Origin of the sequence: Aurantimonas sp. DM33-3, from assembly GCF_014334315.1 — a bacterium.
In the GTDB taxonomy this organism is placed as follows: domain Bacteria; phylum Pseudomonadota; class Alphaproteobacteria; order Rhizobiales; family Rhizobiaceae; genus Aurantimonas; species Aurantimonas coralicida.
In genome coordinates this window covers 1-56,135 of record NZ_JACSGS010000016.1, presented here as the reverse complement: position 1 = coordinate 56,135, position 56,135 = coordinate 1, and the positions used below count along the sequence as shown (strand labels likewise).

General features: G+C 69.0%; 54 protein-coding genes and 2 pseudogenes (1 of these 56 running past the window's edge). 15 read left to right on the top strand and 41 right to left on the bottom strand.

Going from position 1 to position 56,135, the window contains the following annotated elements; genetic code table 11:
- Nucleotides 1-1,588 carry the 5' portion of a xanthine dehydrogenase family protein molybdopterin-binding subunit gene (locus tag H9Q09_RS18255; RefSeq protein ID WP_187392210.1) on the bottom strand. The gene continues 710 nt to the left of window position 1, outside the view, so the window shows 1,588 of its 2,298 coding nt (coding positions 1-1,588); the start codon lies at nt 1,586-1,588; its stop codon lies off the left edge, out of view.
- 217 nt (nt 1,589-1,805) lie between these two features.
- Here H9Q09_RS18255 and pepN point away from each other — a divergent pair.
- A pseudogene (gene pepN / locus H9Q09_RS18250) lies at nt 1,806-4,450 on the top strand (aminopeptidase N).
- 228 nt (nt 4,451-4,678) lie between these two features.
- A complete protein-coding gene (locus H9Q09_RS18245; RefSeq protein WP_246716228.1) occupies nt 4,679-6,931 on the top strand; it encodes an ATP-binding protein in 2,253 nt (750 codons plus the stop codon).
- A gap of 120 nt (nt 6,932-7,051) precedes the next feature.
- Here the strand turns inward: H9Q09_RS18245 and H9Q09_RS18240 are convergent, their stop codons facing one another.
- From H9Q09_RS18240 to H9Q09_RS18075, 34 genes are all read right to left on the bottom strand, one after another.
- Nucleotides 7,052-10,075, bottom strand: a complete 3,024-nt coding sequence (locus H9Q09_RS18240; protein WP_187392208.1) for a bifunctional [glutamine synthetase] adenylyltransferase/[glutamine synthetase]-adenylyl-L-tyrosine phosphorylase — start codon at nt 10,073-10,075, stop codon at nt 7,052-7,054.
- Nucleotides 10,044-11,477: an ATP-binding protein gene (locus tag H9Q09_RS18235; RefSeq protein ID WP_187392207.1), complete on the bottom strand. Its 1,434-nt coding sequence runs from the start codon at nt 11,475-11,477 to the stop codon at nt 10,044-10,046. The genes H9Q09_RS18240 and H9Q09_RS18235 overlap by 32 nt, the downstream gene beginning before the upstream one ends.
- 6 nt (nt 11,478-11,483) lie before the next feature.
- Nucleotides 11,484-12,161, bottom strand: coding sequence for a response regulator transcription factor (locus tag H9Q09_RS18230; protein WP_024348712.1), 678 nt, complete (start codon nt 12,159-12,161; stop codon nt 11,484-11,486).
- Nucleotides 12,162-12,339: 178 nt separating this feature from the next.
- Nucleotides 12,340-13,851 (bottom strand): Do family serine endopeptidase, encoded by a 1,512-nt coding sequence (locus H9Q09_RS18225; protein ID WP_187392206.1) that lies wholly within the window; start codon nt 13,849-13,851, stop codon nt 12,340-12,342.
- A gap of 150 nt (nt 13,852-14,001) precedes the next feature.
- The gene (locus H9Q09_RS18220) at nt 14,002-14,448 is read right to left on the bottom strand and encodes a cytochrome c-type biogenesis protein (RefSeq protein ID WP_348646330.1); all 447 of its coding nucleotides are present in this window, start codon (nt 14,446-14,448) and stop codon (nt 14,002-14,004) included.
- 44 nt (nt 14,449-14,492) lie between these two features.
- A complete protein-coding gene (locus H9Q09_RS18215; RefSeq protein WP_187392205.1) occupies nt 14,493-16,481 on the bottom strand; it encodes a heme lyase CcmF/NrfE family subunit in 1,989 nt (662 codons plus the stop codon).
- Nucleotides 16,478-16,975, bottom strand: a complete 498-nt coding sequence (gene ccmE / locus H9Q09_RS18210) for a cytochrome c maturation protein CcmE (RefSeq protein ID WP_187392204.1) — start codon at nt 16,973-16,975, stop codon at nt 16,478-16,480. Before ccmE ends, H9Q09_RS18215 begins: the two co-directional genes overlap by 4 nt.
- Nucleotides 16,972-18,159, bottom strand: coding sequence for a c-type cytochrome biogenesis protein CcmI (ccmI, locus tag H9Q09_RS18205; RefSeq protein WP_187392203.1), 1,188 nt, complete (start codon nt 18,157-18,159; stop codon nt 16,972-16,974). Before ccmI ends, ccmE begins: the two co-directional genes overlap by 4 nt.
- 97 nt (nt 18,160-18,256) lie before the next feature.
- Complete coding sequence (locus tag H9Q09_RS18200; protein WP_187392202.1) at nt 18,257-18,661, bottom strand: hypothetical protein; 405 nt, start codon at nt 18,659-18,661, stop codon at nt 18,257-18,259.
- Nucleotides 18,662-18,743: 82 nt separating this feature from the next.
- Complete coding sequence (locus tag H9Q09_RS18195; protein WP_187392201.1) at nt 18,744-20,132, bottom strand: HAMP domain-containing sensor histidine kinase; 1,389 nt, start codon at nt 20,130-20,132, stop codon at nt 18,744-18,746.
- The gene (locus H9Q09_RS18190; RefSeq protein WP_009208915.1) at nt 20,110-20,784 is read right to left on the bottom strand and encodes a response regulator transcription factor; all 675 of its coding nucleotides are present in this window, start codon (nt 20,782-20,784) and stop codon (nt 20,110-20,112) included. Before H9Q09_RS18190 ends, H9Q09_RS18195 begins: the two co-directional genes overlap by 23 nt.
- An 85-nt stretch (nt 20,785-20,869) precedes the next feature.
- A complete protein-coding gene (locus H9Q09_RS22535) occupies nt 20,870-21,187 on the bottom strand; it encodes a hypothetical protein (protein ID WP_246716227.1) in 318 nt (105 codons plus the stop codon).
- A 193-nt stretch (nt 21,188-21,380) separates the two neighbouring features.
- Nucleotides 21,381-21,587, bottom strand: a complete 207-nt coding sequence (locus H9Q09_RS18180; RefSeq protein WP_040325398.1) for a hypothetical protein — start codon at nt 21,585-21,587, stop codon at nt 21,381-21,383.
- A gap of 34 nt (nt 21,588-21,621) precedes the next feature.
- Nucleotides 21,622-25,512: a glycoside hydrolase/phage tail family protein gene (locus H9Q09_RS18175; RefSeq protein WP_187392200.1), complete on the bottom strand. Its 3,891-nt coding sequence runs from the start codon at nt 25,510-25,512 to the stop codon at nt 21,622-21,624.
- A gap of 3 nt (nt 25,513-25,515) precedes the next feature.
- Nucleotides 25,516-26,001 (bottom strand): NlpC/P60 family protein, encoded by a 486-nt coding sequence (locus H9Q09_RS18170; protein WP_187392199.1) that lies wholly within the window; start codon nt 25,999-26,001, stop codon nt 25,516-25,518.
- Nucleotides 25,998-26,888, bottom strand: coding sequence for a DUF2163 domain-containing protein (locus H9Q09_RS18165; RefSeq protein ID WP_187392198.1), 891 nt, complete (start codon nt 26,886-26,888; stop codon nt 25,998-26,000). The genes H9Q09_RS18170 and H9Q09_RS18165 overlap by 4 nt, the downstream gene beginning before the upstream one ends.
- Complete coding sequence (locus H9Q09_RS18160; RefSeq protein WP_187392197.1) at nt 26,885-27,520, bottom strand: DUF2460 domain-containing protein; 636 nt, start codon at nt 27,518-27,520, stop codon at nt 26,885-26,887. The genes H9Q09_RS18165 and H9Q09_RS18160 overlap by 4 nt, the downstream gene beginning before the upstream one ends.
- A gap of 2 nt (nt 27,521-27,522) precedes the next feature.
- Nucleotides 27,523-28,077, bottom strand: a complete 555-nt coding sequence (locus H9Q09_RS18155; RefSeq protein WP_187392196.1) for a phage tail tape measure protein — start codon at nt 28,075-28,077, stop codon at nt 27,523-27,525.
- Between the two features lie 30 nt (nt 28,078-28,107).
- Nucleotides 28,108-28,329, bottom strand: coding sequence for a rcc01693 family protein (locus H9Q09_RS18150; RefSeq protein ID WP_228238879.1), 222 nt, complete (start codon nt 28,327-28,329; stop codon nt 28,108-28,110).
- A gap of 5 nt (nt 28,330-28,334) precedes the next feature.
- Nucleotides 28,335-28,682, bottom strand: coding sequence for a gene transfer agent family protein (locus H9Q09_RS18145; protein ID WP_187392195.1), 348 nt, complete (start codon nt 28,680-28,682; stop codon nt 28,335-28,337).
- 2 nt (nt 28,683-28,684) lie between these two features.
- On the bottom strand, nt 28,685-29,098 hold the full coding sequence (locus H9Q09_RS18140) for a phage major tail protein, TP901-1 family (protein ID WP_187392194.1): 414 nt from the start codon (nt 29,096-29,098) through the stop codon (nt 28,685-28,687).
- Nucleotides 29,099-29,222: 124 nt separating this feature from the next.
- Nucleotides 29,223-29,633, bottom strand: coding sequence for a DUF3168 domain-containing protein (locus H9Q09_RS18135; RefSeq protein ID WP_024348730.1), 411 nt, complete (start codon nt 29,631-29,633; stop codon nt 29,223-29,225).
- 119 nt (nt 29,634-29,752) lie between these two features.
- On the bottom strand, nt 29,753-29,971 hold the full coding sequence (locus H9Q09_RS18130; protein ID WP_187392193.1) for a hypothetical protein: 219 nt from the start codon (nt 29,969-29,971) through the stop codon (nt 29,753-29,755).
- A complete protein-coding gene (locus tag H9Q09_RS18125; protein WP_187392192.1) occupies nt 29,971-30,303 on the bottom strand; it encodes a phage head closure protein in 333 nt (110 codons plus the stop codon). Before H9Q09_RS18125 ends, H9Q09_RS18130 begins: the two co-directional genes overlap by 1 nt.
- Nucleotides 30,303-30,866, bottom strand: a complete 564-nt coding sequence (locus H9Q09_RS18120; RefSeq protein ID WP_187392191.1) for a phage head-tail connector protein — start codon at nt 30,864-30,866, stop codon at nt 30,303-30,305. The genes H9Q09_RS18125 and H9Q09_RS18120 overlap by 1 nt, the downstream gene beginning before the upstream one ends.
- Nucleotides 30,867-30,937: 71 nt before the next feature.
- Nucleotides 30,938-32,185, bottom strand: coding sequence for a phage major capsid protein (locus H9Q09_RS18115; protein ID WP_187392190.1), 1,248 nt, complete (start codon nt 32,183-32,185; stop codon nt 30,938-30,940).
- Nucleotides 32,186-32,221: 36 nt separating this feature from the next.
- On the bottom strand, nt 32,222-32,737 hold the full coding sequence (locus H9Q09_RS18110; protein ID WP_348646328.1) for an HK97 family phage prohead protease: 516 nt from the start codon (nt 32,735-32,737) through the stop codon (nt 32,222-32,224).
- Nucleotides 32,734-33,075: a DUF6107 family protein gene (locus H9Q09_RS18105; RefSeq protein WP_246716226.1), complete on the bottom strand. Its 342-nt coding sequence runs from the start codon at nt 33,073-33,075 to the stop codon at nt 32,734-32,736. The genes H9Q09_RS18110 and H9Q09_RS18105 overlap by 4 nt, the downstream gene beginning before the upstream one ends.
- Before the next feature lie 445 nt (nt 33,076-33,520).
- Nucleotides 33,521-34,726, bottom strand: a complete 1,206-nt coding sequence (locus H9Q09_RS18100; RefSeq protein WP_187392188.1) for a phage portal protein — start codon at nt 34,724-34,726, stop codon at nt 33,521-33,523.
- A gap of 108 nt (nt 34,727-34,834) precedes the next feature.
- Nucleotides 34,835-35,353: a GNAT family N-acetyltransferase gene (locus tag H9Q09_RS18095; RefSeq protein WP_187392187.1), complete on the bottom strand. Its 519-nt coding sequence runs from the start codon at nt 35,351-35,353 to the stop codon at nt 34,835-34,837.
- Complete coding sequence (locus H9Q09_RS18090) at nt 35,332-35,673, bottom strand: DUF1778 domain-containing protein (RefSeq protein WP_187392186.1); 342 nt, start codon at nt 35,671-35,673, stop codon at nt 35,332-35,334. Before H9Q09_RS18090 ends, H9Q09_RS18095 begins: the two co-directional genes overlap by 22 nt.
- Before the next feature lie 96 nt (nt 35,674-35,769).
- Nucleotides 35,770-37,005 carry a terminase family protein gene (locus H9Q09_RS18085; protein WP_187392249.1) on the bottom strand — a complete coding sequence of 412 codons (1,236 nt, stop codon included), beginning with the start codon at nt 37,003-37,005 and terminating at the stop codon, nt 35,770-35,772.
- 281 nt (nt 37,006-37,286) lie between these two features.
- Entirely contained in the window at nt 37,287-37,772 is a 486-nt protein-coding gene (locus H9Q09_RS18080) for a hypothetical protein (RefSeq protein WP_187392185.1), read from the bottom strand.
- 156 nt (nt 37,773-37,928) lie between these two features.
- Nucleotides 37,929-38,405: a YcgN family cysteine cluster protein gene (locus H9Q09_RS18075; RefSeq protein ID WP_024348740.1), complete on the bottom strand. Its 477-nt coding sequence runs from the start codon at nt 38,403-38,405 to the stop codon at nt 37,929-37,931.
- A 140-nt stretch (nt 38,406-38,545) separates the two neighbouring features.
- Between H9Q09_RS18075 and H9Q09_RS18070 the strand changes: the two genes are divergently transcribed.
- The 3 genes from H9Q09_RS18070 to H9Q09_RS18060 are packed head-to-tail and all read left to right on the top strand — an operon-like array spanning nt 38,546 to nt 41,932.
- Complete coding sequence (locus H9Q09_RS18070; RefSeq protein ID WP_187392184.1) at nt 38,546-40,699, top strand: PBP1A family penicillin-binding protein; 2,154 nt, start codon at nt 38,546-38,548, stop codon at nt 40,697-40,699.
- Between the two features lie 32 nt (nt 40,700-40,731).
- The gene (locus tag H9Q09_RS18065) at nt 40,732-41,316 is read left to right on the top strand and encodes a DUF1214 domain-containing protein (RefSeq protein ID WP_187392183.1); all 585 of its coding nucleotides are present in this window, start codon (nt 40,732-40,734) and stop codon (nt 41,314-41,316) included.
- Nucleotides 41,306-41,932 (top strand): DUF1254 domain-containing protein, encoded by a 627-nt coding sequence (locus H9Q09_RS18060; protein ID WP_187392182.1) that lies wholly within the window; start codon nt 41,306-41,308, stop codon nt 41,930-41,932. The genes H9Q09_RS18065 and H9Q09_RS18060 overlap by 11 nt, the downstream gene beginning before the upstream one ends.
- Nucleotides 41,933-42,035: 103 nt before the next feature.
- On the opposite strand, the gene H9Q09_RS18055 is transcribed toward H9Q09_RS18060, so the two are convergent.
- On the bottom strand, nt 42,036-42,206 hold the full coding sequence (locus H9Q09_RS18055; RefSeq protein WP_187392181.1) for a hypothetical protein: 171 nt from the start codon (nt 42,204-42,206) through the stop codon (nt 42,036-42,038).
- 228 nt (nt 42,207-42,434) lie between these two features.
- Between H9Q09_RS18055 and H9Q09_RS18050 the strand changes: the two genes are divergently transcribed.
- Complete coding sequence (locus H9Q09_RS18050; protein ID WP_187392180.1) at nt 42,435-43,466, top strand: hypothetical protein; 1,032 nt, start codon at nt 42,435-42,437, stop codon at nt 43,464-43,466.
- Between the two features lie 19 nt (nt 43,467-43,485).
- Here the strand turns inward: H9Q09_RS18050 and H9Q09_RS18045 are convergent, their stop codons facing one another.
- Genes H9Q09_RS18045 through H9Q09_RS18035 form a run of 3 tightly spaced genes read right to left on the bottom strand, consistent with a single transcriptional unit; the run spans nt 43,486 to nt 46,394 of the window.
- Nucleotides 43,486-43,818 carry a DUF1491 family protein gene (locus H9Q09_RS18045; protein ID WP_024348745.1) on the bottom strand — a complete coding sequence of 111 codons (333 nt, stop codon included), beginning with the start codon at nt 43,816-43,818 and terminating at the stop codon, nt 43,486-43,488.
- Between the two features lie 16 nt (nt 43,819-43,834).
- Complete coding sequence (locus H9Q09_RS18040; protein WP_024348746.1) at nt 43,835-44,584, bottom strand: peptidoglycan-binding domain-containing protein; 750 nt, start codon at nt 44,582-44,584, stop codon at nt 43,835-43,837.
- A gap of 1 nt (nt 44,585) precedes the next feature.
- Nucleotides 44,586-46,394, bottom strand: coding sequence for a PAS domain-containing sensor histidine kinase (locus tag H9Q09_RS18035; protein ID WP_187392179.1), 1,809 nt, complete (start codon nt 46,392-46,394; stop codon nt 44,586-44,588).
- A gap of 377 nt (nt 46,395-46,771) precedes the next feature.
- Here H9Q09_RS18035 and H9Q09_RS18030 point away from each other — a divergent pair, with 377 nt between their 5' ends.
- On the top strand, nt 46,772-47,344 hold the full coding sequence (locus H9Q09_RS18030) for a DUF5330 domain-containing protein (protein WP_187392178.1): 573 nt from the start codon (nt 46,772-46,774) through the stop codon (nt 47,342-47,344).
- Between the two features lie 109 nt (nt 47,345-47,453).
- The gene (locus H9Q09_RS18025) at nt 47,454-47,876 is read left to right on the top strand and encodes a SufE family protein (protein WP_009208881.1); all 423 of its coding nucleotides are present in this window, start codon (nt 47,454-47,456) and stop codon (nt 47,874-47,876) included.
- A gap of 180 nt (nt 47,877-48,056) precedes the next feature.
- Here the strand turns inward: H9Q09_RS18025 and H9Q09_RS18020 are convergent.
- Nucleotides 48,057-48,437 (bottom strand): annotated as a pseudogene (locus tag H9Q09_RS18020) (DUF6456 domain-containing protein); the annotation flags it as partial.
- Between the two features lie 20 nt (nt 48,438-48,457).
- A complete protein-coding gene (locus H9Q09_RS18015) occupies nt 48,458-48,916 on the bottom strand; it encodes a helix-turn-helix domain-containing protein (RefSeq protein ID WP_187392176.1) in 459 nt (152 codons plus the stop codon).
- Nucleotides 48,917-49,127: 211 nt separating this feature from the next.
- On the opposite strand from H9Q09_RS18015, the gene H9Q09_RS18010 reads away from it, so the two are divergent.
- From H9Q09_RS18010 to H9Q09_RS17980, 7 genes are all read left to right on the top strand, one after another.
- Nucleotides 49,128-49,556 (top strand): hypothetical protein, encoded by a 429-nt coding sequence (locus tag H9Q09_RS18010; protein ID WP_187392175.1) that lies wholly within the window; start codon nt 49,128-49,130, stop codon nt 49,554-49,556.
- A 190-nt stretch (nt 49,557-49,746) separates the two neighbouring features.
- On the top strand, nt 49,747-50,973 hold the full coding sequence (locus H9Q09_RS18005; protein WP_187392174.1) for an ABC transporter substrate-binding protein: 1,227 nt from the start codon (nt 49,747-49,749) through the stop codon (nt 50,971-50,973).
- Nucleotides 50,974-51,167: 194 nt separating this feature from the next.
- On the top strand, nt 51,168-52,391 hold the full coding sequence (locus tag H9Q09_RS18000) for an ABC transporter substrate-binding protein (RefSeq protein ID WP_187392248.1): 1,224 nt from the start codon (nt 51,168-51,170) through the stop codon (nt 52,389-52,391).
- 84 nt (nt 52,392-52,475) lie between these two features.
- Entirely contained in the window at nt 52,476-53,240 is a 765-nt protein-coding gene (locus H9Q09_RS17995) for an ABC transporter ATP-binding protein (RefSeq protein WP_187392173.1), read from the top strand.
- Nucleotides 53,233-53,961, top strand: a complete 729-nt coding sequence (locus tag H9Q09_RS17990; RefSeq protein WP_024348756.1) for an ABC transporter ATP-binding protein — start codon at nt 53,233-53,235, stop codon at nt 53,959-53,961. Before H9Q09_RS17995 ends, H9Q09_RS17990 begins: the two co-directional genes overlap by 8 nt.
- A 6-nt stretch (nt 53,962-53,967) precedes the next feature.
- Nucleotides 53,968-54,855, top strand: a complete 888-nt coding sequence (locus tag H9Q09_RS17985) for a branched-chain amino acid ABC transporter permease (protein ID WP_009208875.1) — start codon at nt 53,968-53,970, stop codon at nt 54,853-54,855.
- A 1-nt stretch (nt 54,856) separates the two neighbouring features.
- Nucleotides 54,857-55,864 carry a branched-chain amino acid ABC transporter permease gene (locus H9Q09_RS17980; RefSeq protein WP_187392172.1) on the top strand — a complete coding sequence of 336 codons (1,008 nt, stop codon included), beginning with the start codon at nt 54,857-54,859 and terminating at the stop codon, nt 55,862-55,864.
- Nucleotides 55,865-56,135 lie beyond the last annotated feature (271 nt).

The window sequence follows — 56,135 nt, the reverse complement described above, 5'->3', positions numbered from 1 at the left end:
CGGTCGGGGTTTCGTCCGTGTCGCCCTGGCGCACGTCGATACGGTCGTAATCCAGCTTCAGCGCCTCGGCGACGAACTGGGCATAGGCCGTGGCATGGCCCTGCCCGTTTGTCTGGGTGCCGATCTTCAGCTCGATCCGCCCCTCATGCGTCAGTTCCACATAGGCCGGCTCCGAGCCGGGGAAGGCACAGGCTTCCACATAGGTCGCAAAGCCGATGCCGCGCAGCTTGCCGTTCTTGCGGGCCGCTTCGCGCCGGGTCTCGAAGCTGGCCCAGTTCGCCCGCCGCAGCCCGGCGTCGAGATGGCCAGCGAAATCGCCGGTGTCGTACAGGCGGCCGATCGGGGTGCGATACGGGAGCTGGTCGGAGCGGATGAAGTTGCGCTTGCGGATCTCGTCGCGTCCGAGGCCAAGCTCGATGGCGCATTCGTCCACCAGCCGCTCGATCAGATAGGCCGCTTCCGGCCGCCCGGCGCCGCGATAGGCATCCACCGGAACCGTGTTGGAATAATAGAGGTGGCAATCCACGTCGATCGCCGGGATGTCGTAGAGGCCGGTCGCCATCGACATGCCGAACCACGGGATCATCGGCCCGAACTGCGAGGCATAGGCTCCGAGATTGGCGTGCAGATCGATCTTCAGCGCCAGGAACCGGCCGTCGGCGTCCATCGCCATCGAGCCCGTCACGATATTGTCGCGGCCATGGGCGTCGGTGACAAAATGCTCGGTGCGGTCGGCGGTCCATTTGACCGGCTGCCCCAGCCGCTGCGCCGCGACCAGCACCAGCGCGTGCTCGCGATACAGGAACGCCTTGGTGCCGAAGCCGCCGCCGACGTCGCGGGTGACGACGCGAATCTTGTCCTTGCCGACTTTCAGGACCCGCCCCGCCAGCGTGTCGCGCATGCCGTGGACGCCCTGGCTGCCGGTGGTCAGCGTGTAGCGCTCGCTCTCGGCGTCATATTCGCCGACCGAGGAGCGGACCTCCATGTAGTTGCACACAAGGCGGTTCTGCACGAGGTCGAGGGTGGTGACATGCGCCGCCTGCGCGAAGGCCGCGTCCGTCTTCTCCCGGTCGCCCTCATGCATGTGGCCGGCGATGTTGCCGTCGCGATCGTCCCAGGCGAGGACATGGCCGGCCTTGGCCGCCACCAGGTCGGGCACCGCGTCGAGCACGTCGTAGTCGATCTCGATCAGTTCGGCCGCGTCGCGCGCCTGGATCGCCGTCTCCGCCACGACGAAGGCGACCGCGTCGCCGACATGGCGCACCGTGTCGCGGCACAAAACCGGCGCGTCATGGGGCCGGAACGGGTCGCCGCCCACCTGCTTGGGGCTGGCGAGGCAGGGCACTTCGCCGAGCTCGGCGATGTCGGCATGGGTCAGCACCATGCGCACGCCCGGGGCGCTGCGCGCCGCTTCCAGGTCGCCGATGGTGAAGCGGGCATGGGCATGCGGCGAGCGCACCACGGCGGCGTGCAGCAGGCCGGCGCGGGTCTCGTCGTCGGTATAGTGGCCCTCGCCCCGGATGAAGGCGTCGTCTTCCTTGCGCAGCACCGACGCGCCGAGGCCAAACTTTGGGGTCATGACGTTCATGGGAAAGCTCCTTCGACGCGAACCGATCGCCGTGGACAGGACCCGTTCGCTACGGGAGGGTCGGCCACAATGGTCTTAAACACCACTTATTGCTTCCGGCGCAGCCCGTCGAGGGTGGACGTTGCCGGCCCGCCGCATGTGCCCCTCCGCCGCACGCGATTGGCAATCTGCGGTTTCCGGTCTAACTGCCGGGAAAATCAGGAAAGGGAAGCCCATGCTGCGCAGTGAAGACGGCCAGACGATCCGACTGGAAGATTATCGCCCGACCGATTTCATCCTGCATTGCGTCGACATGACGGTCCGCCTGTTCGAAGGCCGGGCCGAGATCGACACGCGGCTGGTGCTGGAGCGCCGCGAGGGCGTGGCCGAGGATGTGCCGCTGGTGCTCGACGGCGACGAACTGACCCTGACCGGCCTTGCCCTCGACGGCGCCGTGCTCGAGGCCGACGCCTATACGGCGACGCCCGACCGGCTGACGATCCGCGAGGCTCCGGCCCGCGACCGCTTTCTCCTCGACATCGCGACCCGCATCGTCCCGGAAGAGAACACCAAGCTGATGGGGCTCTACCGCTCCAACGGCATCTGGTGCACCCAGTGCGAGGCCGAGGGCTTTCGCCGCATCACGTATTTCCTCGACCGCCCCGACGTGCTCGCCCCCTACCGGGTCCGCATCGAGGCCGACCGCACCGCCGCCCCGGTCCTCCTGTCGAACGGCAACCCGACCGAGAGCGGCGATCTCGGCGACGGCCGCCACTACGCCGTCTGGGACGACCCGTTCAACAAGCCGGCCTATCTCTTCGCGCTGGTCGCCGGCGATCTCGATTCCATCCGCGAGCCCTTCACCACCGCCAGCGGCAAGCCGGTCGAACTCGCCGTCTATACCGAGAAGGGCCGCGCCGGGCAGGCCGGCTACGCCATGGATGCGCTGAAACGCTCGATGGTCTGGGACGAGCGCCGCTTCGGCCGCGAATACGATCTCGACGTGTTCAACATCGTCGCCATCGCCGACTTCAACATGGGCGCGATGGAGAACAAGGGCCTCAACGTCTTCAACCACAAATACGTGCTGCTCGATCCGCAGACGGCGACCGACACCGACTATGCCGGCGTCGAGACGGTGATCGCCCACGAATATTTCCACAACTGGACCGGCAACCGCATCACCTGCCGCGACTGGTTCCAGCTCTGCCTGAAGGAAGGCCTGACGGTCTATCGCGACCAGGAGTTCAGCGCCGACGAGCGCTCCGCCACGGTCCAGCGGATCGGCTCGGTCCGGCGCCTGAAGGCGCACCAGTTCCCCGAGGATCAGGGCCCGCTCCAGCATCCGGTCCGGCCGACGGAATACAAGGAGATCAACAACTTCTACACGGCGACCGTCTACGACAAGGGCGCCGAGATCGTCCGGATGCTCGCCACCATCCTCGGCGAGGACGGCTTCCGGAAGGGGATGGACCTCTATTTCGAGCGCCATGACGGCGACGCCGCGACGATCGAGGATTATCTCGCCTGCTTCGAGGCGGCCACGGGCGTCGAGCTTTCGCATCTGGCCGTCTGGTACAACCAGGCCGGCACCCCGACCCTGTCGGTGCGCGAGGACTACGATGCCGGCGCCGACCGGCTGACCGTCACCCTGCGCCAGTCGCTCGAGCCGGGCGCCGCCGGCACGAGGACCGATCCGGTCCATATCCCGATCCGCTTCGGCCTCGTCGGCTCCAACGGCCAGGACAAGGACGCCGTGCCGACCCATGGCCCGGACGTCGAGGGCGATGTCATTCACCTGACCGAGGCCGAGACGACGCTGGTCTTCGAGAATCTCGGCGAGCGCCCCTACCTCTCGATCCTGCGCGACTTCTCCGCCCCGGTGAATCTCGACTTCGCCCGTGCGAAGCCGACCGCTTGGCGCTGGCGCGGCTCGACCCCAACCTCTTCAACCGCTGGAGCGTCCTCAACGACCTCCTCGGCGAGGCGATGGTGCGTGCCTGCCGTGCGGGCGGCGCGGCGACCTCATCGCCGCTGCCGGCGGAGATCGTCGACGCAGTGTTGGCCACCGCCGCCGATCCCGCGCTGGAGCCCGCCTTCCGGGCGCAGGCCCTGGCCCTGCCGGCCGAACCGGACGTGGCACGCATGCTCGGCCGCGACGTCGACCCGCAGATCGTCCACGACGTGGTGGACGCCGCCCGCCGGGCGATCGGCACCGCCGGCGTGCAGGTCTTCGAGCGGCTGGCCGCCGAGATGGCCACGGTCCAGGCCTTCTCCCCCGACGCCGAAAGCGCCGGCCGGCGCTCGCTCGCCAATGCGGCACTCGCCTATCTGACCGCCGCCACGAACGACCCGGCGGCGGCCGAGGCACAATATGCCAGCGCCTCCAACATGACCGACCGCCTCGCCGCGCTCGGCATCCTCGTCCATCGCTTCCCGGATGCCCCGGCCTCGCAGGCCGCGCTCGACGATTTCTACCGGCGCTTCGAGACCGACGAGCTGGTCCTCGACAAATGGTTTGCCCTGCAGGCGACCGTGCCGCGGCCCGAGACGCTGGAGACGGTGATCGCCCTCACCGGCCACGCAAAGTTCTCCATGCGCAACCCGAACCGCGTGCGCGCCGTCATCGGCACCTTCGCCGCCGGCAACCAGCTTTCCTTCCACCGCCCCGACGGCGCCGGCTATCGTTGGGTCGCCGAGCGGCTGGTCGAGCTGGACCGCCTCAATCCGCAGATCGCGGCGCGCATCGCGACCACCTTCCGGTCGTGGCGCAGCTTCGAGCCGACCCGCCGCGAGCAGGCCGAAACGACTCTGCGGCAACTGCTTGAGACTGAACATCTTTCGACGGATCTTGGAGATATCTTGGGAAGGTCTTTGAAATGACTCGTCAATTCGTTGACTCCCAGATTTTGCCGCAATTCCACGCTGGACAAGGTGATTCGCATTTGCTCAATTGGTAATGATTCGGATCGGCGGCGTTCCTGATCGTTAAGATGCGGTTTACGAGGGGTGAGCATGCGAGCGGACGCGTCCAACGCGCCGGCAGGGGGACTATTGTCCCGATTCGAGGCCCTGCTGACTGCGCGAACGGAAATTGCTGGACACGCCAAGATGTTGGCGGCCCCGGCCTACCGACAGCTTCTGCGCTCCGAGAAGGCGCTTCGCCGCTCGATCCCCATCCTCATCGTCTCCTTCCTGGCGCTCGCGGCGGTCATCCGTCTGGCGACCCTCGTCGAGGAGCGGATGGCTCTGGAAGAGGGCGCCGTCCGCGACCTGACCATCGCCACCGCGCTGATGCGCGCCGAGAGCCACGCCATCGAGGCCGATGGCGACGGTGTCGCGCTGGCAGCGGATCTTCTGGCCAGCGCCCTGCCCACTGAACTCCTGCGCCACGGTCGCTTCGCCGTGGTCAGCGACAGTGACGGCATGATCGTCGCGGCCATGCCCGGCTTCGAGAACCTCGTCGGCGGCGACCTCAAGCGCCTGATCGGCGAGCATCAGGAACTTCTGATGTTCGGCGAGCGCGCCGGCGTGCAGGACACCCGCTTCGGCAGCGAACCGGCTCTCGTCGCCAGCGCCCGCCTCGCCGACAATCAGGGCATCCTCACCTTCGTCCAGCGCGAGACCGACCTCCTGTCCGAATGGCGCCATTCGGTCTCGGTCAACGTCACCCTCTTCGCGCTGACCTCCACGATCATGCTGGTCGTGCTCTATGCCTATTTCCGCCAGGCGACGCGGGCCCAGGACGCCGACGCGCTGTATCTGGAGACCCATCAGCGGGTCGATACCGCCCTGTCGCGCGGCCATTGCGGGCTCTGGGACTGGGACATCGCGCGCGGCCGCATGTACTGGTCGCGCTCCATGTACGAAATTCTCGACCTCTGCCCCAGGGACAGCGTCCTGGCCTTCGGCGACATCGCGCCGCTGATGCATCCCGACGACGGCAGCCTGTTCGAGGTCGCCCGGCAGGTCGCCGCCGGCAAGATCACCAGCCTCGACCGCGTCTTCCGCATGCGCCACCGCAACGGCAGCTATGTCTGGCTGCGGGCCCGCGCCGAGGTGTCGCGCACCGCCGAGAACGAGGTCCATCTGATCGGCGTGGCCGTCGACGTGTCCGAGCAGCAGGAGCTGGCGCGCCGCACCGACGAGGCCAACACCCAGCTCAACAACGCCATCGAGAACATCTCCGAGACCTTCGTCCTGTGCGACAGCCAGGATCGCCTGGTCCTGTGCAATTCCAAATATCGCGAGACCTTCGGCCTGACCGAGGCGGACGTCGCCCGCGGCACGCCGCTGGCCACGGTCATGGCCAAGGCCCGCAAGCCGATCGACAGCCATGCCGTGACCAGCCCGACCTTCGCCAGCGGCGAGCGCGCCTCCGAGGCGCTGCTGCCCGACGGCCGCTGGCTGCTCCTGTCCGAGCGCCGCACCGCCGACGACGGCTTCGTCTCCATCGGCACCGACATCACCCAGCTCAAGCTGCATCAGGCCCGTCTGTCGGATTCCGAGCGCCGGTTGATGGCGGTCATCGACGATCTGTCGATCGCCCGGCGCGATGCCGAGCGCAAGGCGGTCCAGCTGACCGAGATGAACCAGAACTACGCCGCCGAGAAGGAGCGCGCCGAGACGGCCTCGAGCGCCAAGACCACCTTCCTGGCCAACATGTCCCACGAGCTGCGCACGCCGCTCAACGCCATTCTCGGCTTCTCCGAGATCATGCGCCAGGGCACCTTCGGCCCGATCGGCTGCCCGAAATACGGCGAGTACGCCGAGGACATCCACCAGAGCGGGCACTACCTGCTGAAGCTGATCAACGACATTCTCGACATGGCCAAGATCGAGGCCGGTCGCCTGGTCCTGAACCACGAGACCGTCGACCTCAGCGAGATCGCCACCGAGACCGGCAAGATCATCGAGGTCCAGGCCGACCAGAAGGCGATCCGCCTCAATGCCGACGTGCCGGAGCGCATGGAGCTGACGGTGGACCGCCGCGCGACCAAGCAGATTGTGCTGAACCTCCTGTCCAACGCCGTGAAGTTCACCGACAATGGCGGCACGGTGAAGATGAAGCTGCGCACCGTCGGCGACGCGGCGCTGATCACCATCGCCGACAACGGCATGGGCATTCCGCGCGCCGCGCTGAAGAGCCTCGGCAAGCCCTTCGAGCAGATCGAGAACGAGCTGACCCGCACCAACAAGGGCACCGGTCTCGGCCTAGCCATCGCCCGGTCGCTGGTGGCGCTGCAGGGCGGCCGCATGCGGATCAGCTCGCAGGTCGGCGAAGGCACGATCGTCGCCATCCGCCTGCCGCTTACCCCTGCCCCGGCACAGACCGAAGCCCTCGACCAGGCCGCCGTCGCCTGACGCCTCGCGCGGCAACGCCGCGCGGGCACGACCACGTCCGCAGAGGGCTGCGGGAGATCAATCCCCGCTAGAGAGCCAGGCGGCCACGCATCGCGCGGCCGACCCTGCGCAGGAGGAGCATCAGCCCCCTTGCGCCGCCGTCGCGGCATCGGCCGGCGCCGTCTCGTCCTCGCCGGAGACCGGCAGCAACGTATTGAAGGCGTGCCGCACCCGCGCCGCCGTCCTGGCGAGCAGCGGCGCCACTTCGCTCGGCTCCTCCAGCCCCAGCGCCCGCGTCAGCCGGTCGGCCAGCCCTGGCGGCAGATCCTCGATGCGCTCGACCCCGGTCGGGCCGAGCCGCAGGATCTGGATGACCGACGTATAGGTCCGCATCGCGCCCGGCAGGTCCACCGGCGCTCCGTCGGCATCCACGGCGGCGAGATCGGCCGCCGAAAGAACGGACACGGTCGGGCTGCCGACGAGATCGGAATCGGCCCGTCCGGTCAGCAAGGCCCATTGCGCCAGGAACTCCAGGTCGATCAGGCCGCCCGGGATCAGCTTCAGATCGAGCGGGCCCTTGGGCGGCTTGTCGCGGTCGAGCCGCGCCCGCATGTCGGCCACGTCGCGGCTGGTCATGGCCTCGTCCCGAGCTTCGCCGAGAATGTCGCAGATGGTGTGGCCGACCTCGTCGCGGAACTCCGGATCGCCGGCGATCGGCCGCGACCGGGTCAGCGCCATGCGCTCCCAGGTCCAGGCGTCGGTCGCCTGGTAGCGGCGGAAGGAATCGATGCGCGTCGCCAAGGGCCCCATGTTGCCCGATGGGCGCAGGCGGAAATCGACCTCGTACAGGATGCCCTCGCGCATCTGCACGGTCAGCGCCGCGATCAGCCGCTGGGTCAGCCGGGCGAAATACAGCCCCGTGGCGAGCGGCTTGTCGCCGTCCGATTCCTCGACATCCGGGTCGTGGTCGTAGAGCAGGATCAGGTCGACGTCGGAGCCGGCGGTCAGCTCGCAATTGCCCAGCCGCCCCATGCCGAGCAGCGCCAGCCGCGCGCCGGGCACCCGGCCATGCTTCTCGGCGAAGGCATCGCCGACCGCCTTGAGCGTGGCGTCCAGCACCACATTGGCGATGTTGGAGAAGGCCGGCCCCGCTTCGCCGACGTCGACGACGCCGCTGAGCAGGCGCGCACCGACCAGGAAACGCTGTTCGGAGGCAAAGATCCGCAGCCGTGCCAGGATGTCCTCGTAGCCATTCGCCTCCGACAGGAAGCTGGCCAGCCGCTTCTCCATCATCGCACTCTCGGGCACCTCGTCGAAGAAGGCCGGGTCGAGCAGCGCGTCGAAGACATGCGGGCGCGCCGCGATGGTCTCGCGCAGCGCCGGGGCCGAGGTGATGATCAGCGCCAGAAGGTCGAGGATGCGCGGGTTGGAGGCGATCAGCGAGAAGAACTGGATGCCCGCCGGCAGCCCCGCCAGAAACGTGTCGAAGGCGGCGATCGCCCCGTCCGGGTCCTTGGCGTTGGAAAAGGCCGCCAGCAGCATCGGCAGGCCCGAGGCCAGACGCTCGCGCGCCGTTTCCGACCGTGTCGAGCGATAGCGGCCGAATCCCCAGCCGCGCACGATCCGCGCGACGTCCTCCGGCCGGGCAAAGCCCAGCTCCTTCAGCCGCGCCAGCGCGTCGGGATCGTCCTCGCTGGACAGGAGCCGCTTGGAGACCGCCTCCTCGCCCTCGCCGGCATCGCGCTCGCGGCCGTCGTTGAACAGGCTCGTATAGTGCCGGTCCACGCGGCGCAGATGCGACAGCAGCGCCTCGGCGAAGGCCTCGCGATCGGCAAAGCCGGCCAGCCGCGCAATGCGCTCCAGGCCTTCCTCGTCCTCCGGCAGCGTGTGGCTCTGCTCGTCGGCGACCATTTGGATGCAGTGCTCGATCCGCCGCAGGAACCAGTAATCCTCGAGGAGGTCGCGGGCCGTATCGGCGGTGATCCAGCTCCCCTCGGCCAGTTCGTGCAGCGCCTCGTCGGTGCGCCGGCTGCGCAATTGCGGTGCCCGTCCGCCGGCGATGAGCTGCTGCGCCTGGACGAAGAACTCGACCTCGCGAATGCCGCCCCGCCCGAGCTTCACATTGTGGCCGCCGACGGCAATGTCGTCGAAACCGCGATGGCGATCGATGCGGGTCTTCATCGCCTGGATGTCGGCAATCGCCGCGAAGTCGAGATATTTGCGCCACACGAAGGGCGTCAGTTCCTGAAGGAACGCCTCGCCCGCCGCCCGATCGCCGGCGATGGTGCAGGCCTTGATCATGGCGGCGCGCTCCCAGTTGCGCCCCGAGCCCTCGTAATAGCTCATCGCCGCATCGGTGGAGATCGCCAGCGGCATCGCGCCCGGGTCGGGCCGCAGCCGCAGATCGGTGCGGAAGACATAGCCGTCGGCGGTCCGCTCGCCGACGATCCGCACCAGCCGCCGCACGATGCGCGAGAAGGTGTCGACCGATTCGCTCGGATCGGCGGCGACCGACTGCTCGGGATCGAAGAACACGATCAGGTCGACATCGCTGGAATAGTTCAGTTCGCGCGCGCCCAGCTTGCCCATGCCAAGCACGAACAGGCCGCATCCGGCCTCCGGGTCGGCCGGGTCGGGCAGCACGATCTTGCCGCTCTTGTGGGCCGCGATCAGGCAGAAGCGCAGCGCCGTGGCGACCGCCGCTTCGGCCAGTTGCGACAAATCCTCGGTGGTCTCCTTCACGCTCGCTGCGCCGAACAGGTCGCGCAGCGCGATCAGCAGCGAGACCTCCCGCTTGATCAGGCGGATCGTCGCCATCAGCGCCGTCTCGCCCAGTTCCGCCACGTCCATGTCGCGCAGTTCGCCGATCCGCTGCGCGATTCTCTCCCGGGCCGGCGCGTCGAACAGCGCGTCCAGCCATTCGGGGTGCTGGAGCATCTGGGTGTTGAGATAGGTCGACAGGTCGAGCACCGCGCCGAGCCGCGCCACGTCCGGGCCGCCCCGTGCGAGAAATTCGCCGAGCCGCGCCAGATCCTGCGCAGCCGCAGCCTTGCTCAGGTCAGTGAGCCACGCCTCCGCCTTGCCGGGATCGAGCGGCGTCGGGGCGATGTCGCCGCCGATGCCCAGATCGCTGTCATGCTCTTGCGCCGTGTCCTGTTTCGCCATCGGCGACCGTCTTTCCATCCTGAGGAAACTCCAGGACCACTCTAAGGCCCGGCGCCGCATCCTCAAGCGCGAGACGTCCGCCATGCACCCGCGCGATCGCCTGGACCAGCGACAGGCCGAGGCCGGAGCCCGGCAGCGAACGGCTCTGGTCGAGGCGGTAGAAGCGCTCCAGCACGCGCTCGCGCTGGTCGGCGGGCACGCCGGGACCGTCGTCCGACACCGACAGGCGACAGACGCCATCGGTCAGTTCGAGCCGCACGGCGATCCTGGCGCCGCCGCCATCCGCAACGCCGTATTTCAGCGCGTTGTCGATCAGGTTCGACAGCGCCTGGGCGATCAGTTCGCGGCTGACGGAAGCCTGCACCGGCGGGCTCGGCACAAAGACCAGCGTCGCGCCTGCTTCCTCGGCGAGCGGCTCGTAGAGTTCGCAGACATCCGCCACGATCCCGGCGACATCGACCCGGGTCTTGATCACCGGGTGCGATCCCGCCTCGACCCGCGAGATCATCAGCAGCGCGTCGAAGGTGCGGATCATCTGGTCCGCCTCGGAGATCATCCCTTCGAGGACGGTCCGCGTGCCGGCGGCGTCGACATCGGCCGACAGCGCCGCCTCGGCGCGGTTGCGCAGGCGCGTCAGCGGCGTTTTCAGATCGTGGGCGATGTTGTCGGAGACCTGGCGCAGGCCTTCCTGCAGCAGCGCGACGCGGGCAAGCAGCGTGTTGAGATTGTCCGACAGCCGGTCGAACTCGTCGCCCGTGCCGGTCACCGGCAGGCGTTCGGTCAGATCACCGGCCAGGATCCGCGCGCTCGCCCCGGACATGCGGTCGAGGCGCTGCAGTGCCTGCCGTCCGACGAGGAACCACGCAAACAGCGCCGCCGCTCCCATCAGCGCAAAGGCCAGGATCAGCGCGCTGCGCACGATCTGGCGGAAGCGTTCCTGCTCGGTCTGGTCGCGCCCGACCAGCACCCGCATGCCGTTCGGCATGCTGACCACCTGCGCCACCGCCAGATGGTAGCGGTCGCCCGGATCGTCGGCGAAGCGCTCGTAGCCGAAGGGCTGTTCGGTGAAGCCGCCCTCGTCGAGGACGCCCGCCTGCAGGCTCTCCACATTGCCGGCGAGAATGCGTCCGGTGGCGTCGGTGACGAGATAGAGCGAGGCGCCCGGCTGGCGTGCGCGGCGGTCGATGGTGCGCACCAGCCCGGCAATGCCAGCGGCGTCGTATATCTGCGCGATCTCGCCGATTTCCTCGTTGATCGCCGCCCGGCTCTGGTTCTGCAGGATGCTCGACGCCGTCGCGGTGACATAGAAGACGAGGATCACGGCAGCGACCGAGAACAGCAGGAAATAGACCGCCGACAATCGGACGGCGGTCATCCGCATCAGGGCCTTCAACCGCGCCATCGGGGCTTACGCGTCGCTGCGCATGATGTAGCCCGAACCGCGCACCGTGTGCAGCAGCGGCGTGTCGAAGTCGCGCTCGATCTTGGAACGTAGCCGCGAGATATGCACGTCGATCACGTTGGTCTGGGGGTCGAAATGATAGTCCCAGACATTCTCCAGGAGCATCGTGCGGGTCACGACCTGGTTGGCGTGCTTCATCAGATATTCGAGCAGCCGGAACTCGCGCGGCTGCAGCACGATCGGCTTGCCGTTGCGGCGCACCTCGTGGGACAGCCGGTCGAGCTCCAGATCGCCGACCCGGTAGCTGGTCTCCACGTCCTTGCTGCCGCGGCGCCGTCCCAGCACCTCGATCCGCGCCAGGAGCTCGGAAATCGCGAAGGGCTTGGCGAGGTAATCGTCGCCGCCCGCCCGCAGGCCGGTGACACGGTCGTCCACCTGCCCCAGCGCCGACAGGATCAGCGCGGGGGTCTCGTTGCCCTTTTCGCGCAGGCCCGAGATGATCGACAGGCCATCTCGCCTGGGCAGCATGCGGTCGACGACGAGAACGTCGTAGCTGCGGCTGTCGGCCATGTGAAAGCCGTCGTCGCCGTCGCCGGCATGTTCGGCGACGTGGCCGGCCTCGCGCAGCGCCTTGACCAGATAGGCCGCGGCTTCGCTGTCGTCTTCGATGATCAGGATGCGCATGGGGTCGGGCAGCGTTGCGGGGCTCGGGGAGAAGGACATCTCGGTTTCTCCTATGTGAACCATTCGGCGCAAAAGAAAAGCGGCTGACCGGCGTGCCGGGCGCAGGCCTGGCGCGTCGGTCAGCCGCCGCGGGTGGAGAGAGCGAGGCCCGAAGGCCTCGCCATCATCGTCGGAAGGATCAGCTCTTGGCGATCGGCAGCGCCACGAAGCGGTTCTGCCCGTTGGTCTGGAGCTGGAACAGCGCCGCCTTGCGACCGGATTCCGCAGCGGCGTCGATCGCCGACTGCACGTCCTTCTGGGTCTCGACCGTCTCGCCATTCACCGCGATGATGATGTCGCCGGCCTTGATGCCCTTCTCGGAGGCGGAGGAATCCGGCTTCACGTCGGTGACCACGACACCCTCGCCGTCTTCCGACGGGGTCAGGGTCAGGCCGTAGCCCGACAGCGAGGACGGATCGACCGGAACGCCCGAACCGCGGGCCGAGGCGGCCTCGTCGAGGCTGGACAGATTGCCCAGTTCCACCGACACGTCCTGCGCCTTGCCGTCGCGCCAGATGGTCACGTCGACCTTGGTGTCCGGACGGTAATTGCCGATCATCCGGGCCAGCTCGCGCGGACCCTCGACCGTCTCGCCGTTGACTGCGGTGATCACGTCGCCGGTCTTGATGCCGGCCTTGGTCGCCGGGGTCTCGTTGTCCGGCAGGGTGACGATGGCGCCCTTCTCCTCGTCGAGGCCGACCGCCTCGGCGATGTCGTCGGTGACGGGCGCGATCTGCACGCCCAGCCAGCCGCGCTCGACACTGCCGTCCTCGCGCAGCGACTGGATGACGTCCTTGGCGACCGAGGCCGGGATCGCGAAGGCGATGCCGACATTGCCACCCGACGGCGAGAAGATCGCCGTGTTGACGCCGATGACCTTGCCGTCGAGACCGAAGGCCGGGCCGCCGGAATTGCCGCGGTTCACCGCCGCGTCGATCTGCAGGAAGTCGTCATAGGGGCCGGCGCCGATGTCGCGGCCACGGGCCGAGACGATGCCGGCCGTCACCGAGCCGCCGAGGCCGAACGGGTTGCCGACCGCCACGACCCACTCGCCGATGCGCACGGCGTCGTCATCGCCGAACTCGACATAGGTGAACTTGGTGTTGCTCTCGTCGACCTTGAGCAGCGCGAGGTCGGTGCGCGGATCGGTGCCGATCAGCTCGGCGTCGTACTCCGTGCCGTCATCCATGACGACCGTGTACTGGCTGCCGCCCTCGACCACGTGGTTGTTGGTCACGACGAAGCCGTCGTCGGAGATGAAGAAGCCCGAGCCCTGGCCCATGCGGGTGCGCGGCTCGCGATCCGGGCGCATGCCGTTCGGGGCGTTGTCGCGGCCCGGCACGTCGAAGAAGCGGCGCAGCGGGTGATCTTCCGGCAGGCTGTCGAAGGGGCTACCCATCTGCGGGCCGCGGCCCTGCGACATGGTCGGGGTCACTTCCTGGGTGACGCGGACGGAGACGACGGCGGGCGAGACCTTCTCCACCACGTCGGCAAAGCCGAAATTCTGGACCGGTGCCTCGACCTTCACCGGCTCGGCGAAGACCGGCACGGTGTTGCCGACGACGCCGGTCAGCGCGACGCTGGCGACGCCCGCGGCCAGAACGCCGGCAATCAGACCGCCACGCTTCGTCTTGTTCGCATCGTTGCGCATTGGAAACCCTCTTCGATTGGTCTTCGATCCCTGTGGCGTCGGCACGAGCCGTGCGCCATCGATGGATGCCAATCTAGGGATTGCCAGATTACGGGACCTTTTCGGGCGTGTGAAATCTTCGTAAGGTTGGCGCCCGGACGCCCGGAACCGTCAGCCGCGCGAGCGCGTCACCTCGGCGATCGCCGCTTCCTCTTCCGGCGAGAGCGCCGTCGGTGCCGCGGCCTGCCGGCGGCCGCGCACGGTGATAATGGCAAAGCCGATCCCGGCCAGAAGCACCACCACCGGCGTGCCCCACAGCGCCAGCGTCGCCCAGTCGAAGCGCGGCTTCAACAGCACGAACTCGCCATAGCGCGAGACCAGATAGTCGATGACCTCGTCATCCGTGTCGCCGGCCACCAGCCGCTCGCGCACGAGGAGCCGCAGATCCTTGGCGAGATCGGCATTGCTGTCGTCGATCGACTGGTTCTGGCAGACGAGGCAGCGCAGCCCCGTCGACAATTGCCGCGCCCGCGCTTCCAGCGCCGGATCGCTCAGCACCTCGTCGGGTGTCACCGCGAAAGCCGGTGCCGCGCCCTGCGGCCCCGCGATCACGAAGATGGAGAGCGCGAGGCTCGCAGCGATGGCGCGCCAGCCGGGCTGGGTCACGCTTCGGCTCCCGCCGCCAGCTGCCGCTTGCGGCTGCGCGCCGGCGCACCGACCCGCAGGCGCCGGTCGAACAGCGACACCGTGCCGCCCACCGCCATGAAGATCGCGCCGATCCAGATCAGCGTGATCAGCGGCTTCCACCAGACGCGCACCACGATCGACGCGCCGTCCGGCGAGGGATCGCCCAGCGAGATGTAGAGCTGCGAGAACCAGCGTGTGTGGATGCCGGCCTCGGTCGTCGGCATCTGCCGCGCCGGGTAGAAGCGCTTGGCGCTTTCGATCATGCCGGCGTCGAGACCGTCGCGGCGCAGCGTGAACGTGCCCACCTGCTCTTCGTAATTCGGCCCCTGCCGCTGCTGGGCGCCCTCGTAGCGCACCTCGTAGCCGCCCGCATTCACCGTCTGCATGGCCCGCATCGCGGTCACGGTCTCGGTCTGGAAGGCCGAGGCGGTGATCACGCCGAGCACCGTCACGCCGAGGCCGAAATGCGCCAGCACCGTGCCGAAGGCCGAGCGCGGCAGCCCGCGCATGCGGGCAAGACCCGTGCGCCAGCCGACCTTGGCGAAATTGGCCCGCACGAACAGATCGGTCAGGGCGCCGGCCATCAGCCACACCGCCAGCCCGAAGCCGAGCGCCGCGAGAATGCGCGTGCCGGAGGTCAGCGCCACCGCGATCAGGATGGTCAGCATTGCCGCGCCGATGGCGAAATACAGCCGCTGCGCCGCCGCCAGAAGGTCGCCGCGCTTCCAGGCCAAGAGCGGGCCGAACGGCACGGCAAACAGCAGCGGCACCATCAGCGGGCCGAAGGTGAGGTTGAAGAACGGCTCGCCGACCGAGATCTTGGCGCCGCCCAGGACTTCCAGCACCAGCGGATAGAGCGTGCCGACCAGCACTGTCGCGGTGGCCGTCGTCAGGAACAGATTGTTGACGACCAGCGCTCCCTCACGGCTGATCGGCGCGAACAGGCCGCCCGCCTCCAGCGTCGAGGCGCGCAGCGCGAACAGCGCCAGCGACCCGCCGATGAACAGGCACAAAATGGCGAGGATGAAGACGCCGCGGGTCGGGTCGGTGGCGAAGGCATGCACCGACGTCAGGACGCCCGAGCGCACTAGGAAGGTGCCGAGCAGCGACAGCGAGAATGTCAGGATCGCCAGGAGGATCGTCCAGATCTTCAGGGCCGAGCGCTTTTCCATCACCAGCGCCGAATGCAACAGCGCGGTGCCGGACAGCCACGGCATGAAGGAGGCGTTCTCCACCGGGTCCCAGAACCACCAGCCGCCCCAGCCGAGCTCGTAATAGGCCCAGTAGGAGCCCATCGCGATGCCGGCGGTCAGGAACACCCAGGCCGTCAGCGTCCAGGGCCGCACCCAGCGCGCCCAGGCCGCGTCGATGCGGCCGTCGATCAAGGCGGCAACGGCGAAGGAGAAGGCGATCGAGAAGCCGACATAGCCGAGGTAGAGCAGCGGCGGATGGATCGCGAGGCCGATGTCTTGCAGGATCGGATTGAGGTCCTGCCCCTCCATCGGCGCCGGAAAGACGCGGCTGAACGGGTTCGACGTGGTCAGGATGAAGAGCAGGAAGCAGGCGGTGATCCAGGCCTGCACCGCCAGCACATTGGCCTTCAGGCTGGCCGGCAGGTCGCGGCCGAACAGCGCCACCAGCGCACCGAACAGGCTGAGGATCAAGACCCACAGGAGCATCGAGCCCTCGTGGTTTCCCCACACGCCGGTGACCTTGTAGAGCATCGGCTTCAGCGAATGCGAATTCTGAAAGACGTTGAGGACCGAAAAGTCCGACGTCACATAGGCCGCCGTCAGGGCCGAGAAGGACAGCATCAGGAGAACGAAGGCACCGGTCGCGGTGATCGTGCCGGTTTCCATCAGCCGGGCGTCGCCGCTGCGCGCGCCGATCGCCGGCAGCACCGACTGCACCAGCGACAAGGACAGCGCCAGGATCAGGGCGTAATGGCCGATCTCGACGATCACGAGCCGGCCCCCGACGTCTGCGTCACCACGGCCTCGGGCGTCTCCTTGTTCACCATGCCCTTGCCGTCCTCCCAGAGCCCGCGCTCCTTCAGGTCGTCGACGACCTCCTTCGGCATGTAGGTCTCGTCATGCTTGGCCAGCACCGTGTCGGCGATGAAGATGCGGTCCGGCCCCAGCGTGCCTTCGGTGACGACGCCCTGCCCCTCGCGAAACAGGTCCGGCAGGAGCCCCGTATAGGCGACCTCGACGCTCTCCAGCGAGTCGGTCACCTTAAAGCTGACATGCTGCGAGCCGTCGCGCACGACCGAGCCTTCCTCCACCAGTCCGCCCAGCCGGATGCGCTGGCTCTGCGCCGGCGCCTTGGCGACGATGTCGCTCGGCGAATGGAAATAGGCGACGCTGTCGGACAATGCGGTCAGGACGAGTGCGGCCGCGCCGCCAATGACGACAAGGATCGTGGCGATCGAGGCAAGGCGCTTCTGCTTGCGGGTCATTGTGTCTGCGTCTCTCCCTCGGCGGTCAGCCCAAGCTCGTCGCCGAAAGCGGCGATTTCCCGACCGGCCGCGGAATCGGCGGCAAAGGTCTGGCGCGCCGTGCGATAGGCCGCGCCCGCCGCCTCGTCGTCACCGAGGACGGTATAGGACCGGATCAGGCGCTTCCATCCTTCCACATCGTTCGGGTTGGTTTCCAGCCGGGCGGCAAGCTGCGACACCATGCCCTCGATCATCGCCTGGCGATCCTCCGCCGCCATGTCGGCGGCGGCCGCGATGTCGGCTTCGCCCGGCCCGCGCGCCGGCGCCGCGGTTCCGGCGTCCGCCGTCGACGCTGCCGGGAGCGCTTCGCCGCGCGCATCGGCGATCGCGGCATTGGCGATCTCCAGCCACGGTGCGTCCGGCGGGCTCATCTCGACGAGTTGCGTCCAGGCGGTCACGGCCTCGTCACGGCGCCCTTCCTGCGACAGGTTCAGCGCCAGGAAGAATTTCGCCGGCAGATGCGCGGGATTGGCGGCCACGGCCCGTTCGAAGGCGGCCTCAGCCTCGTCCGTCACCTCGCCGCCGGCAAGCTGCGTCAGCGCCTCGCCCAGTCCGCTTTCGCGGGCGGCCGACGAGCCGTTCAGACGAATACCGTTGCGAAAGGCCTCGGCGGCATCCTCGACACGGCCGATCCGCAGATAGATCGGCGCCAGCACGTCCCAGCCGCGACCGTCCTCCGGCTCGGCGCGCAACCGTTCCTCGGCGCCCGCGATCAGGGTCTGGATGTCGCCGGGGCCGCTCGTCGGCGCGCTGCGTCCGGCCAGGGGCACATCGGGGCGCCCCGCGCCGCCGAGCTGGGCATACAGCACCACCGAGCCGATCGGCACGAGAAGCGCGACCGCCGCGATGGCGGCCAGCATGCGCGGCCGCTGCCACGACGCGGTGCCCGCCTGGCTCTCGCTCTTGCCGCGATCGGCCGCCCGCAGCAGGCGCCGGCCGATCTCCGCCCGTGCGGTCTCGGCCTCGGCAGGCGCCATCGCGCCGCGTGCCACATCCGCGTCGAGCTCGCGCAATTGCGCCGAATAGACTTCCACGTCGTGCTCGGCACGACTGGCCAGATGCTCCTGCCGGGAGCGCAGCAGCGGCCACAGCGAGAGAAGCGTGACGGCCGCCGTCATCACGGCGGCGATAAACCAGAAGATCATGCCATCCCTATACTCACGGCGACGGCCAAAGGAAACGCGGCCTTCGGCCTCGCCCGCCCTCTGCGGCGAAGCAGGTCGGCCGCGCGCCGCATGATCGTCAGACCACCGGCTTCCAGAAGCCGCTGGCCGTCCGGCAAGCGGTTCCCACCGCCTTCACCACCGGCGATTCGCCCTGGAACACATGCGAATAGCCCCGGCAGTCCTGCGAACCGACGCGGTAGAGCTGGGTCGGCACGACCTCGCCGCTGTAGCCGTCGGCGTTCCACGCGACCGGCTGTCCGGCCGTGGCAAAGTTCAGCGCCTGGAATTCCGCCTCCAGCGCCCGGGCGCGGGCGTCCTCCGGCAGCGTCCGGCCCACCGGATCCTGCCCGATCAGCCCGCCGTCCAGCGCCGCGACGCCCTCGGTCGGCGGCGACAGGGTTCCGCCCCCGAACCCGGCGCTCAGGCAACCGGACACGGGAAGCGCCAGAACCGGAACCAGAAGCTTCAAGACAATGCGCATATGATCCATCCGAATACGGCAGGCCCGTCGCAAGACTGCGCCAGGGAAGGCCTGTCGGAGATCATGGGTCTTGCCCGGCATGTCAAGCGGCCAGGCCGCCCGGCGCGCGGGGAAGCGTCACCGTGGCTTTCAGGCCACCCAGTTCGGAGCGGCCGAGATCCAGGACGCCGCGATATTCGCGCACCATGTCGAGAACGATGGACAGGCCCAATCCGCTACCGGGCGTCGCCTCGTCGAGCCGCGTGCCGCGCTTCTTGGCCTCGACGATCTGTTCCTCCGTCAGCCCCGGCCCGTCATCCTCGATGCTCACCGAGACGCGGTCGGTGCCCGTCGCCTCGGCCGAAACGCGGATGCGGGCCTTCGCCCATTTTCCCGCATTTTCCAGGAGATTGCCGGCGATTTCTTCCAGATCCTGCTTCTCGCCGGCAAAGACCAGATCGGCCGCCGCCTCCGCGTCGAAATCGAGGTCGATCCCTGGGTTGAGCTTGGCGACCACCCGCACCAGCCGCTCCAGCGTCGGCGCCACCGGCGTGCGGAACACGCCGCCCTCGCTCTGCGCCGCCACCCGCGCCCGGTCGAGATAATGCTGCACCTGCTGGCGCATCCGCTCGGCCTGGTCGCCGATCACCTGGCCGCGCTCACGGCCCATCGCGCTCGCCTCGTTGACGAGCACGGCGATCGGCGTCTTCAGCGAATGGGCGAGATTGCCGACCTGGGTGCGCGAGCGCTCCACGATGCGGCGATTGTTGTCGATCAGCGCGTTCATCTCGACCGCCAGCGGCTCGATCTCGATGGGAAAACGCCCCTCAAGCCGCTCCGCCCGGCCCGTTCGCACGTCGCTCAGCGCCGCGCGCACCGCCCGCAGCGGCCCCAGCCCGAACAGGATGGCGAGGCCGTTGACCAGCACCGTGCCCAGCCCGACGGCGCCGAGATAGAGGGTGAGGATGCGGTCGAACTCGCCGATTTCGGCGGCCACGACGCTGGCATTGCCCATCACCCGGAACCGCGCCGCATGGTTCTGGCTGTCGAGCACGACCTCGGTCTCGATGATCCGCAATTGCTCGCCGTCGAGGCCGTCGGCATCGTAGCTGCGCCGGTAGGCGGCGTCGAAGGGCACCTGCGCGGTCCCGGTCGGCGGAACATCCAGAATCCCCAGCGAGCCGGAGCTCAGCCTCCCTTGCGTGTTGGCGCTGGCCGGCACGACCTCCCAGTACCAGCCCGACAAGGGCTGCAGGTAGCGCAGGTCGCCGAGATCCGGCGAGCCCGACAGATAGCCGGAATCGCCGACGCTGACGCTGTTGACGAGATTGTAGAGCTGCGCCGTAAGGAGATCCTCGAACCCCTTGCGCGCGGTGCGCTCGTACAGCGTCGAGATCAGACCGCCGGCCACCGCGAAGGCGACGATAGCCCACACGCTCGACAGCAGGATGACCCGGGCGGTGAGCGACCTAACCGCCGGTGCCGCCATCATGCATCCTGTAGCCCTGCCCGCGGACGGTTTCGATCAGTTCGGCGCCGCCGAGCTTCTTGCGCAGCCGCCCGACAAACACCTCGATCGTGTTGGAGTCGCGGTCGAAATCCTGGTCGTAGAGATGCTCGATCAGTTCGGTGCGCGAGACGATCTGGTCCTGATGGTGCATCAGATAGTCGAGCAGGCGGTATTCGTGGGAGGTCAGCTTCAGCGCCGTGCCGTCGAGCGTCACCCGGGCCGCGCGCGTATCGAGCCGCAGCGGCCCGCAATGGATCTCCGAGGAGGCATGGCCGGCCGCCCGGCGGATCAGCGCGCGCAGCCGCGCCAGCACTTCCTCCACATGGAACGGCTTGGTGACATAGTCGTCGGCGCCCGCGTCGATGCCGGCGACCTTGTCGCTCCACCGGTCGCGGGCGGTCAGAATCAGCACCGGCATGGTGCGGCCGTCGCGCCGCCAGCGCTCCAGGACGCTGATGCCGTCCATCAGCGGCAGGCCGACATCCAGCACCACCGCGTCATAGGGTTCGGTATCGCCGAGAAAATGCCCCTCCTCGCCGTCCATCGCCTTGTCCACCACGTAGCCGGCGCCGTTCAGCGCCTCCACGAGCTGGCGGTTCAGTGTCTGGTCGTCCTCCACGACGAGTATCCGCATGCGGATCGTCCCCTCTCTGCAATTCGTCCGGCATCGCTCGAAGCCGGATGGTGCGCGCGTCCGGCTGGACGCCGCGCTGCCCGGCTTACGGGCGAATGGTCACCGTCGTCTTGCGCGGGCGGCCACCATCGGTGCCCGGCACCAGCACCGTCACCACGCAGACCGTCTGGCCGCCTTCGGTGCGGGTCGAGACCGACAGCACCTCGCCGCCGGTCTGCGCCGCGGCCTTGGACCCGGCGCTCGAGCAATCGGCCTGGGCCAGGCGCACCAGACCGTCCGTCACGGGCGCCGCCCGACCGAGCTGCTTCGGCCAGTCGCCCGCACCGTCACGCGCGACGACGGGCCCGGCACCCAGCGTCAGGGCGGCGAGAAACACAAGAAAGATGGTACGAATTCGGGTCATGGATTGCCCAGCTAGATCGGAACGCCACCGGCCACAGACATGGCAGCCGACCCCTTCCTAGCAAGGTCTCGCTGAACCGCCCATGAATGATGCCGCTTCGCGCGCCGATTCCGGCAGGCTCCGACACTTCCGCCGCCCCGAACCGCCACGCGTCTAGCACAGACACGTGACGGCTCCAGCCGCAGCCGGCCCGCTATCGCAGGGTCTTCTGCGCTGCCAGCCGGCCGAGGATCGCGACCACCGCACCGATCGCGGCGGCGCCGTTGGTCAGCGACAGTATCAGCGTCTCGCTGGTGGCCGCGTCGATCTCGACGCCGACGATCCCGCCGACGCCGGCGACCAGCGCCACCAGCCCGCCCCAGATGCTGCGCGACTGGTACCAGGGTTTTGCATCGCTCATCTCGCCTCTCCTCCTGTTGCCTTGAATTGCCGGGTCAGCCCGGACGGATGAAGGTCTGGACGGATGGGGTTCCGTCGCCCCAGACCGGGCTCGTCTGGGCGACGGTCACCGTCACCGTCGCCGGCAGCGCGCCGAAGGCGGCGTGCTGCTCCGCCGCTGGCACCATCAGCGCCGGCTGCCCGGTCTGCCGGGCAAGAACCGCCCCCGATCCGTCGCCGATTTCGATGCTGTAAAGTTCGCGCTCCTCGCCCAGCGGCACGTCGAGCCCGTCCCAACCGTCGCCGCCGATGCGCGTCCGCCGGATCCACGCCAGCGCCAGCGCGCCGTCCTGGTGAAACTCCGCGCGTAGATGCACCGGCGACAGCGGCCGCACCGAGCGTGCCCCCAGCGTGGCGGACAGGGTGACGACCGCCGGATCGTCGGCGAGCCGGCCGAGCGGCGATACGCGGATCGTCAGGTCGCGCCCGACCTCGCCGGTGCCGAGGCCCAGCGCTTCGCAGGCTGCGTCGAGCAGCACGAAGGCCGCTCCCGGCGCGGCGCCCGCCGCCATCGCATCCTCGGTGCCGCCCTGCGCCCGCAGCAATCCGCTCAGTTCGAAGATCTGCGGCGCGATCTCGGTGGCGCTGGCGAACTGCAGCACCTCCCAGGCGCCTGACGCGCATTGGACGGCGCAGAGATTGCCGCCATCGAGCAGCGCTCCCTTGTCGATCGAGGACAGCGCACCGCGATGCAGCCGCACGAACAGCCGACGGCCCCGGTCGAGCACGCCGCGGGGGCCGGCTTCCAGCGCTTCGATCAGGGCCCCGGTCGTCGCCGCACGGGTGGCAATGCTGCGGGTGTCGAAGCCGTCCCCGGAACGCGACACGCCGAGGGCATAGCCCGCGAAAGGCCTCGCGTGGATCGCGAAGCGCGCGCCCGCGATGGCCTCGCCGCCCTCCGGCAGCGGCAGGTCGAGCAGATGCACCAGCGGCCGCGAGGCGCCGAGCGGCACAAGTGGCCCCGGCCCCGGTGGCGGCTTCCCCTGGTCGGGATAGGCGCGCCGCCGAGGCGGCAGCAGCCGCGCTTCCATTTGGCGGGCGAGCCCCGTCTCGATCCGGGTGATCAGCCAGGCCCCGTCCCGGCCGTCGAGCCGCACCGTGTCGCCGGCCTCCAGCGCCAGTTCCGATGTCGCAGTCCCGAAGCGCGCGGTCTCGGCATGGCCGCCCATTTCCGCCAGCATCTCGGCCGCCAGCTCCCGCGCATGGGCTTCATCCAGCACCACCGGCAGTTCGACGATCTCCTTGCGCGGCCGGTCGGCGCTCGCCCGCACCGCCTCGGCGGCACTCGGCTGATAGGCCCGCGCCGGATCGAGATAGCCCAGCGAGACCTCCTGCGCCCGCTCGCTCGCATCGGCCCGGCGCAGTTCGACAAAGGGGCCCTCCCCGTCGGCAAAGGCGGTGATCGTCGCTTCGGGCCGCAGCCGGGCCAGCGAACGCAGCACCAGCCGGCCCGCCGCCACATGGCCGACCGTCCCGGTGAGCCGCATCAGCTCCTCAAGCGCCTGGCGGGCCGAGCCGGGCCCCCCCGCAACGAAGCCGGTCACGACCGCATCCACCGCCGAGACGTCGAAATCCGTGATGCCGTGATCGCGCAGCATTGCGGCAAACAGCGCATCCGCCGGGGAGTTCGCCAGCCGGCCGCTCAGCCAGTGGCCGCGCCGCCAGTTGTCGCCATCGGCCCAGACATCGGACCGTTCGGGAAACGCCGGATAGGGTCGCGCATCCCATGTCCAGAGATGGATGGCATCCGGTGCCACCATTCGCCCGCCATAGACCGGCGAGACCGGGTTGGCCGTCGCATCGAAGACCGGCGAGGCCGGGTCCCAATGCTCCAGATGCGCCTCGACGAAGCGGCGCTGGGCGAGATCGTCGCGCCCACCCGCCGAGAAATGCGGCGTATGGCTTTCCGAGGATTTCGGATCGACGAAGACATTCGGCTGGTTGGCGCCCTTGTCGATCGCCGGGCAGCCGAGTTCGGTGAACCAGATCGGCTTGCCCATCGGCACCCAGGGAGAGGTTCCGGCAATCTCCACGCCGCCGCGCCGTTCGACATGCGGGTTCGCCCACCACCCCGCCAGATCCTTGGCGCGATAGACCCAGGGCTTGCCATGGGCACCGTCGGTGATCGGCGTGCACAGCCCCGCCGCGCGGTCGCCCGCGCTGGCATAGTACCAGTCGAAATATTCGCCGCCGGCGATGCCGCTCCGCAGCGCCGCCCGGTCGTATTGCGAGGGCGTTTCGTCCGCCGACGCATCCTCGCCTGCGTCCCGCAGATCGGCGAGCGGCAGGTAATTGTCGATGCCGACCACGTCGATCGCCGGCGAGGCCCAGAGCGGATCGAGATTGTAGAAGACATCGCCCGAACCATCCGCCGGCTGGTAGCCGGCATATTCGCTCCAGTCGGCCGCATAGGTCACGACCGCGTCCGGCAGCATCGCCTTCACGGCCCCGGCGATGGCGATCAGACCCTCGACAAAGGGAAACGCCCCGGTCTCGTCCCGGATGCGGGTCAGGCCGCGCATTTCCGAGCCGATGACGAAGGCGTCGACGCCGGCCAGGGCCGCCAGCGCCGCCTGATGGAAGATCATCCGCCGATACGACCATTCCGCCGGCCCCGCATAGACGACCTCTCCGCCCGCGGCGGAGAAATGCTCCGGCCCCGCCGTGCCCAGAAAGGCCGCGATGGCGGCGCGGGCCGCCGCTGTGCCGTCGGTCGAGCCGGCGCGGCCGGGTTCCAGATCCAGCGTCATCCGCCCGCGCCAGGGAAACGCCGCCTGTTCGCCTGCGCCATACGGGTCTGGCAGGCCGTTGCCCGGCGGCACGTCCATCAGGACGAAGGGATAATAGGTGACCCCCAGCCCGCGCGCCTTCAGATCGGCGATCGCCCGCGAGACGCCCCGGTCGCCCGGCGTGCCGCCAAAGGCCGGCCCGCCATCGACGCGGCTGACCAGCCGTGCTCCACCGCGACCAACGCCGCCTGCCCGCCATTCCTCGGTCTCGTCCCGGCCTCCGATCTCGATCCCCGGCCGCAAACTGCAGTGTCCGGCCCGCAGATCGTCGCCGAACCAGGACACCACCAGCGCCGCCCGCTCCAACGCCGGGCACAGCGCCTCCAGCTCGTCCAGCGATGCCATCCAGTCGCTCGGTCCGAACAGCATGTTGCGGTTGACCAGCCGGTCCTCGCCCGGTCCCAGCCGCTCGCGCACCGGCAGCGGATCGAGCCCGTGCTCGCTGGCGCCGGGAATGATGGTGACGGCACGGATCTGCGTTTCCATCTGCCCGACCGGACGCAGGATCTCGCAGGTGATCTGCGGCAGCCGGTTGCCCCAGCGCTCCAGCGGCAGCCGCTCGAGGACGAGATAGGCGAGCCCGCGATAGGCCGGCGCGTTGCCGGCCCCCTGCCGCGCCTCGATCAGCGGATCGGGCGCCTGGGTCTCGTTGCCCGGATAGACGCGATGAACGACCTGCTCGCGGTCGATCTCCTCGCCATCCGCCCAGATCCGGCGGACGCCGGCGATCGGCCCCTCGCACAGCCCCACGGCGACATTGCCGTAATAGCTGTAGGTGGTGCTCTCGACCTTCGGGCCGCCGCCCTTGCCGCCGCGGCGCTCGGTGGCCGAATCTTCCTCGAAGCGCGTCGCCCAGATCACCTGCCCCGCCACCCGCGCCGTGCCATAGACCCGTGGAATGCCGGCGCCCTCGTCGGCGCCCATGATCCGGCTTTCCGTCAGGCGCGGCCCTTCCGTCCGCTTCGTCGTGCCGAACAGCGCCGCGTCGATCGAGGCGCCCGCCAGGGCACCGGCCGCACGGCCGAGCACCGCGCCAAACGGCCCGCCCAGAACGCCGCCGACGAGACCGCCGGCCGCCTGCAACAGGATCGTCGCCATGGTCTACTCCGGAAAGCGAAAGGCGCCGGCAATGCAGCGCGTCCAGGCATGCGGCATCGGCGAGGAAACGACCGAAGCGCCCTCATAGGCGTGGATCAGACGATCCTCCGCGTCGAGAATGCCGCAATGGGTGGTCGGCGCGCCGACCCGCCAGCGAAACAGGAGGACATCGCCGGGCCGCGCATCGGCGCGCACAATCTCCCGCAGATGCCGCCGCGCACCCTCCAGCAGCCGATCCGGCCCCGACCGCGTCGCCCAGTCGGCCCGGTAGGGGCCCGGATCCTCCGGCTCGGCGCCATGCAGCTCGCGCCAGACACCGCGCAACAGGCCGAGGCAGTCACAGCCGACGCCCCGCCGGCTGCCCTGATGGCGATAGGGCGTTCCCAGAAAACGCCGCGCCACGATCAACGCCCGTGGCAACCCTGCATCGACGGCCGCCCCGCCGCCGTCGGCATCAGCCCCGCGACAGCCCGCCTGCACCGTGCTCATGGCACCACCGGCGCGCCATCATGGCGCCCGTCGCTCTTGGCGATGGCCAGCGCCGCATCGCCGCCCGGCATGTGCGGAAAGCCGCGAAAATTCACCGCATTGCCGAACCGGTCGCGGCAGGTCGCAAAGCGCTTGTCGCAGCCCTGCATCAGTCGCACCGGGTCCCCCGGCGATGGCGTCGCCCCCGGCGCCTCCGTCAGCACCAGCGTCACCGTCCCGCCTACGCTCGCTATGGCCGAGACGATGTCGGCCCCGAGCCCCTCGGCCATTCCGCCCAGCATTGTCAGCCGGCCGTTCTGGAACAGCGCCGGCGCACCGCCGAGCGTGCCGGCGACGACCATCCGCGATCCCTCGCCGCCCACGACAGCCGTCTCGATCGTGTAGGGCGCCACCGCGGCCGCGAAGCCGCAGCGCGCATCGCCGAACACCGCATCGCATCGCCGCCGGTAGATCCGTCCCCGCACCCGGTCGAGCTGTGCCGCGACACCGCGCAGTTCGGCCGTAAAACCGGTCTCGCCGCGCTTCACTTCGCCGAGTTCCGCCACATCGACGAGGACGTGTTCCTCCGGGCTCTGCCAGTTGACGACGAAGGTCTCGATCCGCGCCGCGTCGTAGCGCCCCGCCCGGATGTCGGCCTCGTCGATGGCAGCGGAATCCAGTGCCCCCTCGACCTCTCGGCTGGCCGCCGCCAGCCCCAGCATCTCCTCGGCCTCGCTGCCGGTCAGCCCCGTCGCCGCCTCGAAGCGGGTCCCGGCAAGAACCAGCGCCGCATCGTGATCGGTGAAGCCCAGCACCGCGCCGTCCCGGCGGGTCAGGCGCCAGCAATGGGCGAGCGTCGTCTGGGGACCCTGCAGATGCGCCGCCAGTCCCGGGGGAATCTGTCTCATGGGCGTACCTCGATCAGCGGGATGGACGGAATTTCCCCGGCCTCGAAGGCCGCGACGTTCACGGTCAGCTGGTCCATGTCGAACCGCACCGGCACGTCGAAATCGTAACCGGCGGTGATCGCCGCGCCCTCGCCCGGCGGGTCCGCGAAGGTGACGATCCCGGTCACCGGGTCGACGACCATCCCCGCCGCGACCTCGCTGCCGTCCACGGCGATCCGGACCGTCTCCCCCGCCGGCTTGGCGATCGGCCGAACATAGGCGTCGGCGCCCAGGCCATAGCGCTTCACCAGCGCAAACTCCGTCGTCACCCCGTCGCCCACGCCGATCGCCTGGTCGAGGGCGCTCGGGCTCCCGCCATAGGCGCAGGAGCGCCAGTCCAGCGGATCGCGAAAGCGGAACCCCGTCAGCCGGCCCCGCCGCGCCTCGAAGAAATCCAGCACCGTCACCAGATCGGCGAGACTGCGCACGCCGGACCCCGCATCGTAGCGGCGCACGGAATGGCGATGGCGCTGGTTGCGATGCTCGAAGCCGGTCGACAGCCGCACGATCTCCGTGCGCCGCTCCGGCCCGCCGCTGGTCCCGAAGGACACGCGCAGCGGAAACCGCGCCTCGCTGAAGGCTTCGATTGCCATGGTCACAATCCCCGCCGGCCGCGGCTGGCGGCCCGCGCCAGCATCGCCTGAATCTGCGCCTCCGACCGTCGGAAGCTCGTCGCGTCGGGCGTCGTCACGTTGAACACGATGGACGGGCCGGACGGCGCACCGGTGCTCGCCACCCCCAACGTTCCGTCGGCGCCGCGCTGCAGCGGCAGGATCGCCTCCGCCCCCGCCTCGCCCATCAGGCCCAATTTGCCGGCCGTCGGAAAATAGCTCGGCGCGGCGACGACGCCGCCCTTGGCGAAGGGCACGATCCCGGTCACGGCGGGCACGCCGCCACCGCCACCCAAGCCGCCCAGCGCATTACCGAGGACGTTCGACGCCAGATCCGTCAGCGGCTTCAGCGCCGCATCCAGTGCGATCGTCGAGATCCGCTGGCCGAGCTGGCGCAGCACGCCGTCGAGCGAGCGCCCGCCCGACACCGCGCCCTTCATCGCCGACGCGATCGCCGAGCCGAAGGAATTGACTCGCTGCGTCAGGTCCCCCATCGCCTGCTCGAACCCGCTGGTATCGGCGACGATCGCGACGTTCATGGTCTCGTCCGGCTCCATCCTGTCACCTCGTCAGTTCGAAGAATCCCGGTCGGGAAAGCGCCTCATCAGGGCGGTCAGCGCGGCGCGGGCGGGCGCCTCGCCCGCAACAGTGCCGAAGGGCGCCAGCGCCGCCGCCAGCTCGCGCGGCGTCGCGGCCCAGAATGCGCGCGGCGACAGGCGCAGCAGGCCGAGCCCCGCCTGCATCGCCTCGGTCCAGGGAAAGGCCGTGCCGGGCGCCGGTCGATCCGGCACGGCGTTCAGGGGTTTGGCGGAGCCGGCTCCGTCTCCTCACCCGGCGTGCCGAAGGCCGCGGCCAGCAATTGCGCGGCAACAGTCGCCGCCCCCGCCGCCCCTCCATCGATCCGCATGACCGCCATTTCGGCCTCGCTGACATCCGCGCCGCCGCCGCGCAGACCCGCCGCCAGGATCCGCGTCAGGTCGCGGGCCGACAGCCGGCCGGTGCCGAAGCGCTCCACCAGCCCAGCCAGGCTGTCCGCCGCGAAGGCGTCCTCCAGTTCGGCCAGCGCCCCCAGGGTGAGGCAGAGCGTGCGCTCGCGCCCGTCGATGATCGCCGGCACCTCGCCGCGATGGCGATTGACCGCCATTGTCAGACCGCCGCAAATGCCAGCGCGCCGGCCGATTCCAGCGTCGCCTCGAAGGTGATCTCGCCATTGTGCTCGCCGGCATATTCGAGCGCCGTCAGCTGGAACGGTCCGGTGATCGTGCCGAACTCCGGGATCGCCACCTGGAACGGCACGATGTCTCCGGCGAAGAACACCTGCCGCAGGCTGGCGTCGGAGGCGGCATCCTTGAAGATGCCCGATCCCGACAGCGACGCCCGCTGCACCCCGGCCCCGCCCAGGAGTTCGCGCCAGCGGCCGGCGCTCTCGGCGTCGGTAATGTCCACCGTCTCGGCGTTGAAGGCGATCCGCCGCGTCCGCAGCCCCGCCACGGTGACGAAGCTCCCGTCCCGGTTCTCGTCCATCTTCAGGAGAAGGTCCTTGCCTCTCTGTGCGGCCATTCGCGTCGTCCTTTCCGCCCCGGTGCCGGTCGGCACCGGCCAAAGAAAAGGGCGGCCCCGAAGGACCGCCCGTGTCGATGTCGCTTGAATGTCTGCGGGACCCGTGCCCCGCGCCGGCTGGCCGTCAGGCCAGCGGTTCGGTCACCGCCCGGAACCGCAATATGCCGTGATAGGTGGCCGAGTCCGGTTCCTGCCGCGCCTCGGCGAACTGCAGTTGCAGATTGACCAAGTGGTGGCCCTCCAGCGGCAGATGCGCGTCGTTCAGCCGGCCGGCCACCTTGTCCATGATCTCGTAGGTCTCGGCCTTGCCGCCACCCTTCGCCCAGACATGCAGGGTCAGGATGTGCTCGGAGCCGTCCTCGGTCCCGGTCGACCAGTCCACCACCGCCGTGCGGCCAAGCGTCAGATAGGGAAAGCTTGCATGTTCGGGTCTGCGGTCGAACACTTTCGGCCCGCCCAACAGCGATGTCAGCGATGGGTCGGCGGTCAGCGTCTCGAAGATCGTCGTCTGGAGTTCGGCACTGGGATGCGCCATGTCATCCTCCTCGCTCACGGATGTCTACAAGATGATATATGGCGTGCCCTTGCGTCCGCCAGACGAACTGCGACCTCTTATGCCTCGTCTCGCACAAGTGATCGCACCCGCCCGCAAGATCAGACCGTCGTCGCAAGGCCCCGCGCATCGCGCAGATCGTCGCCAGGCCCCGTATCGCGATCATCCAGCGTGCCGAGATGCCGCGGCACGTTCGAGGTCGACGGCCAGTTCCCCGCCGGCACGGTCGAGCGCAAGCGGCCCGGCCGGCGAACCGCGCGCACCAGCCGTTCGAGCGGAAGGCGGCTGCGCAGCCGCCGGATCTCCACCGAAATCCGCATCACGCCTCCTCCTCGCACCGGCACACCAGAAAGCGCCCCGTCTCGTCCGGATCGTGCACCGAGGCGATGACAAGGCGCCGCGTCCCGATGCCGAAGGCGCGCCCGCGCACCACCTCCCCGCTCGAACGACAGATCACCCGGTGCGTGATCGTCGCCTCGTGTCGGTCGAACCGCTCGCGCGCCGCCACGGTCACCGGCTCCACATGCACCGACAGCTCCCGAATTTCCGTCCAGCGCGTCGCCGCGCCGCCGGCGCCGTCCGGCTCCGCTTCGGGCGCCAGCAGCGCCGCGCGCTTGCGCAACAGCCCCGGATCGAGGAACAGCGGCGCCATCAGATCCGCACCCGCCGATAGGGCGCGATCAGCGACCGTGCGAGCTCCGGCATCACCGCCGGCTGCTGACCGGGATCGACCGCCGCCCGCATCTCGTAGGACGCCGCCACGATCACCAGGAGCGCGGTCCGCAAATTCTCCGGCACCGCACCGGCCGCAAACCCCGCCTCGAACTCCACTTCGACGCCGTTCACCGCTGCGGCGCGCACGCCCGGCGACACCCGGATTGCCTCCACTCCCAGCGCCCGCTCGATGATCGCCTCGCCCGCATCGAACATCACGGGCACCCCGCCCGACGCGTAGGCGGTCACGCCGGTGATCGTCCCCAGCGGTCGTCGCGCGATCTCCACCCAGCCGTCGGCCGGCACCGGATCGAGCGCCAGCCGGAAGGACCGCTGCACCAGGACCAGCCCGGCCATCGCCTCGATGGTCTCGCGCGCCGCGCGGATCAGCGCAGCGATCAGTCCGTCCTCGTCGTCCCGGTCGATCCGCGCCCAGGCCCTCGCCTCGGCCACGCTTGCCGGCTCCTCGGCCCCGCCGGGCCCCAGATCGATGATCGTCATCCGTCCCTCCGCCAAAGCAAACGGCCGGGCGTGGGCCCGGCCGTCATCCGTCTCGCCCTTGAGCCCGCCCGTCAGGCGGCGAAGTCGAGGAACTTGGCGGCGTCGAAGTCCTGGATGCCGCCCCCGACCCGCTTGGTCGTGTAGAAGAGGACGTAGGGCTTGGCCGAATAGGGATCGCGCAGGACCCGCACGCCCTGCCGGTCGACGACCAGGTAGAAGCGGCCGAAATCGCCGAAGGCGATCGCCTTCGCATCCGTGGCGATATCCGGCATGTCCTCGGCCTCGACCGTCGGAAAGCCCATCAGCGTCGCCCGCGCCCCGGCGCTGGCCGGCGGCTGCCACAGATAATTGCCGTCACCATCCTTCAGCTTGCGCACGCTCGCCTGGGTGCGGCGGTTCATCACGAAGCTGGCGTTCTGCCGGTAGCCCGCCTTCAGCGCATAGACGAGGTCGAGCAGGCTGTCGGCCGCCTCGTCCGGCGCAAAGCCGCCGTCGGCGCCGGTCGCCACCGTGCCCACCGAGCCCCAGGCCCAGGCGCCCTCGTCCACCGTCGGATAGGTCATGAAGCCCTTCGGCTTGGCCACACCATCGCCATTGACGAAGGCCGCGCCTTCCTGCGCCGCGAAGGCCTGTTCGACCTCGTCGCCGATCCAGCGATCGATATCCACCGCCGCGTCGTCGAGCAGGGCGTTGGTCGCCGCCGGCATGGCGTAGAGTTCCATCGTCGGAAAGGCGAGTTCGGCGAGCTGCGGTGCGGTGGTCTGCGGGCGGGCATCGGCCTCGCCCACCCAGCCGGTCTGCGCGCCGTCGATCGCGAAGGGCTTCTTCAGGACGGCGGCCGAAACCATGCGCACCGTCGCGATGGCGCGGATCGGCGAGATCGCCGCCAGCCGCCGGCCGATCTCGGTCTCGGTCTCGTCCGGCACCAGGAAGCCGCCATCGGCCCCGGTCAGGCTCGACATCGCCTTTTCCTCGAGCCGGCGCAGCCCCTGCTCGTCGCCGCTGCGCACATAGCGCTCGAAAGCGCTGCGATGCTCGCTCGGCCCGGCCGCGGGCCGGCACTCGCCGCCCAAGGCCGGCCGCGCCTCCTTCAGGATCAGCCGCTCGACGCGCCGCTCCTGCTCATCGAGGCTCTTGGAAATCCGGTCGACCTTCTCCTCGGTCAGGATATCGGCGCTCATGCGCTTCTTGATCTCCCCCAGGCGCTCGTCATTGGCCTCGCGAAAGCTCTCGAAGGCCTGCATGAACTCGTGGAAGGCCGCTCCGGCCTCCGGCGCGTGCGCCTTGGTTTCGAGGGACGGATGGGAATGGTCGCTCATGCGGTTTCTCCGTTTCGCTTCAGAAGAGTTCGGATGTCAGGCGGCAAAGCCGGTCGCGGTCCGGGCGCGCCGCGGTACGGCCAGATCGGCCGCGCTGGCCACGCCGGCGAACAGGCGCGCCCGCTCCTGCATCGGGAAGGTCACCAGCGAGACCTCCCACAGATCGATGGTCACCAGCCGCCGCCGGGCCGTGCCGGCGCCGCGGCGCGCAAGCCTGGTGCGAAAGCCGATGGACAGGCCGTCCAGCGCCCCCGCCGCGATCAGCCCGGCCGCCTCGCGCCCGGCCGCCGTCGCCAGCGCCAGGGCGCCCTCGACATAAAGACCGGTGCGGTCCTCGCGCACATGGTGCCAGCGCCCCACGGGCCGGCCGGGATCGTGCTGCCAGAGCATGGCGATGCCGGCCATGCCCCGGCGCAGGACCGAGGCGGCGAAGGCCCCCGGCTCGATGATGTCGCCGGCGAGATCCGTCTCGCCGAAGATCGCCGCATAGCCGCGGATCGCCCCGTCCTCGGTCACGCCGGGCGCCGTGCGGGCGCGCAACCCGCCGGTCACCGCTTCCTCCACGGCCGTTTCTCGCCGCCGCGGAACAGCCCGTCGGCAAAGCGCGACAGCACGCCCAGCGCCCACCAGGCGCACAGGCTTGCCGAGGCCGACCCCATCAGCGCCAGCTCCATGGCGCTCAGCGTCTGGCCGAGGTCGAGATGCTCGGCCAGCATCAGCCCGGCGGGCGGGCCGAACACCACGCCGGTCACCATGCCGATCAGGAAGCGCGACGCCGCCTCGCGCCGTCCCTTCGGCAAAAGATAGGCGACCGAGATCGCCGACCCGGCCGCCGCGCCGAGGATCTTCGACGCCCAGAGCGCCAGAACGGACACGGGTTCGACGTTCATCGGCACCTCCATGGGATGGTCGCGCGCCGGCCGGCCCGCTCTCACGGACCCCGGCACATGTCATGTCTGTCGATTGCAGAAGACGCCTCGGGTGTTTCCCGAACCGCCGGACGCCGGTTTCGGCCACACAGCAACAGCGCCCACCCAGGCGGCGGGCCACGCGGGAACACCGCGCGGCCCCGTCAGCCGTCGGGCGCGATCAGGCGATCCACCAGAACACGATGCCCCAGAACAGCAGGCACACGAGCAGCAGGATCAGCCCGGCCTTGGCGCAGCCAATGGCGCCATCGTCGTCTTTCACGGCGGGCTCCTCTCGCATTCATCGAAGCCGCGACACTGCAGCTACAGACAGGCACGAGAAGGATGGCCGCATGGTTTCCACGGGCTTACCTCGCCCGGTGGTTAGCGAGGTCTTGACCAAGTGTCGCGATTGCTCTCGGACGTCTCACCCATCGGCGCCGTAGCCCACCGCCTCGCGCTTTTCCGAGCGCGACAGGAAGTCTGCCGTCCCGACCCGCGCCCACAGCGCCTCGCGCTCGGCGCTCAGCCCCTCGACCCGGTCGAGATCCTGCGCCAGCCGCAGGTCGGGCGCGCCGAAATGGCCGCCCAGCCAGTCGCCGATCGCCCCGGCCAGGCGTCCCGCCAGCGGCAGCACCGTCAGGCGGAAGAAGGCGCGGTTGGCCTCGGCGTAATTCGCATAGGTCAGGTCGCCGGGGATCCCCAGCAGCATCGGCGGCACGCCGAAGGCCAGCGCGATGTCCCGCGCCGCGCCGTTGCGCGCCTCGATGAAATCCATGTCCTTGGGCGACAGCGCCATCGCCTTCCAGTCGAGCCCGCCTTCCAGCAGCATCGGCCGCCCGGCCCGCGCCGCCCTGGCATAGCCGCTTTCGAGCTCGGCCTTCAGCCGGTCGAACTGCTCGGGCGCCAGGTTGCCGCCATCGGCCGGCTGATAGACCAGCGCGCCGGACGGCCTAGCCGAATTGTCGAGCAGTGCCTTGTTCCAGCGCGATGCCGCATTGTGCAGATCGAGCGCCGTCTGCGCCGCCGCCAGCGGGGAGTAGCCCGCCGTTTCGGCCAGCGGATGGAACAGCCGCACATGCAACAGCGTCGCCGGCCGCTCGCCAGTCCCCTCGGCCGCGATCCGACGCACGGCGTGGCCGGCGCGATATTCATAGGCCTCCGGCCAGCCGTCGCTGCCCTCGACGATCCGCACCCGGTCCGGCCGCAGCGCATGCAGCGCCCGGATCTCGCCGTCGATGCCGGTCGCCTCCAGATAGGCGTTGCCCGACAGGAGCAGATGCCCGCACAGGGTCTCGGTCAGGCTCTGGCCGTCGCTGGCCGGGTTGGGCCGGCGCAGGAGGTCGAGGATCGGATGTGCCGTGACCTCCCGGCTGCCCTCGTAGAGCAGCATCGGGATCGCCGCCGCGGTCTCGGCGATCAGCCGGACCGAGCGATAGACCACCGGGTTCTGCATGAAGCCGGCCCGCGCCAGCCCTTCATAGCCGCGCTCGCTCCACCCGCCCGGATCGCCGCCGCCGGAAAACACCAGCGCCCCGCCGGCAGACCCCACGCCCTTGCGCTCCCCCGGCGCCGCCGCACGCGCACCGCTCCCGCCACCGAGCCAGTCGGCGATCCGTGTCTTCAAGCTCATGATGGTCTCCGCAGCGTCGATCACGGCGCGCCAGGCGTCATGCTGGACAACGAAACCCCCGCCGGAGCGGGGCTACAGAACTCGGATAGGGCAACGCTTTGCGCGCCTTCAGTCGGCCGACGCCAGAATATCCTGCGTGGGCAGGATCAGCTTCAACGGACTGATCTTGGTCGGCTGAAATCCCAGCTTCCAGTAGAATTGCGCGGCCTCTTCGTCGAGCGCGTCCACCACGACCGCGCGAAACGCCACGGCCTGCGACGCCGAAGCGGCATTGCGCAGCGCACTGGCCAGGAGCGCCTTGCCGATGCCGTGTCCGTGCAGATCCTCATGCACCGCCAGCCGGGCGAGAAGCGCAATCGGAATCTCGACCGGTGTGCCGTGCGGTCGCTGCGAACGCGGCACATCCTTGCGCAGGATCATCCCCGCACACAGCGCGTAATAGGCCCGCACATGCATCTTCGCGTCGCGCACCACGAAGGTCCGCGTATAGTTCGCGCTCTGATTATGCAGCGCCATGTCCGACAGCCATTCGTCCGGGCTCGGCTTCCCGCATCGAAAATCCGAAAAGTCGTGGCTGTAGGTCAGTGGCTCGGGGGCGAAAAGCCCTAATGCTCGGAAGTCGCCCACTGGCTACCGTTCCGAAGCAGGGATGCCAGTTCCGGATGCACCTTTGCCGGCCGCGAAACCGTCTCCGCGATCGAGTCGAAGAGCGCTGCGTCGAGATGCAGGAACCGCTGGTCCATGAGTTCCTTCTGCGCACTGAAGGTCGCGGCCTCGATGACGAAACTCGACAGGCTCTTGCCACATGCCTCCGCCGCGCGCTTGATCAAGGCCAGTTCGTCGCTCTTGATCCGGACGTTGAGATTGTTCTCTTTCTTCGAGGCAGTCATTCCCGGTCCTCCATGACCGTTCCAGTAAGATCGTCCTGCGGCGTCGGCGACGGCCATCAGGCCCGCCCGCAGCCGTATTGACAATGTATGGACAGGCAGCGGTCAAATCAACACTGCCTCGCTCCGGTGAGGCCTGATGACGCCAAATAGCCCTCAAAGCCCGCGCACTCGCGGGTCGCGCACCGGGCCGGTCAGCGCGGTCACCGCCCACACCAGCGCGTCCAGCCGGTCGGGCGAGCGACCGCCGCTTAAGCCCTCCGGGCCGAAATCGGCCATCTCGTCTTCCAGTTCGGGAAACCGCCCCGCATGGCGCACCCGGCCCTGCTCGTAGAGCGCCGCCACCGGCTCGGCCCGCAGCCATTTGCCCCGCGACGCCCGTACGGCGCGAAACGGCACGCTCGGCGCGCAGGCGCGGATCACCGCCTCCACCATGTCGCCGCCCTGGTTCACCTCGGCGACGATCCGGTCCGCCTCCAGCCGCTCGAACAGCGCCACCGCGGCGCCCGCCCATTGATGCGGCTTGGCCCCGCGCCGGCTCGCATCGGCCAGCACATAGATCGTGCCATCCGCCGCATGGCCTGCCGCGACGATGCCGCAGGCGTCCGAGCGCGTCGTCGCCGTCGCCGGCGGATCCACCGCCACCACCACCCGCCGCAGCTCCGGCGCCGCGGGCACCCGCGCCCTGTCGATCGCCGCCACGTCGAACAGCGCGTCCTCGCGCGCCTCCAGCATCAGCCCTTCCAGTTCCTGCCGGCCGAGCCGCGACCCGCCATAGCGGGCCTCCATCGCCGCCAGGAATCCCGGCGCCAGATTCGCCGCATTCTCCGCCGTGCGCATGTGCGTCGTCGCCGTCCCCGCATCCGCCATCAACTGCTTCAACAGCGGGATCGGCCGCGGCGTGGTGGTGAACAGCGCCCGCGGCCGCACCCCCAGGCGCAGACCGAACTGCAGATTGTCGAAACACGCTTCGCCATGCACCCATTTGGCGAATTCGTCGCCCCAGGCCGCATCGAACTGGTAGCCGCGCAGCGCGTCCGGGTCCTCCGACGAGAACACCTGCGCGATCGCCCCGTTCGGAAACACCAGCCGCCGCCGGCTCACCTCATAGACCGGCCGGCCCTCCACCGAGGCCGCCACGATCCCGCTTTCGCCGGCGATCATCACCTCGCGCGCATCGCCCAGAGTCTCGGCGATCAGCGCGATCCGGCCATGCGGGCGCGCGGCGATCGGCGGTGCCCCCGCCGCCATCGCCCGCACCCATTCGGCGCCGGCCCGGGTCTTGCCCGAGCCGCGCCCGCCGATCAGCAGCCATTGCCGCCAGTGGCCCGGCGGCGGCAATTGCGAGCGCCGCGCCAGCCGCAGCCAGTGCGGCGACGCGCTCGCCAGCACCGGTCCAGGATACTCGCCCGACAACGCGGCCACTTCCGCCTGATATTCCGCCTCCGACAAGAGCGGCAGCCCCGCGTCGTCCCCTGCCGCAGCAGCTCCGACCTGCGAACCGTTTCCGCCCCCGCCCGCAACGGCAGCGCCACCATCGCCGGCCGACGCCTCGTTTCCGTCGATCCCGGCCGCTACGCCCACGCTCCGCGCCAAACCCGCACGGTCCGCCCCGCCATCAGCGCCTTCGCCGCCGCCGCCCTGACCCGTCGCGCCAGCCCGCCGCCCGCCGGTCATGCGCCATCCGTCGCCGCGGAAGGCCCCGCCGGCCCGTCCTCCACCGGCCGCGGATCGCCTGCATAGGCGCCGTCGGCATCGAACAAGGTCGCCCCCTCGCGCCGCCGCGCATCGAGGCTGCGCAGCCGCGACAGAAACTCCCCGCGCAGCCGGGCCGTCTCCGCCGCGTCCGCGTCGCCGCCCTCCACCGCCAGCCGTTCCAGCCGCTTCAGTTCCAGGAGCTTTTCCAGGGTGCGTGCGGCCTGGCCGATGCTCTCGACTCGCTCCTTGGCGCTCGCCTGACGCGGCGCCGGCGCGGCCTCACCGCCGGCCTTCGCCGGTGCCCGCCGCTTCGCCCCGTTGGCGGTCGCCGTCCTGGCGGCATTGGCCCGGGCCGCACCGGCCGCCCGCGATAGAGGAATATTGTCCGAAAGCTCGGCCTGCAGCGTCTCGACCTCGCGTCGCAGCAGCACGAACAGGCGCTCCGACAACAGCTCCGCCATGCCGCGCCTGCCCCCGAGCCCGTCGCCGGCGACGCCGGCCAACAAAAAGGGCGCCGGGGTCAAACCCCGCCGCCCGCAATTTCTCGACTGTAGCTGAACCCTACCCGACCACCGTCACGCCGTCAAGGACTTTTTTCCTAAATCTCTCATATCCCCCTAAGCCGCATCATCCATCGGGTTCTCGCCCGGCCAGGCCGCCAGATGGTCCTCGTAATCCTCCAGCGCCATGCCGGCCTCGCTGACCGTGCGGCCGCGCACCGAGACGCCGGCCTGGTGCACCGTGTCGGGATCGCCCGAGACCAGGTGGTGCCACCAGTAGAGATCGCTCCCCTCGGCCACCAGCCGGTAGGCGCAACTCGGCGGCAGCCAGCCGATCGAGCGCACCGTCGCCACATCCAGCGACACGCAGTCGGGCACCGTCGCCTGCCGGTTGTCGTAGTCGCGGCAGCGGCAGCTCTCGCCGTCCAGAAGCTGGCAGCCGACATTGGTCCAGGCGATCTCGCCCGTGTCCCAATCCTCCAGCTTGTTGAGACAGCAGCGCCCGCAGCCGTCGCAGAGCGACTCCCACTCGTGGGGGGTCATCTCCTCGAGGCTCTTGGCCTGCCAGAAGGGCTTGTTGCCGGAATCACGCATGGTTGAAATGTCTGCACTTCCTCGCGACTTTTTCATGATCTCGACGTATAGGGTACAAGCACTTCCTGATGAAGGGACGTCGCGTCGCGGCCGCAGATGCGTCGCGGACGCGGGGTCCGGCCGAGAGTGACAGGTTGACCTTGGACGAAACTCCCGAAAAACGCCGGCGGCGCAGGCAGCCCTCGCGACTGATCGAGATCGACGCCTGGATCGACTCCAGCCTGTGGCGCTCCTTCCATGCCTTCGCGGCGTGGTGGGAAGGCGTCACCGTGTTCTCCCGCAAGTTCCGCGTGCGCGGCTTCAACCGCTTCCTGTTCGAGGTCATGGGCGAAGGCCTCACCCTCGGTCTCGCCGGCTTCGTGCTGCTTCTGGCGCTGGCCCAGCCGGCGATGAAGGTCACGGCGAAGGGCCTGCCCCAGGAAACCGACTATTCCGTCCAGTTCCTCGACCGCCATGGCGACGAGATCGGCCGCCGCGGCGTGCTGCGGGCGGCCGCCGTGCCCATCGACGAGATGCCGGATTCCTTCATCAAGGCGGTGCTGGCCACCGAGGACCGGCGCTTCTTCGAGCATTGGGGCATCGACTTCTTCGGCCTCGCCCGGGCCATGTCCGAGAACGCCCGCGCCGGCGGCGTCGTCCAGGGCGGCTCCACCCTCACCCAGCAGCTCGCCAAGAACCTGTTCCTGTCCAACGAGCGGACCATCGATCGCAAGATCAAGGAAGCCTTCATCTCGCTCTGGCTGGAGTCGAATCTGACCAAGCGCGAGATCCTCGCCATGTATCTCGACCGCGCCTATATGGGCGGCGGCACCTTCGGCGCGGCGGCTGCGGCGGAATTCTACTTCGACAAGAACATCCGCGACGTCTCCATGGCCGAGTCGGCCATGCTGGCCGGCCTGTTCAAGGCCCCGGCCCGCTATGCGCCGCACATCAACCTGCCGGCGGCGCGGGCCCGCGCCAACGAGGTCCTGACCAACATGGTCCAGGCCAATTTCGTCACCGAGGGCCAGGTCGTCGCCTCCCGCCGCCAGCCGGCCGTGGCCGTCGACCGCTCCTCCACCCAGTCGCCGGACTATTTCCTCGACTTCGCCTTCGAGGAGGTGCAGCGCCTCGCCCGCGAGGCCGGCCTCAAGCAGCGCAGCTTCCTCGCCCGCACCACCATCGACATGCGGCTGCAGCAGCTCGCCGATGAATCGGTCGAGTATCATCTGCGCCAGTTCGGCACGAATTACGACGTCGAGCAGGGCGCCATGGTCGTCATCGGCGAGGATGGCGGCGTGCGCGCCATCGTCGGCGGCCGCGACTACGGCGTCTCCCAGTTCAACCGCGCCACCAATGCGCTGCGCCAGCCGGGCTCCTCCTTCAAGGTCTTCGTCTATGCCGCCGCCATGCAGGCCGGCATGACCCCGTCCGACACCATCGTCGACAGCCCGATCACCATCGGCCGCTGGTCGCCGCAGAATTACGGCCGCTCCTTCTCCGGCCGGGTCACGCTGGCCAATGCGCTGGCCCGTTCGCTCAACGTGCCCGCCGTCAAGCTCAGCCAGAAGGTCGGCATGGACAATGTCACCGCCCTGGCCAGCGAGATGGGCGTCGAATCCCCGCTGCGCGGCGACAAGACCATGGCGCTGGGCACCAGCGAGGTCACCGTCCTCGACCAGGCGACCGCCTACGGCGTCTTCGTCAATGGCGGCATGGACTCCCATCGCCACGCCATCATGCAGCTGATGGACGCCTCCGGTCAGACGATCTGGGATGCCCGCCGCGACATGCCGCCGCGCAAGCGCATTCTCACCGAGGATGCGACCAAATCCATGAACGAGATGCTCGTCGCGGTCTCCGAGCGCGGCACCGCCCGCCGCTCGCAGCTTTCCATGACCCGCGTCGCCGGCAAGACCGGCACCACCCAGAGCTACCGCGACGGCTGGTTCGTCGGCTACACCGGCAATTTCACCGCCGCCGTCTGGTACGGCAATGACAGCTTCCGCCCGACCCGCAACCTCACCGGCGGCTCGCTCCCGGCCATGACCTGGCAGCGCTTCATGGAGACGGCCCACAAGAATATCGAGCTGAAGCCGATCCCGTTCATCGACGATCCCTTCCCGGCCGAAAAGCGCGAGGTCGCCACCAGCGACGGCGAGGCGCCGCCGCCCGAAGGGCCGCAGATGCTGTCGCGCGCCGCCCAGGCGGTTCTCGACGACATCGTCGAGCGGCTCGAGGCCCTGCCGCCGCTCGAACCCGAGCAGCTCGCCGCCGCCAGCGCGTCCGGCGCCCCCGCCGCCACGCAGCGCTAGACCGCCATCGGCCTCCCCGGATCTGACCGCCCATGCGTCTTGCGCTTCTCGTCCTCATTGCCCTGTCGATCGCCCTCGGCCTCGGCGGCTGGTCCGCCGACTGGGCGCTGCAACGCTCGACCGAGATCGGCACCGTGTCGGTCGGCCCGTGGCAGGCCAATCCCTTCGCCGGCGCGCCCGACGCCGATCCCTATTCCAAGGCCCGCCTCGCCCGCCTCGGCAATCTGACGCTGGGCATCGGCGAAGGCATCCTCTTCACCGCCGACCAGGACGGCGCCGGCAACGCGCTGCGCCGCCAGTGCAATTACCGTCTTGCCGGCCAGACCCCGCCGGCCCGCATCTGGACGCTGGTGCCCTTCACCCCGGAAGGCCGGCTCATCGCGCCGGCGGCCGGGCGCAACGGCTGGCTCACCTCCAACAGCCTGATGCGCGAGGAAGACAATTCCTTCGCCATCGCCCTCGGCCCCTCGGCCCGCTCGGGCAACTGGCTGGCGACCTCCGGCACCGGTCCCTTCACCCTCGCTTTGGCGCTCTACGACACGCCCGCCAGCGCCTCCACCGGCGTCGACAGCCTCGCTCTGCCCAGCATCACCCTCGAGACCTGCTATGATCGCTAGGCTGCTCTACGCCATCGTCGTCGGCCTCATCGGCGCCGCGCTCGTCCATATCGTGGTGATCTTCGCCATGCCGCATCTGGCCGAGAACAATGCCTGGGGCCGCTTCGCCCGGCTCGGACCGCTCAACGAGACCGTCCGCGTCGAGGCGCTGCGCAGCGCCGGGCCCGACACCATCGCCGCGCCGCCCGGCTCCGATCGCCACGACTTCGCCTTCGTCGATCCGGCCTTCGTCAATGCCAGCTGCCGCTTCTCGCTGGCTGACGGCCCGGTGCGGATGATCGCCAGCTACGGCCCGACCACCTTCTGGTCGGCCTCGATCTACGATCGCAACGGCGACAATCTCTACAGCATCAACGACCGCTCCGCCGTCGACGGCATCTTCGACCTTCTCGTCGGCACCCGCGAACAGATCGTCGATGCCAATGCCGACATCGACAGCGGCGACGACACCACCATCCCGGTCGAGGTCGATCTTAGCGAAGGCTACATGACCATCCGCGTACTGGTGGACGAGGAGAGCAAGCGCCCGGCCGTGGAGGAATTCATCGGTTCGCTGGCCTGCCGCCCGCTCGGGCCGGTCACCGCCAATCAGCCGACCGCCAGCCGCGACGGCTGATCACCGTTCCCTCACCCGGCAACGCCGCATCCAGCGGCCGCCGCCCGGCGCCGCGCGATCGCCCAGCCACAGTGTTCGACCGACGCCGAACCGCTGGCGATGATCAGGCCTGCCGCTTCATCACCACGGCGCCCTTGCCGGCCCGTGCCGGAATTGCTTCCCGGCGCACGCAGGGCAGGAGAATGATCTCCGCCGTCGTGCGACCGCCCGGCGCGGCCGGCCGTGTCCGCTGATATCTGTCCGACTTGCTGTTCAGGCTCACAATGACTGCCATGGTACGATTCCTCGTCCAATGGAGCACGGCAACATCCAGTATCTGGCGCTGTCGACCCAGGGGCTGACCATCGCGCATCGACCATGATCCGGATGGTCCTGATACCGGCGCATTCGTCATTCGCGCCGTCCGCAGGGCAGCAGACCCTACGACAGTTAACAGCTTGCTAATGTTTCTTAGCTAATCCTTCCTCCCGGCGAAACCAAAGGTCAACCATACGGGAGCCCCATGAAGGACGTCCTGCCGCGCATCTACCGTTCCCTCGAAAAGGACATCCGGCGCGGCGGATTCGACACCATCGTGACGGCCGCGACGATGAGCTTCCTGACCCAGCGCGCGCCCGGCAAACGGCAGCTGCGCGAGTTCGGAGATCTGGTCGCCTCGGCCTGGCCGCAGCTCGGCGCCGACACCCAGCGCACGCTCGCCCAGTCCCTCGCCTCCGCGCCCAACCTGCCCGTCGGCATCGTCGATCGCATCTGCAGCGCCCCGGTCGAGATCGCGGCGCCGTTCCTGCGCGCCAGCCCGTGCCTCGAGAGCCGGCATCTGGAGGCGCTGGCCCAGCGCCCGGACGCCGCCCTCCACGCCATTCTCGCCGAGCGCGAAGCCGCCAATGCGGTCCCCGCCGCATCCGCCCCGACCGCAATTCCCGCCGCCCCGGCGAAGCCGGCGACCCCGCCCGTCGCCGCGCAGCCCTCTGCCCCCGCACCCGTCCGCCCGGATGCCGCCGCGGCCGCCCGTGCCGAGCTGTTCCGGCTCGCCCGCCCCGGCCGTGCACCGGCGACACCGGCCGCACCCAAGGCAGCCGAGGCACCGCTGGCAACCTCGATCTCCGGCCTCGTCGCCGACGCCCGCGCCGGCCGCATCGAACGCTTCTATGCCGGTCTCGGCCGCATGCTGCCCCTCGAGGCCGCGACCATCGCGACGATCGCCGACGACGCCAGCGGCGAATGGCTTGGACGTGCGCTGAAGGTATTGCGGGCCGGTCCGACCGATGCCCTTACCGCGATCATGCTGGCCAAGCCCCGCATCGGGGCGGATGTCGCGGCCTTCGAGGCGATGAAGACGATCTATCGCGGGCTGGACGCAGACGACTGCCGGTCCCGCCTCGGCCTCGCGAGGGCCCGCATCATGGTCGACGCCCCGGCGCTGCAGCCGCAATCGGCCGATCTGGTGATCCGTCCGGTTGCCGGTGCGCCGCGGCGCAGCTTCGGCCGCCGCACCCTGCCCCCGGCCGTCGAACGCTCCATCGGCAAGCGCTGAGGCCGATCGGCCGCCGCGCCTATTCCGTGGCGAGGTCGATGAAGGCTTCGGGGTCGCGGGTCTCGATTTCCACCACCCAGAAATCCGGGTCGAAGCGGGCTTCGCGGGCCAGCCGCGCTTCCAGCGCGGCCTCGTCCGCCGCCGGCTCGAGAACGAAGCGGCGCTCGCCGCTCTCCTCGCTCAGGCTCTGCGGCGCCGGCCCGTACAGCTGGAACGCCCCGCCCGGCTGCCGCGCCACGATGAAGATCGCGCCGGCCTGATCGGCGCCGCGGCGGGCGACGACGGCGAAGTCGCCGGCCGAAAACAGCCGGCGCACGAGCTGCGCCACATGGAGTTCGCTGGTTATCCGCATCGGCGCGCGCGACCGCTCACTGGATCGCGCCGATCTCGATCAGCCGCTCCAGGATCCGCGGGTCCGGCGCGCCGGTGACTTCCAGCCCTTCCAGCGCCTCGAAGGTGCGGATCGCCTCGCGGGTGCGCTCGCCGGGAATGCCGTCGGCCGAGAGTTCGGCGACCTGCGCCGAGGTCAGCCCGGCCTGGATCCGGCGCACCAGCTCGCTGTCGCTGAGCTTGCCGATCTCGGCCTGCAGGGCGTCGTCGGGCGCGTCGGTGGAATTGTCGGGCACGTTCTGCGGAATGCCCCGCATCCGCTCCTCGATGCTGGCGATGGCGTTCGGCCGCGGCGACGGGTTCGGCGCCTGCGCCGTTACCTGCCGGATCTGCGACAGCAGCAGCGGCGTCGCCGCCCCATCCGTCGTCAGGCCGTGGCGGCTCTGGAAGGTGCGGATCGCGGTGTCCGTCGCCGGCCCCGGGCGGCCATCCACCGGCGCCTCGTAGATGCCCGCCTCGGCCAGCGCGGTCTGCACCTCGCGCACCAGCGGCACCGGCATCAGCGCCGGGTTGTTGCCGGCCACGCGCGTGCCGCCGCCCTCGCCCGGCTCGCGCGTCGCCAGGAACGGGCTCGGATGCGGTCCCGGCTGGTGCATGGCGTTGATCGCCACGCCGCCGAACAGGATGGCGAACCCGGTCAGGCCCGCCGACAGCGCCGGACGGCGTGCGAGCGCACGCGCCACGCCCGCCGCGCCGCGACGGGTCAGGGCCAGAAGCGTCGTGCCCATGCTAGGCCGAGCGGCGCGCTTCGAGGGTCTGCGGGGGGAGATTCGTTTGGGTGCGGGCATCGCTCAGAGCTACGACATTTTCCTTGAGGTTTGGTGTGGATTCGGCACCTTCGACATAGACCGCCGGCAGGCGGACCGTCACCATGGTGCCGACTCCCGGCTGGCTGCGGATCGTCATGTCGCCGCCGTGCAGTTCGGCCAGTCCCTTGACCAGCGACAGGCCGAGGCCGGTGCCCTGGTAGCGTCGCGTGGTGCCGGACGAGACCTGCACGAAGGGCCGGCCCAGGCGCTCGATGTCGCTTTCGGCGATGCCTATGCCGGTGTCGCTGACCGAGAATTCGACCATCGGGCCGACCCGCCGGCTTTCCAGCGTCACCACGCCGACCTCTGTGAATTTTAGCGCGTTGGACAAAAGGTTCAGGAGGATCTGGTGGCAGGCCCGCCGGTCGGCGGTGATCTCCTCGTCGCGGCAGCCGGGCCGCACGTCGAGGCGCAGATCCTTGCGCCGCGCTTCCTCGCGCACGACGTCGACGGCCAGGTCCATCGCCTCGCCGAGCCCGAAGGCTTCCGGCACCAGTTCGTAGCGGCCGGCCTCGATCTTGGACACGTCGAGCAGGCTGTTGACCACCGACAGGAGGTGCTGGCCCGACTGCCGGATCAGCCCGACATATTCCTTCTGGCGATCGCTCTCGAAGCCCCCGAAGAATTCCTGGTCGAGAATGTCCGAGAAGCCGATGATCGCATTGAGCGGCGTGCGCAATTCGTGGCTGACCGCCGCCAGGAACTGGCTCTTGGCCGCCGACGATTGATTGGCCGCGTCGAGCGCCGTCTGCAGGTCCGCCGATTCGCCCGCCGCATGCGCCGCGACCGCCACATGCACGGCGCCGGTCTCGGCGCAGCCGCGAAGACGCAGGCTTGCCGGATGATAGGTCCCGTCGCCGCGGCGCAAGCGCGCTGCCGCCGTGACGACCTGCGCCGTGCGCCGCGCATCCGCCAGCGCCTGCAGGAACACCACGCGGTCGCCGACATGGACGAGATCGACAAGGCTGCGGCCGGTCACGGCGTTGCGCTCCTGCCCGATGCCGGCCAGCGCGGCAGGCGACACCGCCGTCACCATGCCGCGGGCGTCGAGGGAGATCAGCGCCGCATCCAGCAGGGCGGCCGCGTCGTCGATCGACGGACCAGCGACGGCCGCATCCGAGGTCGTGACCGTAGCGGTCGAGGCGGTCGAACGCCGGGCCAGCCGGAGGACGAGCGTCGCGCCATAGCACAGGATCAGGGCCGCCGAGGCGGGGTCGAGGCCGGCGGTGAAGACCGGCGGACCGACGGCGAGCAGGCAGGCGGCAAAGACCAGGGTCGACCCGGCCAGCGCCGCGGCCAGTCCGCGACGGCCGGCGATCAGCAATTCGGCCGGCAGGATCGCCAGCAGGATCAGCCAGGCAGCCGAGGAGGATTGTGCGAACAGCGCGCCCCAGCCGATCAGGCCGGCGACGAGCGTGCCGCCCAGCCAGGTGGCGTGGTCGATGGCGCCGGTGGAGGACAGATAGGCCGCGGCCGCCAGCGCCATGCCGGCGACGATCAGCGGCGCCGCCACGGCGAGAATGCCGGACTGGAGCAGTGCCAGGATGGGCGATGCAATCGCGGCGAGCAGGCCGGCGCCGATCAGGCCGCCGATCGCCAGCGCCTGCACCCGGCGCTCAACCGCGTCGCTGACGGAGTTCGGAACGAGAACATCGAGCCGTTCGCCGATGAGAGACAGCGCGCCACCGGCCGGTGTTCCTGTCTGTCGCTCGTCCAACGCCTCGGTCATACAAGAACTCGCACTCACATTCAGGCCGCCGGGCGTCGAGGACAATTCGAGGTCCGGCGGCGGTCGACCGTGATAATGCGACCGACGGTTTAAGGAAGCCATAAACCACGGCTTTTCCCGTTGGCGTTGCCGTCGGATACCCGGCACAGCGCAGATTCGGACATCGTCCGTCTTCGCTTATGGTTAACGCTTCCTTGCACCGCCCGATGCCCGCTTCGCCGGCCATCCGATCCGAAACGGCGGTGGAAAACGGACAATTTGAATCAACTACGCGTCGCAGTTTCAACGTCCCCTTGGAACGGCCGTGGCATGGTGGCGCTTATCGAACGACCGGTCGACCAGGACCGGATGCATGCTCTGCCATTTCGGGGATTGAAATGATCCGCTTCATCATCAGATCGGCCTTCCTGCTCGGCCTCGTCGCGCTGTTCCTGCCCAGCGGCCAGAACGACGGCGACGACGCGGCGACCGGCATCGATCCCTTCACCGCCATGATGGGGGCCCAGGCCGCCATTGCCGACATCTGGGGCTTCTGCGACCGGGCCCCCGCCGCCTGCTCGGCCGGTGATGATCTGGTGCAGTTCGCCGGCGACCGGATCGGCGACGGCTTCGCCCTCGCCTACCGCACGATCCAGGGTCAGGCCGGCGAGCCGGCGACCACCGTCATCGCCGCCGTAAAGGCGACCGCGCCGCAGCATCCCGTTCCGGCCAGCACGATCCCGGCAAGCAGCCGCCAGGACGACATCGTCACCGGCGCCGTGACGCAGGTCCTGGAACTCGCCCGCCCCGCAACGCCCGGACCCACCGCAAAGCCGGCCGCCGGCACCTTCGCCATGCCGGCGCTGGAGGAGACCCGGACGGTCGCCAGCCAGCCGCGTCCCGACGCCGCCGTGCCCGCCGCCACGACGCCGGCCCGCCTGCCGATCCCGCAGCCCGCGCCGCGCGCCTGACACCTTCCACCGAGATCACATCCCCGCCCGGGCCTGACATCGCCGCCTGCTGACCTTATATCGCGACCAGAGCGGTCCCACGGCCGTATCAGGCCAGACCGGAGGCGGAATGCAGACGATCGAAGACATCACGGCGGATTTCGAATATCTCGACGACTGGGAAGACCGGTACCGTTACCTGATCGAGCTCGGCCGCGCCCTGCCGCCGATGCCCGAAGGCTCCCAGACCGAGGAGAGCAAGGTGCGCGGCTGCGCCAGCCAGGTCTGGCTGGTCAGTGAATCCGACACGGCCAATCCGCCGCACCTGACCTTCCTGGGGGATTCCGACGCCCATATCGTTCGCGGTCTCGTCGCCGTGGCGCTCGCCTTGTTTTCCGGCAAGACCGCGCCGGAGATCCTCGAGGCGGATGCCGAGGCGACCTTCCTGCGTCTGGGCCTCAAGGATCACCTCAGCCCGCAGCGCTCCAATGGCCTGCGCTCCATGGTCGCGCGGATCAAGGACGACGCCCGTCAGGCCCTCGCCGCCGCCTGAGTTGCGCGTCGTTGCGGACCGCACCCCACCGCCGTCACTCCGCCGGCGACGGCCCCGCATGCCTCATCCTTCCGCCGGTTGATCGCCGCCACTCCGCAGCCCGCCGATCGTGGGGCGCGAATCGGCGGTCCCCCACCGGCGAATATGGCCCTCGCGGTGGCCCGCCTGCCGGTCGAGCCCGTAATGGCGCGCCAGAACGCCGAGCCCGGCCTTCAGCAGCAGCTTGGCGGAGCGAACCGGCCATTGCCGCTCCCGCTCGATCGTCTCCAGCCCCTTCAGGAAACAGCAGAAGTCGAGCAGCACGCCGGAGAGTTCCGGCCCGACCGCCCCGATCGCCGCGTCCACCCGCCGCCGCGCGTCGATCGCCGAATCCGAGACATCGCCGCCACCGCGGCTGCCTTGCCCGCGCGGCTGCGCGTCCCAACGCTGACTGATGCCGGGCATGAGCTGGCCCCGGGTGAAATGGCCGCGCAACCGCTCGCCGGCCTCCACCTCCTCCGCCGTCAGGAACGCCGCGCCGTCCCGGCCCCTGCGTTTGGCGAGGCGCGCAAGCGGCGATTCGTCGTCGTTGAACCCCGCCCTCACGCTGCCTCTCCGCGTCCACCGCTACGCGCGAGTGCCGCCCGGATCGCCGTTCCCAGCCGCTCCAGCCGTTCGATCACCGCGTCGAATTCGGCATCGTCCCGCCGATCCTCGATCCGCCGCACCGCATAGGCGATCGTCGTGCGGTCGCGGCCGAACGGCCCGGCCATGCCGGTCAGCGGGATCTGGAAGACCACATGGGCGAGATACATCGCCACATGGCGCGCTTCGCAGATCGGCGCGATGGCCCGGGTCGGCCGGTCGATGTCGCAGACCGGCACGTCGAGAAAGGTGCTGGCGATCTCCCGCGCCAAGCGGCATCCGAGCCGCGTGTCGATCGGCGGAACGCCGTGGCGGGCGGGCGGCACGTCGGTTGACGCTGTCGCCGCCGGGACGCCCGGCAGGCCGTCCCTGTCCGACGAAATGTCTCCGCTTCTGGCCGGGATCTGATCCTGCATCGCTGCCTCCACTGTTTCGGGATCTCCCCCGTTCTTAGGCCAGATACGGTCGATTGTGGAAATTATTCCTATTTCATGAGGCGCGATCCGGATCGACGGATTGAGCATTCAGGCCGAAACTCTGGCATTGAAGCGAAATCGTACAGGAATTTTTTCCCCGCCATCGCCCATGCGGGCCAGGCTCATGCGGACATCCGAGGAGGACATCCGCATGACCCCATCCTTCGACCGCCCAGCGTCGCAGATCCGGCTCGAGGCCGCCGCCCGCAGCTATGTCGCGGCGCGCCGGCGAGTCGCCGCGGACGGCGCCGCCCGGCATCAGCTCGCGGCGTTGCTGCGGCCTTTCGCGGCCCCGTCGGCCACGCTCGACGCGGCCGTCGCGGCCGACGATCCGAGCCTCATTCCGGAAGGGCAGCGCCAGGAGATGCTGGCGCGTCTGGCCGCCGAGCTTCGCCATCTGGCGCGTATCGCGCGGCGCGGCGACCGCGCCTACGACATCAATCGCCATCTCAAGGCAAAGCGTCTGGCGCGCTGGCTCGGTGGTGCCGAGCGCTGGCTTCGCAGTCCCGTAGAGCTCGGTTCCGGCCGCTCCGCGAACGCCCGGTTTCGCCGCGCCGGCCGGTGTCGATCGATGCCCTAGAGGAAGGCGCCGACAGACAAAAACCCAACGTTCGCAACACAGATCGCGGCGATACTAAGTCTCGCGTAGTATAGCTTGACACCCTTCCGATGGCTGGCCACAACATCGGACCTGTTCTTGATCGGGTGACTCACCGGGCATCGGCCCTGGGGCCCGATCGAAAGCGAACGATCTGGGAGGATCACCGAATATGCAGAGTTTCACGCGCCTGCTGCTGGCCGGCACCGCCGCGGCCGCCGTCCTCGTACCGGCGACCGTCAGCGCACAGGAAGTGTCCAACGACGTCGTCAAGGTCGGCATTCTCAACGACCAGTCGGGCGTCTACGCCGATTTCGGCGGCAAATGGTCGGTCGAGGCCGCCAAGATGGCGATCGAGGATTTCGGCGGCACGGTTCTCGGCAAGCCGATCGAGATGGTCTCCGCCGACCACCAGAACAAGGCTGACATCGCCTCCAACATCGCCCGCGAATGGTACGACGTCGACAATGTCGACGCGATCATGGAGCTGACCACCTCGTCGGTGGCCCTGGCGGTCCAGGGCCTGTCCCGCGAGAAAGAGAAGATCACCATCACCACCGGCGCGGCGACCACCGAGCTGACCGGCGGCCAGTGCAGCCCCTACGGCTTCCACTGGGCCTACGACACCCACGCCTTGGCGGTCGGCACCGGCGGCGCGCTGGTCAAGGCCGGCGGCGACACCTGGTTCTTCCTCACCGCCGACTACGCCTTCGGCTATTCCCTCGAGGAGCAGACCGGCAATTTCGTCAAGGAGAATGGCGGCGAAGTGCTCGGCGCGGTCCGCCATCCGCTCGGCACCACCGACTTCTCCTCCTTCCTGCTCCAGGCACAGAGCTCGGGCGCCAAGGTCATCGGCCTCGCCAATGCCGGCCTCGACACCGCCAGCGCCATCAAGGGCGCCGCTGAGTTCGGCATCGTCCAGGCCGGCCAGCAGCTCGCCGGCCTGCTCTTCACCATCGCCGAAGTCCACGGCCTCGGCCTCCAGGCCGCCCAGGGCCTGAACCTCACCGAGGGCTGGTACTGGGATCAGAGCGACGAGAACCGCGAGTTCGCCAACCGCTTCATGGAGCGCACCCAGCGCATGCCGAACATGATCCAGGTCGGCACCTACTCGGCTGTCACCCAGTATCTGAAGGCCGTCGAGGCGGCTGGCACCGATGCCACCGACGCCGTCGCCGAGAAGATGCACGAGCTGCCGGTCGAGGACGTCTTCGCCAAGAGCGGCACCGTTCAGGAGAACGGTCGCATGGTCTACGACATGTACCTCTTCCAGGTGAAGGCGCCGGACGACTCCACCCAGCCGTGGGATTACTACAACGAGATCTCCACCGTGCCGGGCAACGAGGCCTTCCTCTCGGTCGAGGATTCGGGCTGCGACGTCGCCAGCTTCGCCAAGTAGGACGAACATGGGAACGGGGGCGGCGCCGCTGGCGTCCGCCCCCGTTCCGCTTTCTGGCCGGCTGCCCGTTTCCAGGACAAGTGCCTGAAGTTTCGGCTTGCAGTCATGGGGTTTGGCCGATCCAATGCAGTTGCGCGACAGCCGTCACGGGGAGGTGACGACCGCGCTCCAAGGGAGGAATCGATTTGATGACCATGAAGACCAGCCTCGTCGCCCTGTGCGCTGCCGGCGTCGCGGCCACCGCTGCCCTTCCCGCCGCGGCCCAGGAGATTTCCGACGACGTCGTGAAGATCGGCATCCTGAACGACCGCTCCGGCGTCTATGCCGACACGGCCGGCGAAGGCTCCGTCGTCGGTGCCCGCCTCGCGGTCGAGGATTTCGGCGGCACGGTTCTCGGCAAGCCGATCGAGATCGTCTCGGCCGACCACCAGAACAAGGCCGACATCGGCTCCAACATCGCCCGCGAGTGGTACGACACCCAGAATGTCGACGCGATCATGGACCTCACCACGTCCTCCGTGGCCCTCGCGGTCCAGGGCCTGTCGCGTGAGAAGAAGAAGATCACCATGACCACCGGCGGCGGCTCGACCGAGATCGCCGGCGGCCAGTGCAGCCCCTACGGCTTCCACTGGGCCTACAACACCCGCGCTTTGTCCCAGGGCACGGCCGGCTCGCTGGTCAAGAACGGCGACGACAGCTGGTACTTCGTGACCGCCGACTACACCTTCGGCGATTCGCTCCAGGGCGAGGCCACCAAGGTGATCGAGGCCAATGGCGGCGAAGTGCTCGGCGCCGTGCGCCATCCCCTCGCCACCACCGACTATTCCTCCTTCATGCTGCAGGCCCAGAGCTCCGGCGCCAAGGTCGTCGGCTTCGCCAATGCCGGCCTCGACACGGCGAATGCCGTCAAGGCCGCCACCGAGTTCGGCCTTGTCCAGTCCGGCCAGAAGCTTGCCGCGCTGCTCTTCACCCTGGCCGAGGTCAACGGTCTCGGCGTCGAGGCGGCCCAGGGCCTGAACCTCACCGAGGGCTGGTACTGGGACCAGAGCGACGAGAACCGCGAATTCGCCGATCGCTACATGAAGGCCTTTGGCAAGATGCCGAACATGATCCATGTCGGCACCTATTCCGCGGTCCTGCAGTATCTGAAGGCCATCGAGGCCGCCGGCACCGACGAGACCGAGGCGGTCGCCGCCAAGCTGCACGAGATGCCGGTCGAGGACCTCTTCGCCAAGAACGGCAAGGTCCTGGAGAACGGGCGCATGGTCTATGACATGTTCCTGTTCGAGGTGAAGACGCCCGAGGAATCCACCGGCCCCTGGGACCTCTACAAGGAGGTCGCCACCGTTCCCGGCGACGAGGCCTACGGCACCGTCGAGGAAAGCGGCTGCGACGTCTCGTCCTTCCCCAAGGGCTGATCTGACAGCGGACGCCGGCCGCCCATGCGGGCCGGCGTCCATCCCGGCAATGCGTTTTAACGCCGACAGGAGTACCCCGCGCCGATGAGCGTATCCCCGCAAGAGGCGATTCTGTCCGCCCGCGGCCTGACCAAGGAATTCTTTGGCTTTACCGCCGTCAATTCCGTCGATCTCGACGTGCGCGAAAACACCATCCACGCGCTCATCGGTCCCAACGGGGCCGGCAAGACGACGGTCTTCAACCTTCTCACCAAGTTCCTGACACCGACATCGGGCACCATCACCTTCCGCGGCAAGGACATCACCAGGGTCAAGCCGGCCGATGTCGCCCGGCTCGGATTGGTGCGCTCGTTCCAGATCTCCGCGGTGTTCCCGCATCTGACGGTGCTGGACAATGTCCGCGTCGCGCTGCAGCGCAAGGCGCATCTCGGCACGCAGTTCTGGCGCTCCAACCGGGTGCTGCACACGCTCGACGACCGTGCCCACGAGCTGATCGACGCGGTCGGCCTCGCCGAATACGCCAACCTGGATGCCGCCGAGCTCTCCTATGGCCGCAAGCGCGCCCTCGAGATCGCCACCACCCTCGCCCTCGACCCGCCGGTGCTGCTCTTCGACGAGCCCATGGCCGGCATGGGCATCGAGGACATCGGTCGCATCTCGGCCCTGATCAAGCGCATCGCCAAGGACCGCACCGTGGTGATGGTCGAACACAACCTCAACGTCGTGGCGGATCTCTGCGACTACGTCACCGTCCTGGCGCGCGGCGAGATTCTCGCCGAAGGCGACTACGAGACGGTGAGTTCCGATCCGCGCGTGCGTGAAGCCTATATGGGAAGCGAAGATGATTGAGGCCCCGGGCCGCCCGCAGGGCCCTGCCCTTCTCGAGGTGCGCGATCTGCACGGATGGTACGGCGAAAGCCACGTCCTGCACGGCGTCTCGCTGGATCTGCACGAAGGCGAGACGATCACCCTGGTCGGCCGCAACGGCGCCGGCAAGACGACCACCCTGCGCGCCATCATGAACCTTCTGCCGCGGCGCGAGGGATCGATCCGCATCGCCGGCGCCGACATGATGAAGGTGCCGGTCCACCGCACCGCCTATTCGGGCATCGGCTACGTGCCGGAAGAGCGCGGCATCTTCGCCACGCTGACGGTCTCCGAAAACCTCATGCTGCCGCCCACCGTGGCGCCCGGCGGCATGACCATCGAGGAGATCTACGACCTCTTCCCCAACCTTGCCGAACGCCGCAATTCCCCGGGCACCAAGCTGTCCGGCGGCGAGCAGCAGATGCTGGCCATCGCCCGCATCCTGCGCACCGGCGTCAAGATCATCCTCCTCGACGAGCCCACCGAAGGGCTCGCCCCCGTCATCATCCAGCGCATCGGCGACGTGCTGATGGAGCTCAAGAAGAAGGGCATGACGCTGCTTCTCGTGGAACAGAATTTCCGCTTTGCCCGCAAGGTCGCCGACCGCTTCTTCCTGATGGAGGACGGCCATATCCTGGAGAGCTTCCCGACCTCCGAACTCGATGCCCGGATGGACCGGCTGCACGAAGTGGTGGGAGTGTAACGCGCCATGACCATGATCTTCGGCATTCCGCTCCCCGCGCTCCTCGGCCAGTTGCTGATCGGCTTCATCAACGGCTCGTTCTACGCCCTTCTGAGCCTCGGCCTCGCGGTCATCTTCGGCCTCCTGCGGGTCATCAACTTCGCCCATGGCGCCCAGTACATGCTCGGCGCCTTCACCGCCTATCTGGTGCTAGCCTATACCGGCCTCGGCTTCTGGCCGGCGCTGATCGTCGCCCCGCTCATCGTCGCCATGCTCTCGGCGGTGATCGAGCGCACCATGCTGTCGCGGCTCTACGACCTCGACCATCTCTACGGCCTGCTCTTCACCTTCGGCCTGGCGCTGATCATCGAGGGCACCTTCCGCTATTATTTCGGCGCGGCGGGCAATCCCTATCCGACACCGGCGCTTCTGGCCGGCGGCACCAATCTCGGCTTCATGTTCATGCCGAACTATCGCGGCTTCGTCGTCGTCGCCTCGCTGGTCATCTGCATCTCCACCTGGCTGCTGATCGAGAAGACCCGGCTCGGCGCCTATCTGCGCGCCGCGACCGAGAACCCGCAGCTCGTCCAGGCCTTCGGCGTCAACGTGCCGCTGCTCCTCACCCTGACCTATGCGCTCGGCGCCGGTCTCGCCGGCCTCGCCGGCGTCCTCGCCGCGCCGATCTACCAGGTCAGCCCGCTGATGGGCTCCAACCTCATCATCATCGTCTTCGCCGTGGTGGTGATCGGCGGCATGGGCTCGATCCTCGGCGCCATCATCTCTGGCTACATGCTGGGCATCCTCGAGGGCCTCACCAAGGTGTTCTATCCCGAAGCCTCGAACATCGTCGTCTTCGTCATCATGGCGATCGTGCTCATGATCCGGCCCGCCGGCCTGTTCGGGAAGGAGGCGTGACATGACCAGCCTGGATCACACCAGCGAAGTCCGCACCGAGGGAACCGACGGCACCGCCGTCTCCCCCGACCGCAAGCCCGGCCAGCGCGACCTGTCGACCATCGGCTTCGTCCTCGCCGGCATCGCCGTGGTCGGCCTGCTCGTCGCGCCGTTCTACGTCTATCCGGTCTTCATCATGAGCGTGCTCTGCTTCGCGCTCTTCGCCATCGCCTTCAACCTCTTGCTCGGCTATGTCGGGCTTCTCTCCTTCGGCCATGCCGCCTTCTTCGGCGGCGCGGCCTATTTCACCGCCCATGCCGCCAAGGTCTGGGGCTGGGAGCCGCTCTCGGCGATCCTGCTGGGCGCCGGCGGTGCCGGCCTGATCGGTCTTCTGGTCGGCTATCTCGCCATCCGCCGCCAGGGCATCTACTTCGCCATGGTCACGCTGGCCCTGTCGCAGATGATCTTCTTCATCTTCCTGCAGGCACCCTTCACCCATGGCGAGGACGGCATCCAGGGCGTGCCGCGCGGCTATTTGCTGGGCATCGTCAATCTCAACGACCCGCTCAACATCTACTATTTCGTCCTGGCGATCTTCCTGTTCGGCTTCTTCGCCGTCTGGCGCATCGTCCATTCGCCCTTCGGCCATGTGCTGAAGGCGATCCGCGAGAACGAGAACCGCACCATCTCGCTGGGCTACCGGGTCGAGCGCTACAAGCTCGGCGCCTTCGTGATGTCGGCGGCCATTGCCGGCCTCGCCGGCTCGACCAAGGCCATCGTCTTCCAGATCGCGACGCTCACCGACGTGGCCTGGCAGATGTCCGGCGAGGTCGTGCTGATGACCCTCCTCGGCGGCATGGGCACGATCTTCGGACCGGCGATCGGTGCCGCCCTCGTCGTCACCATGCAGCATTATTTCGCGTCGATGGATTTCCCGGTCACCGTGATGATCGGCATCATCTTCGTCCTGTGCGTGCTGCTCTTCCGCCGCGGCATCGTCGGCGAGGCCATCCGCCTCATCCGCCGATAAGAACAACACCCAGCGGGGCCGGCCATCGCGCCGCCCCGCTGGCGTGACCGCCACATCCAGCATCATCTTCCGCTACCAGCACGCGTGGAACGCTGTCCGCCGAACCAGCGCCAGTGTCTCGCCGCTCAGGGCCAAATAGGCCTGCCGCCTCATACCGGCCCGCTCATGAACTGACCGCTTTAATGTACGGGTAGTTGCAAAGGGACCGGATGCGGCTTGGATCTCTGGTGGCGCGGTTCCAGGCATCGCAGCAAGCGTCGATGATGGCTTG

Coding starts and splice junctions, on each gene's coding strand:
- H9Q09_RS18245 (WP_246716228.1), top strand. CDS start 4,679: ATGTTGGCGGCCCCGGCCTACCGACAGCTTCTGCGCTCCGAGAAGGCG.
- H9Q09_RS18240 (WP_187392208.1), bottom strand. CDS start 10,075: ATGGCGAAACAGGACACGGCGCAAGAGCATGACAGCGATCTGGGCATC.
- H9Q09_RS18235 (WP_187392207.1), bottom strand. CDS start 11,477: ATGGCGCGGTTGAAGGCCCTGATGCGGATGACCGCCGTCCGATTGTCG.
- H9Q09_RS18230 (WP_024348712.1), bottom strand. CDS start 12,161: ATGCGCATCCTGATCATCGAAGACGACAGCGAAGCCGCGGCCTATCTG.
- H9Q09_RS18225 (WP_187392206.1), bottom strand. CDS start 13,851: ATGCGCAACGATGCGAACAAGACGAAGCGTGGCGGTCTGATTGCCGGC.
- ccmE (WP_187392204.1), bottom strand. CDS start 16,975: ATGACCCGCAAGCAGAAGCGCCTTGCCTCGATCGCCACGATCCTTGTC.
- ccmI (WP_187392203.1), bottom strand. CDS start 18,159: ATGATCTTCTGGTTTATCGCCGCCGTGATGACGGCGGCCGTCACGCTT.
- H9Q09_RS18200 (WP_187392202.1), bottom strand. CDS start 18,661: ATGCGCATTGTCTTGAAGCTTCTGGTTCCGGTTCTGGCGCTTCCCGTG.
- H9Q09_RS18195 (WP_187392201.1), bottom strand. CDS start 20,132: ATGATGGCGGCACCGGCGGTTAGGTCGCTCACCGCCCGGGTCATCCTG.
- H9Q09_RS18190 (WP_009208915.1), bottom strand. CDS start 20,784: ATGCGGATACTCGTCGTGGAGGACGACCAGACACTGAACCGCCAGCTC.
- H9Q09_RS22535 (WP_246716227.1), bottom strand. CDS start 21,187: ATGACCCGAATTCGTACCATCTTTCTTGTGTTTCTCGCCGCCCTGACG.
- H9Q09_RS18180 (WP_040325398.1), bottom strand. CDS start 21,587: ATGAGCGATGCAAAACCCTGGTACCAGTCGCGCAGCATCTGGGGCGGG.
- H9Q09_RS18175 (WP_187392200.1), bottom strand. CDS start 25,512: ATGGCGACGATCCTGTTGCAGGCGGCCGGCGGTCTCGTCGGCGGCGTT.
- H9Q09_RS18170 (WP_187392199.1), bottom strand. CDS start 26,001: ATGAGCACGGTGCAGGCGGGCTGTCGCGGGGCTGATGCCGACGGCGGC.
- H9Q09_RS18165 (WP_187392198.1), bottom strand. CDS start 26,888: ATGAGACAGATTCCCCCGGGACTGGCGGCGCATCTGCAGGGTCCCCAG.
- H9Q09_RS18160 (WP_187392197.1), bottom strand. CDS start 27,520: ATGGCAATCGAAGCCTTCAGCGAGGCGCGGTTTCCGCTGCGCGTGTCC.
- H9Q09_RS18155 (WP_187392196.1), bottom strand. CDS start 28,077: ATGAACGTCGCGATCGTCGCCGATACCAGCGGGTTCGAGCAGGCGATG.
- H9Q09_RS18145 (WP_187392195.1), bottom strand. CDS start 28,682: ATGGCGGTCAATCGCCATCGCGGCGAGGTGCCGGCGATCATCGACGGG.
- H9Q09_RS18140 (WP_187392194.1), bottom strand. CDS start 29,098: ATGGCCGCACAGAGAGGCAAGGACCTTCTCCTGAAGATGGACGAGAAC.
- H9Q09_RS18135 (WP_024348730.1), bottom strand. CDS start 29,633: ATGGCGCATCCCAGTGCCGAACTCCAGACGACGATCTTCGAGACGCTG.
- H9Q09_RS18130 (WP_187392193.1), bottom strand. CDS start 29,971: ATGCGGATTTCGGTGGAGATCCGGCGGCTGCGCAGCCGCCTTCCGCTC.
- H9Q09_RS18125 (WP_187392192.1), bottom strand. CDS start 30,303: ATGGCGCCGCTGTTCCTCGATCCGGGGCTGTTGCGCAAGCGCGCGGCG.
- H9Q09_RS18120 (WP_187392191.1), bottom strand. CDS start 30,866: ATGACGATCATCGATCTGGGGCCCGGCGGGGCCGAGGAGCCGGCAAGC.
- H9Q09_RS18115 (WP_187392190.1), bottom strand. CDS start 32,185: ATGAGCGACCATTCCCATCCGTCCCTCGAAACCAAGGCGCACGCGCCG.
- H9Q09_RS18105 (WP_246716226.1), bottom strand. CDS start 33,075: ATGAACGTCGAACCCGTGTCCGTTCTGGCGCTCTGGGCGTCGAAGATC.
- H9Q09_RS18100 (WP_187392188.1), bottom strand. CDS start 34,726: ATGAGCTTGAAGACACGGATCGCCGACTGGCTCGGTGGCGGGAGCGGT.
- H9Q09_RS18090 (WP_187392186.1), bottom strand. CDS start 35,673: ATGGCCGTCGCCGACGCCGCAGGACGATCTTACTGGAACGGTCATGGA.
- H9Q09_RS18080 (WP_187392185.1), bottom strand. CDS start 37,772: ATGGCGGAGCTGTTGTCGGAGCGCCTGTTCGTGCTGCTGCGACGCGAG.
- H9Q09_RS18075 (WP_024348740.1), bottom strand. CDS start 38,405: ATGCGTGATTCCGGCAACAAGCCCTTCTGGCAGGCCAAGAGCCTCGAG.
- H9Q09_RS18065 (WP_187392183.1), top strand. CDS start 40,732: ATGCGTCTTGCGCTTCTCGTCCTCATTGCCCTGTCGATCGCCCTCGGC.
- H9Q09_RS18060 (WP_187392182.1), top strand. CDS start 41,306: ATGATCGCTAGGCTGCTCTACGCCATCGTCGTCGGCCTCATCGGCGCC.
- H9Q09_RS18055 (WP_187392181.1), bottom strand. CDS start 42,206: ATGGCAGTCATTGTGAGCCTGAACAGCAAGTCGGACAGATATCAGCGG.
- H9Q09_RS18050 (WP_187392180.1), top strand. CDS start 42,435: ATGAAGGACGTCCTGCCGCGCATCTACCGTTCCCTCGAAAAGGACATC.
- H9Q09_RS18045 (WP_024348745.1), bottom strand. CDS start 43,818: ATGCGGATAACCAGCGAACTCCATGTGGCGCAGCTCGTGCGCCGGCTG.
- H9Q09_RS18040 (WP_024348746.1), bottom strand. CDS start 44,584: ATGGGCACGACGCTTCTGGCCCTGACCCGTCGCGGCGCGGCGGGCGTG.
- H9Q09_RS18035 (WP_187392179.1), bottom strand. CDS start 46,394: ATGACCGAGGCGTTGGACGAGCGACAGACAGGAACACCGGCCGGTGGC.
- H9Q09_RS18030 (WP_187392178.1), top strand. CDS start 46,772: ATGATCCGCTTCATCATCAGATCGGCCTTCCTGCTCGGCCTCGTCGCG.
- H9Q09_RS18025 (WP_009208881.1), top strand. CDS start 47,454: ATGCAGACGATCGAAGACATCACGGCGGATTTCGAATATCTCGACGAC.
- H9Q09_RS18015 (WP_187392176.1), bottom strand. CDS start 48,916: ATGCAGGATCAGATCCCGGCCAGAAGCGGAGACATTTCGTCGGACAGG.
- H9Q09_RS18010 (WP_187392175.1), top strand. CDS start 49,128: ATGACCCCATCCTTCGACCGCCCAGCGTCGCAGATCCGGCTCGAGGCC.
- H9Q09_RS18005 (WP_187392174.1), top strand. CDS start 49,747: ATGCAGAGTTTCACGCGCCTGCTGCTGGCCGGCACCGCCGCGGCCGCC.
- H9Q09_RS18000 (WP_187392248.1), top strand. CDS start 51,168: ATGAAGACCAGCCTCGTCGCCCTGTGCGCTGCCGGCGTCGCGGCCACC.
- H9Q09_RS17995 (WP_187392173.1), top strand. CDS start 52,476: ATGAGCGTATCCCCGCAAGAGGCGATTCTGTCCGCCCGCGGCCTGACC.
- H9Q09_RS17990 (WP_024348756.1), top strand. CDS start 53,233: ATGATTGAGGCCCCGGGCCGCCCGCAGGGCCCTGCCCTTCTCGAGGTG.
- H9Q09_RS17985 (WP_009208875.1), top strand. CDS start 53,968: ATGACCATGATCTTCGGCATTCCGCTCCCCGCGCTCCTCGGCCAGTTG.
- H9Q09_RS17980 (WP_187392172.1), top strand. CDS start 54,857: ATGACCAGCCTGGATCACACCAGCGAAGTCCGCACCGAGGGAACCGAC.